This is a genomic window from Sphingobacterium siyangense (genome assembly GCF_007830445.1).
In the GTDB taxonomy this organism is placed as follows: Bacteria; Bacteroidota; Bacteroidia; order Sphingobacteriales; family Sphingobacteriaceae; genus Sphingobacterium; species Sphingobacterium siyangense.
The window spans coordinates 175,275-232,945 of the sequence record NZ_VLKR01000004.1 but is presented as its reverse complement, the minus strand read 5'-3'; the positions used below and the strand labels follow the sequence as shown (position 1 = coordinate 232,945).

The window sequence follows — 57,671 nt, the reverse complement described above, 5'->3', positions numbered from 1 at the left end:
ACATTTTTATTGCTTTGGAGTTTGCTGGCAAAGTCGCCTTGCTCATCTAAAATAAAGACTTCGGTGTGCGAATCTTTGAAGCTCTTTTTTGTCAGATAAAACATGCCTGCATACAGTGCGAAAAAGAACAGGGGCACGGCAAAAGTCATGACAATAAAAGATTTTTTCTTGACACGTGATAGGTATTCCCGTTGGATGATAAGTAATATTTTATGCATGATCGTTAGCTGTGGGTGAGACTTGTGTGACTTTTTGGATGAAAATATCCGCCATGGAGGGAACGATTTCAATGAGTTGATTGAGCTGTATTTGGGGTATGAAACGCATTAATACATCATTGATATGGCTGTTGTTATTTAGCTGAATTGTAGTGATGTATGTTTTTTCATTCTTTGTTGACGTGATGACCTCAAATAGGGTGTCGTCGGACAGAAGAAAATTATCTTCGCTTGCTGTATATTCCAATCGATAGGTTTGATTTCGGTATTCTTTTTTAATCGCTTGTACAGAACCATCCAGTATTTTTTTTGATCGGTTGATGAGAGCGATATTATCGCAAAGCTCTTCCACAGTCTCCATGCGGTGTGTGGAAAATATAATGGTCGCACCTTCTTGATTTAAGCGGAGAATCTGTTCTTTTATGATATTGGCATTTACGGGATCAAATCCCGAAAAGGGCTCATCTAAGATAATCAATTGTGGTTGGTGAATGACTGTAGCGACAAATTGTACTTTTTGCTGCATCCCTTTACTCAGATCTTCTATTTTTTTGTCTAACCAGGATGTGATGTCCAGGCGTTGGCACCAATCTCGGATGCGTGTTAAGGCTTCTCGCTTGGAAAGCCCCTTAAGCTGCGCCAAATACAACATTTGATCACCGATTTTCATTTTTTTGTACAAACCCCGCTCTTCGGGTAAATAGCCGATTTGAGCAATATGCTGTGGGCCCAAGGGTTCGCCATTAAACAGAATTTCGCCGGAATCGGGGGCGGTAATTTGGTTAATAATACGGATCAGGGATGTTTTTCCCGCCCCGTTTGGCCCCAATAGCCCAAAAATCTTACCCTTTGGGATTTGAATGGATACATCGTCCAATGCACGGTGATTGGCGTAATCTTTGGTGACATGATTGATTTCGAGTAACATCTATTTTAAGGTTTAATTTATTCGTTCTTTGGGTTTTTAAGAACATTGCTTTTTTTCCAAAGACTGACGTTTATTTATGTAGTTAGTATCTTGTACGGCTGAATTGTTACAGCATCCCTGAAAAATTTTATGCATATTTTCGCTTCGGAATACGTTTATTCGTTTGACTAATCGTTTGTAGTGAAAGTTAAAAATAATTAGGGACATTTTATTATCCTGCCCATAAAATCGGAAGTCGAGCTTTTTTATGGAATAGAAGCCGTACAAATCTTGTCAAAGGGATTCATTTAACGTACCTTTGTTCCATGGAAGTGAAAAAAGCCGAATTCGTGTGCAGTAACACGAGAGTTGACAAATTACCTGCACCTAATTTGCCGGAATATGCGTTTATCGGACGTTCAAATGTCGGTAAATCATCGTTGATCAATGCAATGACCAACAAGAAAGGACTTGCCAAGACCTCCCAAAAACCTGGTAAGACGCAGTTGATCAATCATTTTATCATCGACGATACATGGTATTTGGTGGATTTGCCAGGTTATGGTTTTGCTAAGGCCTCTAAAACAAGTCGTAATGAATGGGAAAAGTTCATCCGGAGATATCTTACCCATCGGGACAATTTGCAATGTGTTTTTGTGTTGGTGGATAGCCGTCATGAACCACAAAAGATTGATCTTGATTTTTGCTATTGGTTGGGCGAATGCGGTTTACCATTTATGTTGGTTTTCACCAAAGCCGATAAGCAATCGACTGTTAAATCCGATGCGAATATTGCGAAATTTAAAAAATCATTGCTCCAATGGTTTGAGGAGGTGCCGCCGATTTTCCTAACGTCAGCGGAGAAGAAAATGGGTCATGAGCCTATTTTAGAAGCTATCGATGAAGTTAATGGCCGATTTGTTCGCCCTGAACTCGACGGAAACGAACAGTTTTAGCTAGATTTTAAGTTCAGATGAAAAAATACTTGTCCTTAGTTTTATTTGCCCATAGTGTATTTGCATTGCCATTTGCCTTTATTGGCTTCTTTTTGGCATTGCACACAACGGACTATGCCTTTTCGTGGAAATTATTGGTTTTGATGCTCGTTTGTATGGTGACGGCCCGTAATGCTGCCATGGCATTCAATCGTTATCTGGATAGAGATATTGATGCCATTAATCCAAGAACGGCCATGCGTGATATTCCTGCCGGAAAAATTTCCGCTAAAAATGCATTGGTTTTTACGCTGGTAAATTGCCTGATTTTTATTGCAGCGACGTATTTTATCAATTCTCTTTGCTTTATGTTGTCGCCCATTGCACTTTTTGTCGTGCTTTTTTACTCCTATACAAAGCGCATAACACCCTTATGCCATCTTGTATTGGGAGCAGGGCTGGGATTGGCTCCAATAGGCGCATATATGGTTATTACAGGTCAATTTGCGACCGTTCCGGTACTTTATGGTTTCGCTGTGTTGACCTGGGTGAGTGGCTTCGATATTATTTACGCTTTGCAGGACGAAGCCTTTGATCGGGCAAATCATCTTAATTCTATACCCGTGTGGTTAGGAACGAAGGGAGCTATGCGCGTTTCGGAATGCCTGCATGTGTTTTCTTTTATATTTATTTTAATACCAGCATTTTTGATGCCGGTAGGCTGGATTTATTATTTAGGTGTGGCCTTTTATGGGGCATTGCTGATTTACCAGCATACCCTGTTTTCATCGACTAATTTAAGTCGGGTCAATCGCGACTTTATGACAACAAATGGTTATGCCTCGGTGATTTTTGCGGTATTTTACCTCTTGGATATCTGGTTGATCAAATAAACGTTTTAGCATAAAATAAGAAAGGCTTTAGGAATTCCTAAAGCCTTTCTTATTTTTGCATCTAAACCAATACACATGCTATGAAGAAAAGTATTCTTTTTAAGTCTATTTTATGTTTGTCATTGTCTTCGCAGGCGCAAAAGCTGTCGAATTATGTCATTCAATATAATCAAAGTTTCAATGGGAATACAGCTGCCAATCAAAATGCCATTCTAGTCTATGCCAATGAAAAGGAGACTTTTGTTAGTTCGGCAAAAGAAATGAACGGACAGTTGGCGCCGCCATACGAACGGGTTGTGGTGGAGCGTTCTGGAGGCAATGCCTTACTTAAAATTGCTAAACTCAAAGACGGATCAATCATTCTAACCAAAGATTCGCTCGCACTTTCGAAACAAAAATTTAACGCCACAAACGAGACTAAAACAATCTTGGGCTATCCCTGTAAAAAAGTGGAGACGAGCATCAATTCCAATAAAATAGAAGTTTGGTATACCGATAAATTAGGGGTCAAAGGTGCACCCACGGAACTTGGTCAGGACCTTGGTTTGGTACTCGAGGTAATCCGCAATGGGAATACACGTACCTTTGCCACCAAAGTAGAAAAGGTAAAGACTATACCGGATCAACTGAGGCTGAAAGGAACTGAAAAACCTTACGATGAACTTTCCTATAAAGATCTTATCTGGAAGAACCGTTTTATCCAAATACCTGTTTTTCGGAAGGAGAGTATACGTTTTTCGGATGGTGTAAAGTCGGATTCTATTTTGCGTTTTGCTAATGGGACAGTTTTGGTAAAAAAGGTGAAAATCCCAAAAATAAAGACAAGCGACAATGTATTTGTGCAGTTGGTCGAACAATCGAAAGGTGATGCCTATGATCGTACTGGATCAGTTTTTATCATCCCCACCAACAAGGCGCAGAGCTTTTTGGATGGCATGAAAAATGGTATGGGTACCCTTCCTAAGTATGAAAATGGCAATGGTAAAGCCTATCAAGGGGTTGTAAAAACAGCATCCTTTGAGCCTATTGTTGAATTGATGCGTTTCTTTACACCTTTTGGTGTTAAGCAGTTTAACTATCTTCAGTTAAAGGATAAGGTTTGGCAAGACTCGGTGCTGTACCGTCAGGACGTAACCGAATTGGCCGGTATGTTGAGCGAGCAGGAGGTCTATGTGGGTGCCTTCATTGGTAACTATGATAAAAATGGACATGAGGTGAGTGTGGAGCTGACGATACATCCGGGATTCGATGCCGAGTCAAAAGGCAGTCTGAAAAAGACGATGTCTTTATTTACGACGACCAATGTCATGGAAATGGGCGGTCAGGAGTACGGATCTATGTTTGATAAGGAGAAAGGTCTTACTGTTTCATTTCATTTGGACCAGGATGCTAAAAATGTGCAATTACGCTACATTACCACAGGGCATGGAGGCTGGGGCAATGGTGATGAGTTTGTGCCTAAAGAAAACCGCATTTTCCTAAACGATTCATTGCTCTTTAAATACACCCCTTGGCGCAATGATTGCGGTTCGTATCGTTTATCGAACCCCGCTTCAGGCAATTTTGCTACAGGGCTGTCTTCATCCGATCTGAGTCGCTCCAATTGGTGTCCAGGTACAGTAACACCGCCGATCTACATTGATCTGGGGGATTTAAAAGCTGGAGACCATACGATGCAGGTACAGATCCCACAGGGAGCGCCTGAAGGAACAAGTTTCAGCAGCTGGAATGTGACGGGTACCTTGTTATTCGATTAATTAGTTTTTCATTGCTGTCATGTGCAATAATGCTATTGCACATGACAGCAATATTCCTTCGTTTTTAAGACAAAGATTAAAGGGGGTAGGCCGTCTCGCTTTTTGTCTCCGATAATACAAAGTAGGTCTGTACGGTGTTTACTTGAGGTAATACGGCCAGTCGATGCCGCAGAAAAATATGATAAGCATCCATATCTTTGGTTGCTATACGTAACATAAAGTCGTAAGAGCCTGCCATTTGGTAACATTCCATCACTTCCGGGAATTTAGCCACCTCTTTTTCGAATTCATTCAATACTTCAAACGTATGCGCCTTGAGAAAAACCTGGGAAAATGAGATTAACCCAATGCCTATCTTGTGGCGGTCCAAAATTGCCACCGTTTTTTTGATGTAACCCAACCGCTTTAGCTTTCTAACACGTTCATGAACAGCTGCAATAGATTTGTTGAGTTCAAAGGATAGGGCTTTGTTACTCATTGAGGCATCTTGCTGTAGGAGGCGCAATAATTTTACATCGATTTCATCCAATTCCATAATCTGAATATTTTCGGTACGGCTGTAAAAATACGCTATTGTTCTGAATTATTTATTGGTTTTTATGTCTTTTAATTTAATTTTTATTGAAATTATGATGATGTATTGAATATTATCTTGTCAATGGTCAATTTTGCAACAGAATAATCATTTATAAGAAATGGCTGAACAAGAATTATTAAGTGCGTGTCTGTCACCTGCATTGGACAAGAGATTCAAACATCTGTGGCGATTAGTTGGAAATACACCGATGTTGGAACTACAGTATACTTACAAAGGTAAACCGGGGCGAATTTTCGTGAAATGTGAGAACTACAATCTGACCGGTAGCATTAAGGATAGGATGGCTCTTTATATTCTATACAAAGCGTATATGAATTGTCAGATTCGCCCGACTGATGTTGTTATTGAAGCCACGAGTGGAAATACAGGGATTGCTTTTTCAGCAATCGGCAAAGCGCTTGGTCATCAAGTAAAGATTATTATGCCTAACTGGCTGAGTAAGGAGCGTACCGATATTATTCGAAGTATGGGGGCGGATATTCAGTTGATAAGCAAGGAGGAAGGTGGTTTTTTAGGAAGTATTCGTTTAAGTGAAGAGCTTGCTGCAAAGGGCGGTGTTTTTCTTCCACGGCAATTTGAGAATCAATATAATGCCGAAGCGCATGAGAAAACTACAGGTTACGAGATTGTAAAGCAACTGGAAGAACAGGGCTTAGTTGCTGATGCTTTTGTTGCTGGTGTGGGAACTGGTGGTACGGTAATGGGTGTGGGTAGAAGCTTAAGAAAAGTAAACCCAAATGTTCGTGTACATCCGCTGGAACCGGCAGAAAGTCCAACTTTGACTACAGGACATAAAGTAGGTTCACACCGTATTCAGGGAATATCGGATGAGTTTATTCCTGCTATTGTGGATTTAGATGAACTCGATACTGTCGTTTGTGCGAATGATGGTGATTCCATTATCATGGCGCAGAAACTATCGCGCCAGTTGGGATTGGCTGTTGGTATCTCTTCGGGAGCAAATGTAATCGGAGCGATTAAATTACAACAGGAGCTGGGTGATGAGGCTGTCGTGGTGACGCTACTTTGTGATGATAACAAAAAATACCTAAGTACTGATTTGGTGAAAGACGAGCCGGTAAAAGAAGGATATCTTTCTACAGACGTTGATTTTTCGGGTTTTCAACCGATCTGTAGACTGCCAAATCCGGTATTTGGCGCTTAAAAAGATTTAGTTTCATATGTTTATAGTTAACTCGGGGAGTCTCTAGCTCCTCGGGTTTCATTTATTCAAAAACCAATATATACCTAAGAATAACACAAAATGAAAGTCAATTTCAAATTATTTATCCTTCTCATGTTGCTGATAGCGCCTGTGGCCATGTTTGCTCAAGCGGATACAACAACAAACAAGTTGGAGGGGCTTGAGTTTACGGATGGTACGATCAGTCCCGATTCACTATCTTTTGAGGAATCTCCGGATACCGTTACCGTAAAGGCCGACTCGAACAAGACCACAGTAGCGGCAGTAGCAACAGGTGAAAAAGCTGCTGGGGCAGAAAAGAAATCATTGTGGAGTATCTTTATTGCAGGCCTTATAGGCGGTTTTGCAGCATTATTGATGCCTTGTATTTTTCCGATGCTACCCCTGACGGTGAGTTATTTTACGAAACAGTCGGGAAGTCGTGCCAGTGGTATCAGTAAAGCCCTGTTGTATGGATTATTTATTATTGTGATTTATGTTGCTTTGGGGATGATTATCACGATCGCATTCGGATCTGATGCACTCAATGCGCTTTCGACTAACGGCATATTCAACTTCATTTTCTTTTTGTTGTTGGTTGGATTTGCGGCATCTTTTTTTGGTGCATTTGAAATTACTTTACCAAGCTCCTTTGTCAATAAAATGGATGCCAAATCAGATAAAGGTGGTTTGGTCGGCTTGTTCTTTATGGCCTTCAGCTTGTCATTGGTTTCATTTTCTTGTACAGGACCGATTATTGGGACGTTGTTGGTTGAGGCAGCTTCGAAAGGGGAAAGATTAGGTCCAGCAATTGGGATGTTGGGATTCTCCATTGCTCTAGCCATTCCTTTTGGTTTGTTCGCCATGTTTCCTTCCATGCTTAAATCCTTGCCGAAATCCGGTGGTTGGCTGAATAGTGTAAAAGTAGTATTGGGATTTTTGGAACTCGCTTTAGCATTGAAATTTTTATCCAATGTCGACTTAGCTTACCACTGGAATTGGTTGGATAGAGAGGTGTTCCTGTCGCTATGGATTGCTATTTTTGCTTTGATGGGTCTATACTTGATTGGCAAGATAAAGTTCTCCCATGACAGTGAGCTGAAATTCCTATCTGTTCCCAGAACGATCTTGGCAATTGTTGTTTTTTCTTTTGTGGTCTATATGGTGCCCGGTTTATGGGGAGCACCTTTAAAATCGATTTCTGCTTTTTTACCACCATCGGCAACACAAGACTTTGATCTTTCTTCGGGTGTAAGCTCTGGTGCTGCTGCACATTCAGACGGGAAGGTGAAAAAATATGCTGAAATTTTTCATGAAAGAGGCACGCCAAAAGGATTTGATCCTTATTATGATTACGACCAGGCATTAGCTACGGCTAAAGAATTAAACAAGCCCGTTTTAATCGATTTTACGGGTTGGAATTGTGTCAATTGTCGTAAAATGGAAGCGAATGTTTGGACAGACCAAGCGGTGGCCAAATTATTAAAAGAAGAGTTTGTTATGGCCGAGCTTTTTGTGGATGATAAGACCGAGCTGGCTGCCAATGAACAATTTGTTTCCAAATATAGCGGCAAAAAGATCAATACAATCGGTAAGAAAAATAGCGATTTTCAAGCTGCCACATTCGATAGCAATTCACAGCCACTGTATGTAATTGTCGATCCGACGGGCAAAAAACTGGTGCCTCAGAGCGGTGCCAACTACAATGTAGAAGAGTACAAGGCATTCCTGCAAAGTGGTGTGGATGCATTTAAACATAAAAACTAACCATCGTCATATTCTAATTTTATCCTCCTTGTTATGTGCAAGGGGGATTTTTTTTGATAAAATATCGCTTTTTGTGTCTCCAGGGCTTATGCAGTGGGGCTGTCTTCGTATTGTCTTCGTATTGTGTTCGTACCAGCTTCGGACGGGGACAATCTTGCAACATATATTGACCAAACCCTGACCAGATATTTCCTGTTCGGGGTCTGTTCAACAACTGTACAGCACCTGTTCAATATCTGTTGCTTGTCCGAAGCAGGTACGAAGCAGGTACGAATCTTTCCCCGAACCCTACCTGAGGTGAATGTGCCGCCCCCACCAAATAATCCAGGCTTTTCGCCGTCGCAGCCTTCATATCCGTCACTACCATTTTATTTTCCAACTTATCCTCCAGGTGGCGATGGTGGTGATGGAGCTGATGTTGCGGAAGCATAAGGCAAAAAAAGAAGCCCTGTCATTTGTATGAACAGAGCTTCAAATTATACTATAAATTTATGGAAACTATTAGAAGTCAAATTTGACCCGAGCACGAATACCCCAGGCTGGTGCATCGACGTGATCAAGGTAATTTAGACGTTTTACGTAGTCTACACGTAATATTTTAAAGATGTTGGATAGACCGATACTAGCTTCCATATAAGGTTCTGAACCGAACGTATAGGAGCTTTGTGTGCCATCCGCATTGTGCTGCCAAGTGAATACCTTTGAACCATAGTTAGGGTCGTCGGGATTGTTTTCTTTACGCAGTCCACCGTATACTCCTTTGAAGCTAAATACCTCACGTAATTTAAGTTTTTTGATCAACGGAATCTTGTTCAAAAGGAAACCGTTCATATAATACTGCACGTTCAATGAGGCATTATGATCACTGACAAACTCAAGGAAGTTCATTAAGTTGTATGAATTTAATTGATAAGCATAGGTCTGATTGGCACGATGGATCGTCAAGAAAGGGAAAGGGATCTCTTTACCGGCAATATAATTTCCTTCTGCGGTCACGTCGGCATAGCCAAATTGACTCAAATAAAAGCGTTTGAATGCACCAAGATTAAAGTTGTGGTAATTGTACTCACCCTTCGCTAATCCTTTGATACCAGCGGTATAATTGAACGTGAAGATCGGATATTGATTGAATATAGGTGTCCGGTAAATCTTTCCTTGATAAAACTCTTCATGAGGAGCGTATCTGAAATTTACAGACACTTCGGTCGAGTTCAGTTCATTGAACAGTCTACTTTCATTGTTGGCATCAACCATTTGGTAAGTCAGACTTCCAGCAGGTGTTTGTCTGTTGATATTGAAAGCAGCGCCAATAGCCAGGTGATTTAAAAATTCTTTTTTATACTCTAAGCCATAATTTGTCTCATAGATGTAACGGTCGTTATCTCCGCGTTTGAAAGATAGCAAGAAGTTGTCTTCTTGAATAAATTCCAGTTTTTGTCCAGGAATCTTCGTATCCTTTTTATAAGAGGCCCTGATGTAGTGCATCGGGAAGGAGTATACTGATTTATTGTTGAACGCATAAGTTCCACTGAAAAAGTATTTCCATTTCTGATCTTTAAAACCATAGGCCGCATAAGTTTCAGCATAGAAACGCTTGCTTAACGATTCTGTCGTACGTCCGCCGACACGTAAACGGAAACCTTCTACGGGGTTAAAGCTATAGAATGTATTGACTGGGCCGATTTCAACTGGGCCAGCCTGTTTGTATCCTGACAGCAATAACGCGGCGATATCCATGAACGAACGGAATGAAGGGATCTTTTGTAATGTATCAATATTATGATAGATGTTCAGTTCGTTTTGCGCAAGGGCAAGCGGTCGTTGTGTTTCAAATAAGGATTTTGTCGCTTTCTTATTTTCGACGTTATAGGCAATAACCGTAGACGGACCATCATAGGTACTATCAGGTTGCTGAATGCCGACTTTGTAATTGTTGTAATCCACTGTTCGGCTTCCACGTATCCCCATGCCTTTTTCCGTTAAAGAAAAATCAATACCCAGGGTGCTTGTTTTTAGGTAGAAGCGACTTTTGCTGTCTTTCTCAAATTTAAGCTGTATCTGAAGGTCACGGACAAAGTTTAGATTAATGTCATCAGCAACAGTCATATTGGCGCCCTGCACGGCATAATTGCCGTCCAAGGTAACGTACAGTTGACCTTTGAATAACATGTCCGCCTTGTTGCGTGGAAAGAAGCTTAATTCGACCAACCAAGGTTGTACAGTCTTAATCGTATCCGTAATAAAAAACTTATAAAAAGTAGGTGCGGAGTTTGCAATCGGACTTAAGAACTGATTGGTAACCAATGAAATGTTGTTGTCATAAATATCAACTTGTTCGTACAATTTATTGAAATAGGCTGTCAGACCATCGTTGTCAATAAATCTTGGATCAAATTGTGCACGTTGGTCACCAAGGATATACTGTTTGGTTTTGCTTGGATCTTTACGGTAATATACCTTGGACATTTTTTCTTCAATGAAAGCAGGCAAAACATATTTGTTGGCAGTTTTAGCCGAGTCGTCCGTTTCAAAAAGAAATTGATAGTTTTTGAATATTTTTTTATTGACAAATTTCTCCGATAGATTGCTTAATCCTAAAGACATCTTCTCGTATTGGTCAAATTCAGCATATTGTTGCCCTGAAAGTCTGTTTTTTTCCTTATTCTCGATGACTTTTCGGATCAATGCGACAGCAGGATTATCTTTGTTGCTGTATTTTTTCTTTTTGGCCTTGACGACAACTTCTTCCAGCATGTTGTCCTGTTGATCCATCAGAATTTCTTTTGTTTGCGTGGCATCATTCGTAACAAAAGCGTCTTTGCTGTCATAACCAATGTAACTTGCTCTGATTTTTACATAAGATGTTGGAAAGACAAGTTTGTATTCACCATTTGCATTGGTCGATGTTGTGGTTCCAGCAGAAGCCGGTGCGCCAACAACGGCTACGGTAGCATAGGGTATAGGATTCTTGGTCTTTGCATCTCTAACGGTGCCGGTTACGGTTTTGTTTTGGGCAAAAGCCATAGACACCGTTAGCACGAGCGTTATCGAAAAAAAGAGTTTAGTTATGAAGGTTGTTGCGTTTATTTTAGCTCTCATTATATTGCTATAATCTTGAAAATTCAAAATTGTTTTCCTGTTTCTACTTTATTTTTGACTTTATAGGTATTAAAATCAAAAAATCAGTGAACAAAGGAAACAAAAAATTAAGAATAATTAAAATTTTATTGTAATGTAATAAAGGAAAGTAATTGAATTACATTCCCGTGTAAACAGTTGTTTTTTAATTATTTATGTTAAATTATTGATTTGGGTCAATAAATTTTGCATTACATTTTGACTTGGCGATGATTTTCCGCTGCTTTATTTACTGACTTTTGTAACGATATAGTCAGCGCTATCAAAAATCTGGCTCGATTTCGAAGGTTATTTCTTGCTTGGAACGAGGATGAATAAAGGTAATTGAAGCTGCGTGGAGGTGTAATCTATTGGCTTTTCTGCCATAGAGATCGTCACCAACAATAGGTGTATTTAGGCCATTTGGATGGACGGCATGCATGCGAAGCTGATGGGTGCGGCCAGTCAAGGGGTAAAACCTGACCCTCGTTTGATTATTTGCTATCGCAATTTTTTCCCATTTTGTCTGCGCTGGCTTGCCATAAGTGTAGCAGACCATTTGCCGGGGTCTATCATCCAGATCTACGCGAAGTGGGAGATCGATCAAACCTGATGCGGCTTCGATAATACCATCCAGTAAGGCAATGTATGTTTTTTTGATGGTATGTTGTATAAATTGATCCTGAATAAATTTATGCGCCTCTTTGTTTTTGGCAACAACCAACAAGCCGGATGTAGACATGTCGAGGCGGTGGATAATAATCGGTCCCGCATTTGGGTAGCGTTGAAGAATACGGTTGTAGACCGAATCCTTTACATATATTCCGGGGACAGACAGAAATTCGGCCGGTTTGTTGATAATGATGATATCCTCATCTTCGTAAATTTGAGGAAGTGCTATATCCAAAGTCGTTTCCTGTTGCATGGGATTGGGATCTACGACCAAGCCTTCGAGCATATACCCTAAAATCGGTTCACATTTTTTGCGGCAGGCAGGGTAGTAGTTTTTGTGCCTGCGTATTTCAGATGCAGGTGAGCAGCCCCACCAGAATTCGGCCAGAGCAAGGGGTGTTAACTGGTTTTCATAAGCATATTGCAGCAATTTTGGCGCTGCGCATTCCCCCGATCCGGCAGGCGGTGTTGTGCGGTCAAATTCATCGAATATGCCGACTACATTTTTGTGTTGCCCTTTTGCATTGCGAAAATTATATTGTTCGAAAAGCTGTTTTTGAAGATTTCCTGAGCGCATTTTACGTTCCTCTTTTAGCGCAGTAATCGTCGATAGCAACTGGTGTAAATGGTTACTTTCTGTCTCCAGGGCCAAATGCATTTCATATTGAAAACGTTGAAGCTGTTGTTTGTCTTTTAAACTCTGGCTCCGCATGTCTTCCATCAATAACTCGTACTCCGCATCCGATAAAGTGACCTTCAATTTTGTACGGGTTTCTTTGCGTTCCTTCTTTTGAATTCTCAATTTCGATTTTAGTTCATCGAGTGATTTATCCCATCCGTTTTTTAATAGACCAAGATTACGTTGGGCGTTTGCCAGCTCTTCACTTGCTTCAAGATTTTCTATTTTTCGGTTCAGCGCATTGAGATGCACCTCTTCGTTTAGGAAAAAACTGTTTTCTTCCAACATATCGAAGATGGGAGGTACAAAATGCCGGTGTTTGTTGCTTCCGGCCAGTTTTCCCGAAACAGCGGCAAGGTAGCCAAGCTCATTATGTTGGTTTCTGACAACCAGTACACCGAACATTTTTCCAATAGCGAGTCCCTCCACGGCGGAGTCTAGGCCAAAATTGTGGGTCCAATCGCTTTGGGTTTCGATGTAGTATTGGAGTTCTTGTGCGGCAGTGACGGCAAGGGGGTGCGGTTCATAGCAAAATGGAAAAGTAAATCGTATCGGAAGTTCAATAGCTGAAATATCCTGTTTGAATTGATGAAAATATGTATTGTTGTCCATTTTGTCCGCAGCGCTCCCTCAAAATAAAGATGTTCGCAAAAATACAACATTATGTGCTTTAAATAATAGCTTGATCGATTTTTGTTTAAAATGTTTCGTATATAAGATACTGTTTAGGTTTAATTGCTGTCGACAAAGATCAAGGTCACTCCAGCTTCGGTATTTTCATTTTTTCGGTATAGCAAACCCTTTGCAGCTATACGATATACAAGTCGGTTTTGGCATAATGGGTTGAGGTAACTGTTGTGAATTTGAGTGGCTTTTTATTTGGTTTTTACCGCATTTTTGGGTAAATTTAACTAAGCATTTAAAACATATAGTTAACAAAAGATTATACATATGAAAACTTCAATTGGAATTAAAGATGCGGACTTGAAAAAAGTTGCAAAGTTGCTAAATGTGCTGTTGGCAGATGAACACATTATCTACATGAAAACGCGCAACGCGCATTGGAATGTAGAAGGTGCGGATTTTCATGCTGCTCACTTATTTTTGGAATCACAATACGATGAACTAGCTGAAGTGATCGATGAAGTAGCAGAACGTGTACGTACTTTAGGGCATTATGCGGTAGGTACGTTTGATAAATATTTGAAATTGACTCGTTTAACGGAGTCTGCTTCAGAAAAAACCGACAGTCAGTCCTATTACAAGGAATTGTTGGCTGACCATGAATCTATAGCGATGTCAATTCGTGCCGATATTTCCGTGGTTGAAGGAACTGCAGATAATGGTACGGAGGACTTTTTGGTCGGATTATTAGAAAAGCATGAGAAGATGGCTTGGATGCTTCGTGCGCATTTCATTAAGTAAGCTGTAGAACTTTATCCACAGGTATTGAAAAAAATCCCGTCTATCCCGATAGGCGGGATTTTTTTTTGTGTTTTGTTGTCAGCGCAGGATTAATTTTCTATCTTAAAGAGGAATTAAGCCTTCAGAAACTTTTTAACATATTACAACTATGCTTGAAGACGACAACCTAAATCAAACCACACTAAATGAGGAGGAAAATGATGGTACTTTGGAGAGTATGCATCATGTGAATAATCCGGTATTGGATTTACCTAAAATTGAAAAGAAATACCTTGAAACCATAGTAGCCCACAATCAAAACGATAAGTCCTATTATTTTTCTGACGGCAAAGCCAAGGTAGAAATTAAGATCGTCACGGACGAGATCGTCAGGGTTCGGCTGGCTCCACAAGGGACTTTTTTGGAGGATTTTTCCTATGCCTTGGCCAAGAAAGATCATCGTGTTAGTATACATCAATGTAAGGAAGAGACTGACCATTATCTGGTTCATACGAATACAATTTCTTGTAAGATCAATAAGAATGACTTTTTGATTTCTTTTGCTGATCGTTCAGGGAAGCTGTTTAACGCTGATTTGGCACCGATGCACTGGGAGGAAAATCCCGATTTTGGAGGTTACTATGTATATAGCACGAAAGTGGCCTTTGAAAATGAAGCTTTTTATGGACTTGGGGACAAGGCGACTAAATTGAATCTGAGAGGTAAAAGGCTTAAAAACTGGAATTCAGATACCTATGCTTTTGCTTACGATCAAGATCCATTGTATAAAACTATTCCATTTTATATCGGCTTAAAAGATGGTGAGGCCTATGGGATTTTCTTTGACAATACCTTTAAAACGTATTTTGATTTCGCTGCGGAAGATCCGGGAAAAACAAGCTTTTGGTCCGAAGGCGGGGAACTGCAGTACTATTATATCCATGGTCCGCATATTATCGATGTTATCCGTCGTTATCATACGTTGACAGGTACGCATTACCTGCCACCCTTGTGGGCAATTGGCTACCACCAGTGTCGTTGGAGCTACTATCCCGAAGCGAATGTCCGGAAGGTTGCTGAGGAGTTTCGGAAGCGACAGATTCCATGTGATGCTATTTACCTAGATATCGATTACATGGAAGGATACCGCTGTTTTACCTGGAATAAACAGTATTTTCCTAATCCTAAAAACATGATCAGCGATTTGGCCAATGATGGTTTTAAAACCGTGGTGATGATCGATCCGGGTATTAAGGTTGATGAGAACTACTGGGTGTTCAGGGAAGGAAAAGAGAATAAATATTTTTGTCGTCGAGGGGACGATTATTTTATGGAAGGATTTGTATGGCCCGGACGTTGTCAATTTCCTGATTTTACCAATCCGGAGGTTCGCCAATGGTGGGGCACATTATACCAGGGGCTTGTGGAAGATGGTGTTGCAGGCTTCTGGAACGATATGAATGAGCCGGCGGTATTTGGCCGCGGAACATTCCCCGACGATGTACGTCACCAATACGACGGCCATCGGGGGTCACATCGTAAGGCACATAATGTCTATGGCATGCAGATGGTCCGTGCTACCTATGATGGCTTAAAGAAATTGTATAAAAATAAGCGCCCATTTACCATTACCCGAGCGGCTTATGCGGGTACACAACGCTATTCGTCGGTTTGGACCGGCGATAATCTGGCGAGTTGGGAACACCTCAAGCTGGGAACCTTGCAATTGCAGCGTCTATCGACTTCGGGGATGTCCTTCTGCGGAACAGATATCGGTGGATTTACGGGCGAACCCGACGGCGAGTTATTTACGCGATGGATGCAATTTGGCGTTTTCTCGCCCTTTATGCGTGTGCATTCTGCCGGCGATACCCGCGATCGTGAGCCCTGGAGTTTTGGGGAGAATTGGGAAAAGATCAATCGGAAATTTATCGAACTCCGGTATAAGTTGTTGCCGTATATCTATACCTGTTTTTGGGAGCAGACCAAGTATGGTTTTCCAATATTACGCCCGATTTCCATGGTCGAGCAGCATATACCGACCAACTGGCAACGTGAGGAGGAATTCTGTTTTGGGGATAAAATATTGGTGTCCCCGGTATTGCAGCCAGGACAAAAAAGCAAGATTGTCTATCTACCCGAGGGCACTTGGTTCTATTATTTCAATAATGAAATCTACGTGGGCGGTAAGGAACATACGGTCGCCACGCCGATTGATGAAATGCCGATTTTCATTCGCGGGGGATCTGTTATTCCTGAATATCCGGTGATGCAATATACTGGTGAAAAGAAAATTGAGGAGCTACAGCTCAATGTTTACTTCGCTGAAGGAGTAACCCGTTCGTATGTGTATTCAGATCATGGCGACACCTTTGCGTATGAACAAGATATCTATCTTGAAAAATGTTTTACGGTTTCAGGGCTCAAAGAATCCTTGTCGATCAAACAAACCAGAGATGGGCTTTTTACAGAGCGATACGAAGAATATAAACTACAGTTGATCGGCCTGCCTTTTCAAGTAAAGAAGGTGAAGACCGATGGTATTGATACGAAAGTACAAGTAGATGAAAAGGGGCGGTATTGGATTAATGTCGCACGAGAATTTGATAACATATTGATAGAAGGTTAAACATGGCCAATGAAGTAATTCCGCATAGTCTCTTTTCTGAATTTGATGTGGCCTTATTCCAGTCGGGTAAGCACTTCAAATTATATGAAAAGTTCGGTTCGCACGAACTGGAAGTCAACGGTGAAAAAGGCGTTTATTTTGCGGTTTGGGCTCCAAATGCAAAATCCGTCTCCGTAACCGGCAACTTCAATTTTTGGGATAAGGAGCATCACGCGCTCTTTGTGCGCTGGGATGGTAGCGGAATCTGGGAAGGGTTTATTCCGGGGCTTGGCAATGGAGAGACATATAAGTATGTTATCCAGACCTATACTGGTGAGCAACTCGAGAAAGGTGATCCTTTTGCCTTTCGGTGGGAAGTTGCTCCAAAGACTGCTTCCGTTGTTCATTCGACCTGGTACGAGTGGCAGGATAAGCAATGGATGCAGGAGCGTGCCGTTAAAAATAGGCTGGATCAACCCTGGTCGGTCTATGAGGTACATTTAGGGTCCTGGTCGCGGGATCCGGAAAGTCCGGATACTTTGCTCAACTACCGCGAAATCGCCGTGGCACTTGTATCTTATGTGAAGGAAATGAATTTCACGCATGTGGAGTTTATGCCTTTAATGGAGCATCCCTATTATCCTTCTTGGGGATACCAGATAACAGGTTATTTTGCGGCAAGTTCGCGTTATGGATCGGCACAAGATCTCATGTATCTGATTGAGGAGCTGCATGCCGCCGGAATAGGCGTATTGTTGGATTGGGTTCCTTCGCATTTTCCCGGCGATGCACATGGTCTTTATCGCTTTGATGGCACGAGCTTATACGAACATGAAGATCCCAGGAAAGGGTTTCATCCCGATTGGCAATCCTATATTTTTAACTATGGGCGAAATGAAGTGCGTTCTTTTTTGATCAGTAATGCATTTTATTGGTTGGATCGTTTTCATATCGATGGACTTCGGGTCGATGCGGTAGCTTCTATGCTGTATTTGGATTATAGTCGAAATGCAGGCGAGTGGATTCCCAATGAATTTGGAGGAAATGAGAATCTCGAAGCGGTACAATTTTTAAAAGAGCTGAACGAGGCTGTTTACGGACATTTTCCACATGTGCAGACAATCGCCGAAGAATCTACTTCTTGGCCGAGTGTCAGTCGGCCAACGTATGCTGGTGGATTGGGATTCGGAATGAAATGGATGATGGGGTGGATGCATGATACGTTGGATTACTTTAAAGAGGATCCGATTAACCGCAGTTATCATCATGATCGACTCACCTTTGCGACAGTATATGCTTTCCATGAGAATTTTATGCTGCCGTTGTCACATGATGAGGTGGTTTACGGAAAGCAGTCCTTAATTTATAAGATGCCAGGCGATGAATGGCAAAAGTTTGCCAACTTGAGAGCATTATACCTCTTTATGTATACTTTTTCGGGAACAAAATTGCTGTTTATGGGCGGTGAATTTGGGCAGACTTCGGAGTGGAATGTAAACCAATCGCTTGATTGGCATCTTCTGGAGTTTGCGCCCCATCAGGGTATGAAAAGATTTGTAGCCGATCTGAACGCGGTTTATAAAGCTCAACCAAGTCTTTACCAAAAGGCTTTCGATGCTGCAGGTTTCGAATGGATAGATGCCGGTGATCGTGAAAATTCGATTGTGGTCTATTGGCGAAAGGGATTTGACTCCTGGGATGATACGGTTGTTGTACTTAACTTAACGCCCGTTGTTCGGGAACATTTCCGTATTGGTTTACCTTACGCCGGTGAATGGGAAGTGCTGCTGAATTCGGATGATTTGACCTATTTCGGTTCCGGAATACATAATCTGCATATCCATAGTGAGCACCTGCATTGGATGAACCAAGTACAGTCTGCACAACTTCATTTGCCTCCGCTTGGCGGATATATTCTGAAAAGAAAGAGCGCGGTAAAGGAAGTCGATCCAATTAAACAAAGCGATCGTATCCCTGTATAAAATCTTGTTATTAAATCTCATGCTGTAAAAGAAGAATGAAAGTATTTCACTTGAGTGTAGAATGTTATCCCGTGGCCAAAGTAGGTGGTCTCGCGGATGTCGTGGGAGCGCTGCCCAAATACCAAACCAAGCTGGGCTGGGAGGCGGCGGTTGTCATGCCCTGGTATGATCGTCCTTTTGTTAGGGATCATGCTTTTAGCCTAGTTCATGAAGGTGCTTTTTATCAAGGATCTGAATTGCTGAGCTACGGCGTTTATAAGGAAGATCATCAGGTACTCGGTTTTGAGCTCTACTTGATTAAGATTCCAGGTAAACTCGATCGGCAGGAGGTGTATTGTTATCCCGATGAAGGCGAACAGTTTATCGCCTTTCAACATGCGGTATTGGCTTGGTTTAAGGATAAAGCTATAGTACCTGATATTGTGCATTGCCACGACCATCATGTCGGTTTGATGCCTTTTTTGATGAAGTATAGCAATGACTATAATTTTCTTGCCGATGTTAAAACGGTAGCCACCGTGCACAATGGGCAATATCAGGGTTGGACACATTGGAGCAAAGCTATTCTGTTGCCTGCTTTCGATAGCTGGAAATGGGGATTATTGGACTGGGATGGTTTAATTAACCCACTTGCGGCCCTAATTAAATGTTGCGATGCTTACACAACGGTATCTGAAGGTTACCTGGAAGAGCTCTATGTGGAAGCAAATGGCTTACAGCATCTATTTTATGATGAGCGAAATAAATCTGTCGGTATTGTCAATGGAATTGACTGGGAAATTTGGGATCCCAAAATTGATTATACCTTGTTCGAAAACTATGATGTTGTACAAGCTTTTTCCGGCAAATTGAAAAATAAGGAGGCTTTGGCGAAGCAGTATAAAATCAATCCAGATCGACCACTGCTTGTTTTTATCGGCCGATTTGCAACAGAAAAAGGAGCGGATTTACTACCGGAGATAATTTTGGATTTGACGGAGAAATATCGCGATAGATTAAGTATATTTATACTGGGTGCCGGAGACCCAGCGATCCAGTCGCGTGTGAAATCGCTCGTCGATGATGGAATTGATAATTTTGATGTATTCTTTGGTTATGATGAAAGCCTTGCCCATTGGCTTTATGCCAGTGCGGATTTTCTTTTAATGCCTTCTCGTGTTGAGCCCTGTGGGCTTAATCAGCTCTATGCGATGAAGTACGGTACATTGCCGATCGTGCATCAGGTGGGGGGATTAAAAGATACGGTAATCGATCTGAAAAATGATGGTTACGGTATAGGTTTTGATAGTTTGACAATCACTGAAATTAGTGCAGCGATTGTTCGGGCTATAAATTTTTACGACAGTAAAAAGCAGTTTGAGGAGAATCAACGTAAAATGATGCAGTTGGATTTTTCTTGGGATAAATCTGCAGCGAAGTATATAAGTCTATATAACCAAATAATGTAATTTGATATGTCACGTCATAATGTAGTAGCTATCGTCTTGGGCGGAGGAAGGGGCTCACGTCTGTATCCATTGACCGATCAACGGTCTAAGCCAGCGGTTCCCATTGCCGGGAAATATCGCTTGGTGGACATTCCCATCTCGAATTGTCTTAATTCGGGTTTTAACAAGATTTTTGTGTTGACACAATTCAATTCTTCGTCACTCAACTCCCACATTAAGAATACCTACAACTTTAGTATTTTTAGTAAGGGCTTTGTTGATATCCTGGCTGCCGAACAGACCAATGATGGCGATAAATGGTTCGAAGGTACGGCAGATGCCGTACGGCGATCGTTTCGGAAGCTGGCTAGTATTGATTATGACTATGTACTGATTTTATCGGGGGATCAGCTGTATCAAATGGATTTTGATGCACTGGTTGACTTTCATGTCGAAAACGAAGGCGACCTGACCATTGCGACTATTCCAGTAAACGCCAAAGATGCCACTGGTTTTGGAATACTGAAATCAGATGAAAAGAATCACATTACCTCTTTTATTGAGAAGCCGAATAGTGAGCAGCTGGTAGACTGGAGTTCAGAAGTGAGCGACCATTTAAAGGGTGAGGGTAGGGAATACCTGGCTTCTATGGGTATTTATGTTTTTTCAAAAGGCGTCCTGAAACGTATGCTGGAAGAGAATCGCGGAATGGATTTTGGAAAAGAAATTATTCCCGATGCAATTGATACGAATAGGGTGCTTAGCTATCAATTTGAGGGCTATTGGACAGATATCGGAACCATAGGTTCTTTCTATGAGGCCAACATTGGTTTGACTGATAATATTCCGGCCTTTAATCTGTTTGATAAAAATACGGTTTTCACCCGTCCAAGGATGTTGCCGCCTTCTAAAATTTCGGGTACAACATTGATCAATTCTGTCATTTCGGATGGCTGCATTATCCAAGCGGATAAAATAGACCGTTCCGTCGTGGGCGTTCGTTCGCGGATTGGTACAGGATCTGTGGTGCGCGGGACATATATGATGGGGTCTGACTATTATGAGGATCTCGTCGATATGGAGGATGCAAAGCGGAAAAATATACCTGTGGTGGGTGTTGGAGAACGCTGTTATATTGAGAATGCTATTTTGGATAAAAATTGTCGTATCGGTAACGATGTCCGGATCAATGGCGGACCTCATTTGCTGAATGCCAATCATCCTACCTATACCATTTGTGACGGCATTGTTGTTATCAAAAAAAATGCGGTTATTCCAAACGGAACAACAATAGGATTGACAAGCCTATAAAATTTATAGAACAAGGGAGATAATATATTGTTATCATTGCAAGTTATTCTAATGGAAGTACCGGGAAATACGGCTAATCTACAGGTTCAATTTACGGGTAGGTAGTAAAATAATTGTTTCATGGTACTGTCTTTGCTGGCAAAGAGCATTTTAATATAAAAAAATCGTATGCAATTGAGACAGGTTATCTCCCTTTTTTTTATACTGTTTGTCTTTGTAGGTTGTGATACCTCATTGATGGTTCAAGGTAGTGGTGTCTTACGTGATGCCTCGCGTAGATTTGAACTTCGTAACGGCAATCGAACAGTCGTTTACATTCCAATGCGGCATCTGGGTACACGTGTGTACTATGATCAAATCCAGCGTGCTGTAGATTCTCTTCAACATTTGGGCTATGTTGTTTTTTATGAAAGCATCGCTTATCAGGTGGATAGTGCGGCACAACGTGATCTATATGACCGCAAATTTAGAAAGCTTACAGGGAATCGGCTAGGGTTGCAGCAATGTATTGAAATACCGGGCGATACCTCCCGGGTTCTTCGGGCGCCCATGTACCGTAAACTGGGGCAGCGAATCATTAGTCAGCCCGATTATTCCTTTTTTCTGGTGAATTATGAAACGGCGGTAAATGCGGATATTCCCAAAAATAAATTGCTTGACGAGTTTGAATACCTGTATGGTGCGATCAACCTGGATGATTGTGATTACAAAACACCGCTCCAGGAACCTTATTCCTGCAAACCTATAAAAGCGGCATTAAAAAACAAATTTGATAAAGAATTTGTCATGAAAAAAAGGGAAGAGAACCTGGCTTCGTTAGTTGCTGACGCTCCACAGCAAAAGATTTTAATCTTATTTGGAACCTCACATTTTAAAGGCTTTTTGCGTAATTTGCAGGCTCGGGATCCCAAATGGATACAGATCAAATAATATGCTAGGAAAACTATTCATTGTACTGCTTATACCAGTAACCATTTATGTTGTTTATTACCTGTTAAATCGTACGGCCAAAAATAGCAAAGCCATTAAACGTGTATTAAGCGACGAAGGCAAAGAAATTCTAGAAAAAGAAGTTGCCTATTACCGCAATCTGCCCACTGCGGACAAAGCGGAATTTGAAACCCGCTGTTTAAAATTTTTGGATACGGTCAAGATTGAAGGTGTAGGTGTAGCGGTTGAGCTGAAAGATTATATGATGATTGCCGCCAGTGCAATTATTCCAATATTTGCCTTTAAGAAATGGACTTATCCCAATTTGACCAATATTATGGTTTATCCTTCCCAATTCAATACAGCCTATGAATTTGAAGGCCATGCTGACCGCAATATTATGGGTATGGTGGGTGAGGGAGCCATGAATGGACAAATGATATTGTCTAAATCGGCACTGGAGTATGGCTTTAAGAATCCAAACGATGGACAGAATACAGCGATACACGAATTTGTGCACTTGATCGATAAAACCGATGGCACAGTGGATGGCATTCCCACACATTTGATGGATAAGGCTTCAGTCATTCCTTTTATGAATCTGATACGGGAAGAAATTACCAAGATAAAAGAAAATAAATCTGATATTGATGTATACGGCATGACCAATCCAGCTGAGTTTTTTGCGGTTGCGTCTGAATATTTCTTTGAGAACCCTGCGAAATTCAAGACCCATCATGCCGAGCTCTATAAAGCACTTTCTGAAATTTTTGAACAAAGTTAGTTATAGATAAATAAAATTTTAGTATTTTTAAGGCAAACAGAAGTTGTTTGCCTTTTTTCTGCGAGCACCCTGCTCCTGGGCTGGAAAGAAGATCATCGCTTCGCTAAAGTTTTGTTAATTATAACTGTTATGCCTAAAACTACAATTTATTCTTCTATTGCCCTGGCTTGTATGCTATTTTGTGGCAGTAATCCGGGATTTTCCCAGCAGCGTTTTGCTACAGGGACAACATTTACTGAAATGGCCGATCCCACAAAGGATACTTTATCCAACTGGTCGAATGTTAAAACCGGCCTACATGCTTCGTTTGTATCGATAGACAAACGTTATCCCAAATCTGTTAATCCAAATCTGGCAACACAACGTACGGCGGCTGTGGATGCCTGGAAAGGTGAACAGGTATCGGCGCAAGTATTGTTATGGACCAGTGCTGCCGCAGCAGATGTTGCTGTATCGGCAAGTGAATTAAAGTCTACAACAGGCAAGGTGATCGGTAGCGATGCGGTACAAGCACGTTTTGTTCGTTATGTCATGACTGATGAATTTGCAAGTGGTTGTGGCCATCGGAAACCAGAAGATTTTAAAGCTTCTCTGTCGGCAGATATGTTGGATGATCTGAAAAGCTATGACCTTGAAGCTAAGAAAGTCCGTCCTGTATGGATTACAGTAAAGGTTCCCAAAGAAGCTGCTGCTGGACAATATAAAACGACAATTTCGGTTAAGCAAAATGGTCAGGTAAAGGAACAGTTACAACTTACGGTCAATGTGCAAAATCATGTGCTGCCACCTGCATCCCAGCGGACTTATCATTTGGATCAATGGCAACACCCTTCTGCTGTGGCTCGGGTCAATAATGTAAAAATGTGGAGCGATGAGCATTTTGAAGCGTTGAAGCCTACCATGAAACAACTTGCAGCTGCAGGGCAAAAAGTGATTACTGCGACTTTAAATAAGGATGCCTGGAACGTACAGACCTATGATCCTTATGCGGATATGATCACCTGGAAGAAGGCAAAAGACGGTTCCTGGACCTATGATTATGCTGTTTTTGATCGGTGGGTAAACTTTATGATGGATCTGGGGGTCAACAAACAGATCAACTGCTATTCGCTTTTACCATGGAATAACGAGGTACATTATTTCGATGAAAGTAAAAATGAACTGGTCAATGTTATTGCGAAGCCCGGTACAGCTATATTCGAGGAACTATGGACGCCTTTCTTAAAGGATTTTAGTAAACACATTACCGCAAAGGGCTGGTTAAAGATTACCAATATTGCGATGGATGAAAGAGGCCGGGAGGAAATGGATCCAGCAATAGCATTATTGGAAAAAGTAGCGCCCGAATTTGGTGTTGCATTTGCAGATAATCACAAAAGCTACCAACGCTATCATAAAAGTACCGATATCAGCGTTGCCGCTGGAGATCCTTTTGATCAGAAAGATCTCATTGAGCGACGTAAAAAAGGGTATATCACGACATTTTATGTTTGTTGTTCGGACGAATTCCCAAATCAATTCACGTTCTCGGATCCGGCAGAATCCACCTATATGGCTTGGTATGCGCTAGCGGCAGGCTTCGATGGAGCATTGCGTTGGGCATTTAACTCCTGGGTCAAAGATCCGCTGCATGATTCAAGGTTCCGTACATGGCCAGCGGGAGACACTTATATTGTTTATCCACAAGGAAGAAGCTCTATCCGTTATGAGCGTATGCTGGAAGGTATTCAAGATTATACCAAAGTCGGCATTCTTAAAGCAAAGTTGGAGAAGTCAAAAGATCAAGCTAACCTAGCGAAGCTAAATGCAAAAATTGCAAAATTGAATACCGCTAAACGCTATGCGGACTGGAATAAAGATCTCAATGATGCAAAGCGTTTTGTCGATGAATTGTCGCGACAAATCAACTAAGGATTTATTAAGTCTATAATTTTAAAAAAGCTGCTTCCATCAATTTGAAGCAGCTTTTTTGTTGATTATAATCTTTTTCTATTTTAAGTGCAGCGGATTGTTGGCTGAAATTTTCGGCGCAGTGTATCCTTTCTTCCCGTTGAGGCTATCCTTGCACATGCGATCATTTTATACGCTTGGGTAATACAGTATTGTTCAGGTAATATCCCAAACCATTACGCTAAATTATTGTTGTTATTAAGTGGCGATAACATAATTTGCATAAGGTCGCTGTCACAAAATCTTAAATTATAGTATAGGTATGAAAAATGTAGCACACCAGATTGTGGGTCTTTTAAAGGATGCGGGAATTCAGCGTATTTATGCCGTAACGGGCGATAGTTTAAATTTTTTCAACGAAGCTGTTCATGCAGATGGAACGATGCAATGGATACATGTAAGACATGAGGAAGTGGGGGCATTTGCCGCAACGGCAGAGGCTGATTTGCACGGGATCGCCTGTTGTGCGGGAAGCAGTGGACCAGGACATGTGCATCTGATCAATGGTGTTTATGAAGCACACAAGACACGGGTACCCATGCTTGTGATCGCATCAACATGTGCTACATACGAATTTGGAACCGATTATTTTCAAGAAACAAATCCAATCAAATTGTTTGATGATTGTTCTTGCTACAATCAAATGATCACTCGGCCAGAGCAGGTGCAACGTATGGTGCAAAATGCATTACAACAGGCTATCTCTAAACGGGATGTGGCGGTTATCGGTTTGCCTGGTGATGTCTCAGAAATGGAAGCGGTTCAAATGAATACCTCAACGAAGGTTTTTTTTACCGAGCCGCAAATTAGACCTTCTGAGATGGAAATTGGGCGATTAGCCCAATATATCAATCAAGCAGAAAAGATAACCTTGTTCTGTGGTGTGGGAGCCAAGAAAGCACAGCAGCAAATTGTAGCGTTATCACAAAAGATCCATGCGCCGGTGGGTTATTCATTTAAAGCAAAGTTGGATATTCAACGCGACAATCCCAATGAAATTGGCATGACCGGACTTTTGGGCATGGCGTCGGCATTTCAAAGCATGCATCATTCGGATCTCATTTTACTTTTGGGGACTGATTTTCCTTATAAAGATTTTATACCGACCAACAAAACCATTGTCCAGATTGATATCGAAGGTGAAAAGCTTGGTCGCAGATCCATCGTAGACTATGGGCTTGTGGGGGATATCGAGCATACCTTAAAAGCGGTATTGCCTTTTGTGGAAGCGCGTTCGGATACAAAATTTCTGGAGAAGCAGCTTGCTTCTTATGAAAAGGTCAAGGAAGATCTCATGACTTATGTGGACGATTCGGGCAGTGAATGCGCGATACAGCCTGAATTTGTTGCGCATACCATTGATCAAAAAGCAAGTGATGATGCGATTTTTCTACTTGATACCGGGATGTGCTGTGTGTGGGGAGCACGTTATATCAATCAGCGAAAGGATCGTATCATGCTGGGGTCTTTTAATCATGGGTCTATGGCTAATGCCATGCCAATGGCTATTGGAGCGGCATTGACACATCCTGAACGTCAGGTTATTGCTTTTTGTGGTGATGGGGGACTATCCATGTTGTTGGGGGATCTCGCAACAATAAAACAATATAACTTACCGATTAAAATTATCGTCTTTAACAACCGTGCACTTGGTATGGTTAAATTAGAAATGCAGGTATCAGGTCTGAAAGATCAGGAAACCAATATGGTCAATCCAGATTTTGCGATGATCGCGCAAGCGATGGGAATACGCGCATTTACGGTCACTCAGCCCCAAGAGGTGGATGCTGTTATCACTGAAGCTCTTGGCATGACGGATGAGCCTGTCCTGATCGATATATATACCAATCCCAATGCATTGGCTATGCCGCCCAAGATATCCTTCAGTCAAATGAAAGGGATGACAGAAAGTATGGCAAAATTAATGTTGTCGGGTAATTTCGAAGAAGTATGGGATACCATTAAGTCGAACTATAAACATTTGAAATCGCTTTAATCACTTGTGATATTCGAATTGTTAAACATATTAAAAGCCCCTCGAAGCATAACAGCGGAGGGGCTTGTTTTGTGTTAAAAGTGACATGAATGTGTGGCTGTCAGACCATAAAATGCTGATCAGCGGATAGTCGAAATTTGGAGGAAAATGTTATCTCAACATTGACGTTGAACAAACCAAAGACTTTTAAGTAATTCTTCTTTACAGCGTCTGAGTTTTTCAACTTTGGATTCGGAAGAAATGGTAACTTGCTCTTTAACAATAATAGCCAAGTCTGTTTCAATGGACAATTTTGTGAGTGATGTACATCCACTATCAAATTTCTTAAAGCTTACATCTTTCATACTAATATTGGTTAAGAATTCCTGAATTTTATAGAGTACAATTTACTAATAAAAATTAGCTTTACAATAAGCCAGCAATAATTTTATTGTTACTAAATTGTTTATTTTTAATAGCTTATATCGTGCTAAAATAGCCGAGTGCCGTCTAACTTATAAACAATATTTGCTTGCTTTTTGTTTTTTGAATTTTAAATTTTTAAATGTTAGTTATTTAAAACAAAATTTCTTTTGAATTGCTATCTATACTATCAAACAAAAAAACACGATGAGAATAATAAATTTTGGATTTATAGTGTTGCTGTGTTGCGCTGCTTGCCATCAGGAACAAAAAAAACAGGATGCTTCCACGAAACTCAATGACACTGTTCAGCGTACTCAACCTTTGGATACGGGGAGGTTTCTTACGGGAAAGAGTACCTATCAATACCTTAAAAATGGCGATACCATTTCATTATCAATCACTGTTGATGGAGAAAAGGTACAGGGTGATCTAAGCTATGCCTGGAAGGAAAAAGATCGTAATAAGGGACATATTGATGGTGTCTTGAAGGGGGATATTTTAACTGCCGATTATACTTTTTCTTCTGAGGGACAGGAGTCGGTCCGCCAGGTGATATTTAAACTATCCAAGGAGCGTGCACTGGAAGGTTATGGTGCGATGGAGGAGAAGGCTGGAAAAATGACTTTTGCCGATCCTAAAAAGATAGCTTTTGATGAGAAATTTGCCTTAGAAAATTTAGCGAAGGGCCAATGAGATCAGCTTGGGAATAAAAATTAAGAGGCCGATCAATAGTGCAGTGATGCTGCTGATCATCACTGCCGCTGCGGCAACATCTTTAATCTTTTTTATGTTTGGATTCTTTTCTGGACAGATAAAGTCGGCTATATTTTCCAATGCGGTATTTAACAATTCACAGACAAATACAAAACCAATGGAAAAGAGTACAGCAATCCATTCGTGGGTACTTATGTGAAGCACAAATGACAGGATAATGGCAATAATGGCCGCTATACAATGCACCCTGAAATTATGTTCTTCCTGCCAGGCTGTTTTTAGCCCACTGAAGGCATAGTGAAAACTCTTTAATCTAGCACGAAATGAAAAGTTGTTTTTGGCCATAGTTGTCCTACTATTTTCTGTAAAGATAGCGCTTTCTGCTTATCTAGGCATACTGGATTTTTTATTGTATTTAGTCCGAGCTATTCCTTTGCCATATCCATCTGATCCGCTTTCTTGTTCATCCTTTTTACTTTATGGGGCTTTTATTACAAATGCAGCCTAATTTTGAGTAAATTGCTGTATGATCTATAATTTTGATAAAACGATTGTTCGTCGTGGTACCGATTCGGTCAAATGGAATCAACATGATTATGACGATTTGATTCCACTCTGGGTTGCGGATATGGACTTTCCAGCAGCACAACCTGTTGTGGATGCGCTTGCGCAGCGGGTTCAACATGCTGTATATGGGTATGCTACTATTCCAACAGCTTTTTACAGCGCGGTTATGAGCTGGTCTTCGCAGCGGCATAAATTTGTACTTCAGCCGGAATGGATACTTCCTGTGATCGGTGTCGTACCGGCGCTTTCGGCTTTGGTTGGCGCATTTACCTCACCCGGTGACAAGGTTTTGGTTCAAGAGCCTGTATATCATTGTTTTTTTTCCTCAATAGAACGCAATCAAGCCGAGGTGGTTTCCAATGACTTGATTTACCGCAATGGTGAGTATGCTATTGATTTTGAAGATTTTGAATATAAAGCAAGTGATCCGAAAGTCAAGTTATTTATTTTATGTAGCCCACATAACCCCGCTGGCCGTGTTTGGACTAGAGCTGAGCTTGAACGTCTCGGTGAAATCTGTTTGCGGCACCAGGTCTTAGTCATTTCGGATGAAATTCATTGCGATCTGGTATTTGAGGGCCATACACATATTCCTTTTGGAAGCATCAGTGCAGCCTTTTTGGCGAATTCGATTACCTGTGTAGCTCCGAGTAAAACCTTTAATTTGGCAGGACTCCAGGTCGCTACGGTCTTCGTGGCCGATCCTGAACTCAAAAGGAAAGTGCAGCAGGCTTTCTTAGCCAACGAGATAAGTAGCATAAGTCCCTTTGCTATTACAGGCCTGATCGCAGCGTATGAGTCGGGTGGGGAATGGTTGGATCAAGCTTTAAGCTACATTCATGCGAATTATGTTTATCTGAAAGGCTTTATGGCTGAATACCTGCCTGCTTTGCATGTCCTTCCTTTGGAGGGCACTTATCTGGTATGGGTAGATTGCGCGGCTTTGGGGATTTCAAGTCGAAAATTGGGACAGCTCTTATTGGACGAGGCACATGTACAGGTCAATGTCGGTGCGATGTATGGCAAGGGGAGTGACGCCTTTATTCGCCTCAATATTGCTTGTTCAAGGGAAGTCTTGACAACAGGCTTGTTGCGTTTGAAGACTGTTTTCTCCTCTTTACTGCAAGGAGCAAAATAGCATACGAATAGATGCTGCGTTAGTAGATGAATAGGTTCTGATTTACGGAGAGTTCTTCGTTCATAGGATCATGCCGCCGAGCGAAAAGGAAATAGCGTAATGAACAAAAAAATCCGCCGTATCTCTCGATGCAGCGGATTTTTTGAGGTTTGTTTTAGCCCCTATTAAATACCCATTTCTTTCAGAATGAAATGCGCGTTGTCAATTTTATCGGCAACCCAGAGGACATAACGAATGTCGACTCCGATGGATCTGCTGTAACTCTCGTTCCAAGCGAAATCATTAATTGTTGCGTCATAAGCACGGTCAAAATTTACACCGATTAATTCACCATTGGCATTCATTATTGGAGATCCTGAATTTCCCCCTGTAGTATCCATATCATATAAGATATTGACCGGCACAGATCCCAGATCTTTTTGAAGATAAGGACCAAAATTTTTATTGAGGTAAGCAGTCTTGATTTCTTGTGGATAGTCAAATTCTGCTAAACCAAGATTTCCTTTTTGAATGATTCCTTCGATTGTGGTGAATGGCTTCATATAAGTTGCATCAGCAGGAGAGTAGCCTTTGATGTGCCCATACGTCAGACGTAAGGTTGAGTTTGCATCAGGAATAAAGTTTTTGGCCTGAAAAATTTCCTTGACGGCAACATAATCGCCCATTAATTTGTTCAGTACCCCTTCACGTCTTTTTTGTTCAGCAGCGAACTGGACAATATCATTGTTCAATTTGCCCTGGAAATCCAATAATTTGTCGTCAAATTTCTGAAGTGCATCGGCATTGGCCAAGACAGTATTCAGTATGTAATTTTGATCGGCAAGTTTACTGTTCTGAATAATCTCTGTTGCAAATTCTTGTGCAGTAGCCGTATTAAATTGCAATTTCTGAATGGATGCCAATTGATTTTTACCTTGGAATGCAATGGCATCTTCCAACATTCTGGAGAAAATACGCTGATCAGCCTGTTTATTGTAGCTTTCGTAGGTTTCTTTAACAGCGGTTTTTAATTTTTCGATATTCAGATCGAAAAGCTGCTTGGCAGCTTGGGAAGATTTTTCCTTTGCCAAGTTGGTTTTCAGAACGTTCAGGTCGCGGGCTACTTTCAATAAGCTCGTACTATTGTAAATATTATTGATCCAAAGTTCTTTCAGGGCATCTTGATCGCTCAGCTGATAATAGGCGTCAATATCAGTGAGCAGACTTCCATATTTGTTTTTCAGTTCGGGTTTACTTAAGATAAACGCTGCCAGTGCTTCGTCTTCTTGTTTTTTTGTCGATAGCAAGTCGATTCCTCGTAAGCCTTTGAGTTTACCACGATAGTTTTTCAATACATTCGCATTACGTTTTATGCGTGTTGCCAAGGACAAGGCGATATCGGTATTGTCTTTTCCTGCTTCCTCCATCTGTTTATTTTGGAAATCATACAGGTTGGATACGTAAGGCAAAAGATATTCTTGTTGATATTGAATATATTGTGCTGGTCTGTGTCGGAATGTTTTTCCGGGATAACCAAGGATAAAGGTGAAATCATTCTCCCGTACGCCATTTGGATTGACTTTAAGGTGTTTTTTTGGCTGGTAAGGGACGTTGTCTTTAGAATAAGGTGCAGATTTTCCGTTTTTGCCGACATAAGCTCTCAGAAAAGAATAATCTCCCGTGTGGCGTGGCCATACCCAGTTATCTGTCTCTCCACCAAATTCGCCGATGTTTTGACGTGGAATATAAACTAAACGAACGTCTTCGATTGTTTTATAACGGAATAGGACATAACTTTTACCGATAAACATTTCCGATACTTCAGCTTTAATCGTGGGATCTTCTTTTTCCGCTTGTTTAACCAGTTCTTGTTGTTTACGTTTGATCGTATTGATACGCTCTACTGGGTCGTTGATGTTGGCGACAGCATTTAATATTTTAGCAGAAACATCCTCATAAGAATCGGTAATTCTTATTTTTAATCCTTTTGCTTCAATTTCCTGTTCTTGATTTTGGGCTACAAACCCGTTTTTTAGGTAATTGTTGATTGCTGTACTGGCAAGTTGAACGGCAGAAAAAGCGCAGTGGTGATTGGTAATGATTAAACCACGGTTTGAGACAAACGACCCTGTACATCCACTGACTTGAACCAGGGCATCTACCAGTCCGACCTGACCGGGATTGTAGATATCTTTCTCACTGATCTTTAACCCAGCTTTCTTCAATCCAGCTCTATTTAATTCGCTCAATGGAAACATTCCCTCATCGGGATTTGCCTTGCTATAAGGACTGTTTGCCATGGTTAAGAATAAAGCTAGTGCAATTGTCGTACGATTTATAAACTTCATAGGATTTTAACTATCAACTGTTGTAAATCTCCAAATTTAAGAAAAGCATTTTGATGAAATCGATTTTTTATGTGAACTAATGTAACAATAGTGGATATACTGGACCTTTTTGGCAAGGTATTTATTGTATAATCGGCAGGCCAAATGCTCCTGTTGACTTTAATTATAAAGGATTTGACATTGGTTTACGACAGGATTCGTAATTTTGTGCTTTAAAGATAGTAAGATGACCTTAATCCAACTGGAATATATTATAGCTGTTGATACCTACCGAAGTTTTGTTGCAGCTGCAGAAAAATGTTTTGTCACGCAACCTACGTTGAGCATGCAAATACAAAAACTTGAAGAGTCTTTAGGGGCTAAAATCTTCGACCGGAGCCGTCAGCCTGTTGTTCCTACAGAAATCGGCGAGAAAATTATTCTTCAAGCTCGATTGGTGTTGACGGAAAGCCGAAAGATCAATGAGATCGTACAGGATAAAAAAGGGGAAATTGAGGGTACACTAAGGGTCGGTGTTATCCCGACAATCGCACCTTATTTACTTCCGAATGTGCTGACCACATTTATGGAGAAATATCCGAAGCTTCAATTGCAGATTTGGGAATATACAACAGAACGGATTGTGCATGAATTGAAGGTCGGACTTCTGGACTGTGGTGTGCTATCTACTCCCTTAAATGACCCGGGGATTTTGGAATCACCCTTATTTTACGAAAATTTTGTCGCTTATATTTCAGCCAATAGCCCACTGTTTCCCAAAAAAATACTGAGTGGTGATGATATTGCCGATGATAAACTTTGGTTGCTCAATGAGGGACATTGTATGCGCGGGCAGGTGCTTAATATTTGTCATCATAAACATAATCAAGATCTTACAGGGCGATTTGAGTATAATACGGGTAGCGTAGAGACTTTAAAACGTATGGTAGATATCAACGACGGAATCACGATATTGCCTGAGTTGTCGATTTGGGATTATTCCGATGAACAATTGGATAGAATCCGTTATTTCAAATCACCGGAACCAGTACGGGAGATATCATTGGTGACGACGCAAAATTATGTAAAGAGACATGCAATTCAGGCCTTAGAAAAAGAAATATTGGCCGTAGTACCCGATAAATTCAAAACAAAAAAGAAAAAGGAAGTGTTGAGCTTTCAATAGGACGATATGAGAAACCTCAAAAGACGTTTTTTTAAAAAAATAGACCAGATCAATCAATGGCGGATGAAGAAAGTTTCTAACCGGAACTTTATCATTATACTCGCATTTTTGGTTGGAATTGTTGGTGGTATTATGGCATCTGTGCTAAAGAGATTAACCCATTTTATTGCAACGACTATACAGGATGATATCGATTGGAAAGTAAAATACTCGGTTTACTTGATTTTTCCATTGATAGGGATTTTGCTCAGCGTGTTTTTTGTTCGCAAATTTTTGAAAGGGAAGAAGATGGAGCACGGGATTACCCCGATTATTTATGCCATCAGTCGGAAAGGCAGCCGATTGGATCCCAGCAATATTTATTCTCAGGTGGTGACTTCGGCTATTACCGTTGGCTTTGGCGGGTCCTGTGGTTTGGAAGCTCCTGTTGCTTTGGGTGGTTCTTCTATCGGCTCTAATATCGCCCGTTTTTTTGGACTGCAGTATAAGGAAGTTACCATGTTATTGGCTTGTGGTGCAGCAGCAGGAATTTCAGGCGCCTTCAACAGTCCTTTGGCAGGAATGATTTTTGCTATCGAGATCTTGCTTCCCGAATTTTCCATTCCAGTGTTCATTCCTTTACTGATCTCATCGGCATTGGCTTCTGTTGTCTCTCGGGTGCTTTATAATGAACCCTTATTCAGTACATTCAATTCCGATTGGCAAGTTTCGGCATTGCTGTTTTATTTGCTATTAGCTGTGCTGATTGGGCTTTATACGATTTACTTTGCACGTGTTTCAAGGAGTGTGGGGAAATGGTTTTCTAAGATTAAAAATCCCTATAATAAAGTGTGGGTCAGTGGTATTGCCTTAGGTCTGATGATTTTTGTATTCCCAGCGCTGTATGGTGAGGGCTATATTACCATTCAGCAGATTCTCAATGGTCAGTTTAACTCGATTGTTAAGAACAGCTTGTTCTCAGACTACAAGGATATGGGATTAGTAGTCCTGGGCTATACGATATTGACCTTATTTGGAAAATCCCTTGCTGCGTTATTTACATTAAATGGCGGTGGAAATGGTGGGGTATTTGGACCAAGTTTAGTGATGGGAGGTCTGTTGGGCTTTGCATTTTCTTATGGTGTAAACTTGACGGGAATTGCCGAGCTAAATGTACCAAATTTTGTGGTAGCGGGGATGGCCGGTGCGTTGAGCGGCATTATGCATGCGCCGTTGACGGGCATATTTTTGATTGCAGAAGTGACCGGAGGTTATACTTTGATGGTTCCATTGATGCTGGTTTGTTCCATTTCCTATTTGATTAATCGGTCGGTTTTAAAGCATTCCATTTACACCAAGGTATTGGCGGAGTCTGGCGATCTGATTTCTTATGAAGACAAGGATCGATCCGTGTTAAGTATGATGCGGATAAAATATGTATTGGAAACTAATTTTGTGATCTTACGCCCTGACGAAACACCAAAAGGTCGACAAACCGACATCATCCATAGTAAACGCAATATCTTTCCGGTGGTGGATTACGAAGGCAAATTTATGGGGCTTCTTTATAGCGAGTTTCTATTCTCAGTATTATTGGGTGAAGTGGATGGGGGGGATACGACTTTCGAAAAGTTAGCTCAGAAGCCAAATGATACGGTAGGTATCAATGAAAACATGGAAATTGTGATGGCTAAAATGAATAAGGACGACACGTGGATACTTCCAGTTTTGGGGGATGAAAATAAGTATATGGGCTTTGTTTCCAAATCGAGTGTATTCAACAAATATCGCGCGTTATTGATACGTCAGGGGCATTATTTGGAATAAATCGAGTACACATTGTTAGAACCCGAAACGAAGTGTGTTCGGATATGCTCCCTTGGGTCGGCTTTAAACCCGAGGAAGCATGGCAAATTTTTTAAGCGCGTAAAGCCATTATCTTTGTGACATATTTTCCGATAATATCAAACTCCAAGTTGACTGTGCTACCCACCTCAACTTGTTGTAAGTTGGTATGCTCTAGTGTATACGGAATGATAGCAACTGAAAACTGATCGTCTTTAGAGTCTACTACGGTCAAGCTGATACCATTTACGGTAATGGATCCTTTTTCTACGGTGATATTTTGTTTGGAAACATCATATTGAAAGGTAAAAATAAAACTACCATTTTCATCTTTCTTTTGGATACAACGCGCAGTCTGATCCACATGTCCCTGGACGATATGTCCATCAAATCTTCCTCCTGCCAAAGTACAACGTTCCAGATTGATCAGGTCGCCCATCCTTAATTGAGCGAGATTTGTCTTCTGCAAGGTTTCATCAATTGCCGTCACTTTATGCTGATTATTGTTCAATCCCACAACGGTAAGGCAAACGCCATTATGACTTACACTCTGGTCTATTTTAAGTTCATTGGAAATATCAGAACTGACGTAAAAATGGATATTGCTTTTTTCCTGTTCGATATTTTCTATTTTTCCTAGGGTTTCTATGATTCCAGTAAACATGATATTTTTTTTGATTGATTCCAAAGTTACTAAATAATTAAATGAAATATCGATGTTTAGATCGCACAAATGTGGTAGATAAGAGCTCATGGTGATTACATCTGAAATCAGACTTCACCACCAAATTAAGTTAAATGGCAGACTTGAAAGTTAAGGGACAATCAACAATTGTGGTCTGTATTGACCTTTAGGCTATATTTACGGATGCAATTGAGTACGTAAAGATAAAAGTGACAGATAAAACGAAGGCAGGAGATGATCGGTTATTCTGTTGTAAAGATAAATAATGCAAGGGTTAAATACTGTGGTTGGGACTAGCTGAGCGAAGCAACCAAAAAAATAACCTGTTGAAAAATGCAAAAAGATTGTAGTGTACATTGTACACTTACTATTCCTTTTGTGATTGCTGTGCTAAAACAAATTTATGGGAGTTGAAAAAAAATATAACAAAATTTTTGTTTATATCATTTGAACCACTATCTTTGTCCTAGGTTTAGGTTGATTGCCTCTTACAAAGAGGTATTTATAAAAGCTTAGCAGGTCGCCCGACCGAATGCTAAGCTTTTTTTTGTGATCATTTTTTTTTGATTGTTATTTCCCTAAATGCTTAATAGCGAGTTGTTTAATTTCTTTTATAAATTTCTGGGAGGAGGATGCGGGCTGTGTGGTAGCAGTTAACTTTTGAAGGTATACCATGCTGTCAGCATTAGGATGGTGAGATATTCAAATTTTTTCGATTTGAAACGTTCTTTTAACGCATGCAATGCTTTGGATCTCGCATAATAGATGGTTGATGCGGTTGTGTTCAATGTTTCGCAAATTTCATCTGTATTCAAGCCTTCCAAAAAACTGAGCTTGCAGATCTGAGCTTGTTGTTTGGGAAGCAAATTGATTTCAGCAAGTAACAACTCGGTGAGTTCTGTTCGGAATATCTTCTTGAGTACATCTTCATCTGGAACCGACATATGCTGCAGAATATCGAGTTCCTCTTTCCGTATTTTGAATTGCGTAGTTCTTTGCATAGCGATACAGGCATTTTTAGTAGCGATAAAAAGAAAGGCTTTAAGGCTTTCATAATGCTCTACCTTTTGTCTATTATTCCAGAGTTTAACAAAAACATCGGAGACAATTTCCTCGGCATCGGTTTTGTTGCGGAGGTAAGAAAAGGCAAAATAGCGTAAGGAATGACCAAAATGATCCATAAAAAAGCATAAAGCCATTTCATCACCTTCTTTAAGTGTATTGATGTATGATTCTATTTGCCGCATACTTGGTTATTGATCGTTTTACGTTGGCCTTCGGAATATGTTATACACCTGTGTGGTCAATACGTCATTCAATAGGTAAATTCACATTCGAGCCCCGCTATGGATTGCTTGACTAAATTACATAAAAAACTTGGGTTGTCATGATTCAATCCGGACAACCCAAGTTTTTTAAGATTAAAAAATTAAGAAAGAAATCGATTTATTTTTTAATCATCTTATTCGCTACAATCTCCCATTCCTGTATATGAGCAGGCTGGTGTTCATTATGGATAATTTCATCGAAATGCAGCAGCATTTGTGGGTGCTGTACCGCGATATCTTTTTCTTCCCAAGGGTCTGTTGTTAAATCATATAATTGCCATTTTGATTTAGGGTTTTTCTTCAGATCGAGCTTGACTGCCTTCCAGCGTCCTTCGCGTATGGCGATCTGGCCGCCCTTTTCTGGATATTCGAAATAGAGATATTGATGTTTTTGTTGGTTCTTTTGACCCAGCCAGGTTGGAAGGAGGGAGAGCCCATTGCTGTGGCCGGGGCTTTGTTGAACCAGCTGAGCGAAGGTAGCCATGAGATCGTATTGGGCCGAAATCAAGTCTGTTTCGGAATTCGCTTTGATATGGTTGGGCCACCTGACAATTAACGGAACTTTGATACCGCCTTCAAAAACATCCATTTTCAATCCCCGAAGTGAATCGACACTGCGGAAAAAACGATAATCTATGCCCCCATTAAAGCCAGTTCCGTTGTCACTGGAGAATAGAATAATGGTATTGTCATCTATTCCCAATGCTTTGATATGCTTCATAATCGTGCCGACCTGGTCATCCAGATAGGTGATCATACCGGCATAGGTTGCTCTTGGATAGGGGGTAGCCGTATAGCCGTCCTGTCCGTAATAAGGTTTGTCATGGAAGAGGTCCTTATATTTATCTACATATTCCTGTGGAACTTGTAGTGATAAGTGCGGCAATGTATAAGGAAGGTATAAGAAAAAAGGTTTGCGTTGGTTTTTGTCGATAAAAGCCAGTGCTTTCTCAGTCATTAGTTCAGGTGCATATTCCTTACCGTCAAACTGTTTGAAGTCCTCCGCCGTGGCCTTACTGGAATCTAAAGGAGAATGGACAAATTTTTCCTTGTTTTGAAGGGGATATTTTGTTTCATTTTCCCAAAGATGTGTTGGGTAATAATTGTGTGCCTGTTTTTGGTCCAGGTAACCGAAGAAATAGTCAAATCCCTGTTTATTGGGGCTTCCGGTGGAATTATTCATTCCAAGTCCCCACTTTCCAATGGCAGCGGTCTGATAACCGGCTTTTTTAAATAGGTGAGCCATGGTATACGTTCCTTCAGGTAGTGGCATCTGGCCACCCTCGAGACTATCTGCGAAACCGCCCAATTCATAATTTCCGCGAATATAAGATTGGCCACCATGCTTGCCCGTTAATAACATGCAACGGGCTGGGGCGCATACTGGAGTACTTGTATAGTGGTTTATAAAGCGTAAACCTTCATGTGCCAGTTGCTGGATATTTGGTGTTTTGATCAATCGTTGTCCATAGGGCTCAGTTTCGGCATAACCTAAATCGTCTGCATAAAAAAATATAATATTGGGCAATTTATGCTGCTTTTTCTTTTGTTGTGCAAAAAGAGTCCCCCATCCGAGGAGGATGAGGGAAAGTCCAACTTTTAGTTTCATTTTTTACGTTCTCCTTCCAATAATTGCTTGAGTTCAGCGACCTTTTCTGGATATTTTGAAGCCACATTATTCTTTTCGCCGATATCATTTTTAAGATCGTATAACTGATCTTCCGGAAGACTTCCTGTTTCTGTATCGGTTAATTTCATGTAGGGGGAACCTTTGCTTGGCGCAATATATTTCCATTCGTCCTTTACGATGGCAAGTGTCTGTGCATGCTGAACCATACTGCTACGTCCCTTATTATCTTGACCGGTTAAGGTTTTCAAGAGCGGCGCGCTGTCTTTTGCTTCATCTGCTTTTAGTGGAACATCCAATAATTGGGCACTTGTTGCCAAGAGGTCTATTTGGCTGATCAATGCATTGGAAACTTTTCCCTGTGCAACGCCCTTGCCGCTTACGATAAAGGGCACGCGAGTTCCGCCTTCGAAGATGCTATATTTGCCACCGCGTAGTGGACCTGCGGGTAAATGGCCATTTTGCTGGGCCACAGCGCCATCCATATACCCGTCGTCGAGAACGGGGCCGTTGTCGCTGCTGAAAATTATAATCGTGTTTTTGTCAAGTCCCAAAAGTTGCAATTGCTGTTGAATTTGTCCGACGGTCCAATCCAATTGAAGGATTGCATCGCCGCGGTAGCCGAGTTTGCTTTTACCTTTAAATTGTGTTGCTGGCATGCGAGGGACGTGTGGTTCTGTCAAGCAGAAGTAGAGAAAGAAGGGTTTGTTTTGATGTTGCGAAATAAAGTCCTGGGCCTTGTGAAGAAATGTTGTAGAAACTTCTTCGTCTACCCATCTTGCACGTGTTCCACCGCTCATGTAACCGATTCTTCCGATACCGTTGACAATAGTTTGATTATGTCCCTGGCCAGGTGAAGAATGCATTTTGAGCAGTTCGGGATGCTCTTTTCCTGTGGGGTCGTTACCTATTTTCTTTTCATAGTCGACCAGGATTGGATCATTGGCCTCTGCAGCGACGACCTGATCATTTTCAAGGAACACCGTTGGGACGCGATCTGCTGTTGCAGGAAAAATGAATGAATAGTCAAAACCTACATCATTAGGCCCGGGTTTGATGGGTGCGTTCCAGTCTTTTTGGACCTGATTTCCGAGTCCCATATGCCATTTGCCAACAATGGCGGTAGCGTAGCCCGCATGTTTAAATACTTTGGGTAAGGTGATTTTATCTGTTGGAACGATTAGTTTGGCATCTCCGGGCAGAATGCCTGTACCTTCCTGACGCCAGGGATACGTTCCGGTCATCAATGCAAAACGGGAAGGGGTACAAGTTGCCGAAGTACTATGAGCATTGGTAAATCGTACGCCGCTTTGGGCGAGCTTATCCAGGTTGGGGGTTTCGATTTGTTTGGCACCATAGCTGCTTAAATCACCAAAACCAAGGTCGTCTGCATAAATATAGATCACATTTGGTTTACTAGCCTTTTGGGCAAAACTAACTGTGGGGAGCGCTGCGAAAAGGCTCGAGGAGAGTAATAACGTTAGGGATAGTGGCTTCTTCATATACGTTAAGTTTTGTTTAAAGGGTATCGTTTGACAATTGACGATACCCAAGATACTATTTTAAATTTGGATTGATATTAACTTCATTTTGCGGAATCGGCCAATGTTCATCTTGGCCAACCCGGAAGGATTTGCTGGTCACATACCATCGGCTATAAGGGTCTTTACTTCCACCGGATTTTATTCGAAGATTTTTCGCATTTGGAAATGGGGCGCCATAAAAGTCACCTTTCAGTACATCCTTTGCGATACCCCAACGTAGTAAATCCCAATAACGAAGTCCTTCCAATGCGAGTTCCACACGTCTTTCGTTGCGTAACGTCGTGCGCAAGGAGGTACTACTTTGGACGTTAATGGCTGGCATATTAACGCTGCTTCTTTTTCTGACAGCGTTGATGGTTTTGTCGAGTAAGTCGCTGGTAATAGGATCTCCATTTTCGAGTTTGGCTTCAAGGTAACTCAGGAGAACTTCGGCGTAGCGTACAATAGGAACGTCGGCTCCAGAGTTTTGTAAGTTTCCACTAAACCCTTCGTCGTTGAACTTGCGTAATCCGTAGCCCGTACGAGTGGCCTGTTTTGTTGTTGTCAATTGGTCGATAGATAGGGTGGAATCGGGGTGAGAAGTATATTTAAGGTTTTTGAAACGATCACCATTCGTTATCACGGTGAAGGCTAAACGCGGATCCCGGTTTTTGCTGATGTCTTGCGCATTATAGCGCGCATCATCGTACGAAAATGCCGTTCCATCGGTGAAACCATAGCTTTCTACAAGACTACCGAGCGGACAGTGAAGATGCCAGCCGCCTGCGATTGCCGGAAAATTGTGCTGAAACATACCGTTTCCGGCAAGATCAACCAAGTACTGCGTGGCAAAAATAATCTCTTTGCTCGTTTCGTTGGTTCCATTAAATAATCCTGAATAGTTAGGATCTATGTTATTTTCATTGGCATTGATGATCTGCTCATAGCTTTTGATAGCGTCGGCGTAAGATTTTTCTGCCAGTTGGATGCGTCCAAGGAAAGCGAGGGCTGCCTGTTTGCTTGCGCGGCCCCTTTCTGCGGTAGTCAATTTGCCATAACTAGGTAAGTCGTTTGCCGCTTCCTGCAATTCACGCGCGACAAATGTAACCAATTCCTGTTTTTTCGCTTTGGAAACCTGATTCGCTTCACTGGGCGTTAAAGTTTTGGTAACTAAAGGGGCATCACCCCAGTATTGGGACAGGTAGAAATATTGGCAAGCACGAATAAACCGGGCTTCTGCTTTAAATCGTGCGAGTAGATCTGCTGAAATAGGAGTTTTATCTATATTTTCAAGAAAATAATTTACACGGGCGATTTTCTTGTAGGTATACATCCAATAATTGTCTAAGTTGCTATTATTGCTCGTTAATGTACCATCGGATAGTTTGTTGAAAACCGAATTATCACCACGTCTATCGTAGGCGTTGTCCGAAGCAAACTCCAGGTAAAGCAGACCGTTATAGGACCACCAATCTGTAGGGCTGAATTCGGCGAGGGAGTTCATTTGTATTTCTGCTTTGTATAATCCTGTCAGCGCTGCTCGAGCATTCGTTTCGTTTGTCCAAAAGGTTTCGTTGGCAAATTTATCCAGTGGATTGGTTTCCAGTTGCTTTTTACAACTGGTACTCAGGCTTGATGCAAAAAGAATGCATAAGGCCAATTTTATAGGTTTATATGAGATGTGTATCATGGTTTTTTATCGATTGGTTAAAAACTAAGGTTAACCCCAAATGTAAAATTGCGCATAATAGGGTAGTAGGCTCCGCTTGAATTGATTTCGGGATCCCATCCTTTTCTATAGTTGCTTTTCGTGAATAGGTTTTCGGCATTTGCGTAAACCCTTAGACCCGACAATTTCCATTTGTTAAGGATGTGCTTAGGAATGGTATAACCCAATTGGATGTTCTTGAGCCGCAGATAGCTTGCGTCCAGTAACCAGTAGTCCGATAGCAGGGTATTTGGTGTGCCAGTATTCGGCAATTGTTCAATTCTTGGGTATATGGCATTTCGATCGGGATTGGCTGCAGTCCATCTGCCATCAGCTTGCCAGCGTTGGATATTGCCGTTTTGTGTCAACGCAAATCCAGCATAATTGTCCAATAAGCCTTTGACACCGCTTACACCTTGAAGAAGTATTCCTAAGTCAAACCCTTTGTAGTTCATTCCGATATTCATCCCGTAGGTGTATTTGGGGATGCGTGATCCAATTACAGTTCGGTCGTACGTAGCGTCTACTTTTCCATCAGGTACACCGTCGGGGCCACTGATGTCCTTGTAGCGGATATCGCCTGGTTGCGGTTTGGGGTTGATGCTGGTTTGATTGGTATAGCTTGCAATATCGGCTGCATCAATAAACAAGCCATCGGCCTGGTAGCCGTAGTAGGCTTGAATCGGGTAACCGATAAATAGGGTTGAACCATTTCCCACTAAGCCATTCGGTTGATTGATATTGCCGACACCCAAATCGACGACCCTATTTTTGACCGTAGAGAAGTTCAGATTTACGTTGTAAGAAAAATCATTTAATTTTTTTTGATGCCCTAGTGTAAATTCCCATCCTGTATTTCGAAGTTTTCCAGAATTTTGTACACCTACTTCAAAACCCAAAATTTTGGAAACACTAGAACCTGGGCTCACCAAAATATCGTAAGTATATCGGTTATAATAGGTACTGCTGAAGGTCAGTAAATTTTTAAATAAAGCCACTTCTACGCCCGCATCTGCCGTTCGGGTCGATTCCCAGCGTAGCATAGGGTCAACAATTGTTGTTCGGGCGACCCCTGGAGAAATAGTGTTTCCAAAGGGGTAATTGTAACCAGGATTTAAAACATCCTGGTATGGGTAGTTAGAGACAACGCGCTGTTGGACATTATTGACAATATTTTGGTTACCGAGAACTCCATAAGATCCTTTGATTTTCAATTCGTCTATCCAGCTATAGTGGTCCTTTATAAACGATTCTTCACTCAGTAGCCAACCTACTGCAATTGAAGGAAAAGTGGCATACTTTTTATCGGTTGGAAAACGGGAAGATCCATCGTATCGAACAACACCTTCGACCAGGTATTTCTTGGCATAGTTATATTGTATGCGTGCAAATAACGATTCCAATGCCCACTCAGTAGCTGTACCAGTATTTTGTTGTCCATCTGGTGAACCTACATTTAACTCGGTAAGATCATTGCTGGGAAAATTCTGGCGGTAAGCGCTTAAACCTTCGCTGTAGCCTTTCTCGAAAGAATAACCGCCCAATATTTTCAGGGAATGTTCCCCGATCGTTTTATTATAGTCTGCTAAGGCCTGAAACGTTTTATACGTTTCATAAGGAGCAGTTTGATTGAGGCTAGAAGGTCCGAGCGTAATGGAATTGTTGATCCGTTGTGATGCTCTAAAAAGTTTTGTGCGGCCATTCGTCTGCGTATAGCCCCCAATAGCGGACAAGGTCAGATCTGAAATCGGTTTCCAGTCGAGTCTTGCGTTTCCGGAGATATTGGATACTTTTTCTTTGTAGAAAGATTCGCTCTCCAGGAAAGATACAGGTGTCCCCTTCAGGTTATTCCCTGCGCCCCAGTCGCCGTTGCTCAGGCGGATCGGGTATATGGCGGGATAGCGAATCACCTGAGAAATGATATCCGTCATGCTGGAGAAGTCAAGCGTTGCCGGTGCTGCGGGTTCGTCTGTTTCGGTCTGAATTGCTGCTACCCGCGTCGTTAATTTGAGCTTGTCATTGAGGTTTGATATGAGATTGAGGCGGACATTGTATTTGTCAAAATTGTTTTTGATGACAATACCTTTTTGATTGAGAAAGCCCGCAGATAAGGTGTATTGTATTTTATCTGTGGTATTGGATATATTTAAGTTGTGGCCTGTTTGCGCCGCTTGGGACTTGAATGAACTGGTCAAGTAATTCCTATTTGGGTAGTTATCGGGATCCGAGCCATCTTTAAATTTTTGGATCTCCTCTGCGGTGTAGCCTCCGCCGCCACTTGTGGTTTCATTGAGCAAGGAAGCGTACTCCCAAGAGTTGACAAATTCGGGGAACGCTGTTGGTTTCTGGATACCGTAATAGCCATTGTAATTGACCGTTAATTTTCCACCTGTTGCCCCGGTTTTTGTTGTAACCAGAATAACACCGTTGGCGGCTCTAGCTCCATATATCGCAGCGGAGGAAGCGTCTTTCAGTACCGAGATAGATGCAACATCATTTGGATCGATATCATTGAAGGAATTGGTGGGTATACCGTCGACTAAAATAAGCGCGTCGGTACTTGCACCGAACGAACCCACACCACGGATCTGTATGGTATTGTTTGCTGCACCAGGCTGACCAGATCGCTGTATGACGGTCACACCGGGCATTTGACCTGTGAGGGCTTGCGCAAGCTGGGGAACGGAGCGTTTGGCTAGTTGTTTCCCATCAACTTGGGAAACCGAACCGATTAATTCTTTCTTTTTTGTCGTACCGTAGCCTACGACGACGACTTCTTCCAAAGCATCGACCTGTTGGCTAAGTTCAATATTCAGGTAAAGCTGGTTGGATAATGGGATTTCTTTGGTTTGGTAGCCGATCATTTTAATCACGAGTACGGCATTATTATTTGCTTCGATCTGAAAGTTACCACTTTCATCTGTCGTGGTTGCCCTTGTCGAACCTTTTATTATAATCGTCGCGCCCTGAAGCATTGTTCCTTTGCTATCGTGAACATTTCCTTTGAATGTGCGGGTTTGTTGTACTAACGTGTAGTTATTTGGAAGCTCATAAGTCGGATAATTTGTTTTTAACTTCGTTACGACAAGCATATTGTCCTGAAAACTCCAATCGACAGGTTGGTCTTTTAAGAGAAGCTGTATGGCTTTTTCTAAAGGCATATTACGAACCTGCGCCTCAATTTTAATGTCGGCAAGTTCTTTACCATTCAACAGAAAGGGGACGCCACTCTGTTTTTGGATGGTACGTAATACCTGCACCAAAGACATTTTTTTGGCGTTAATAGTAATTGATTGTGCGTAGCTAGCTGCAGACAGCTTAACAACACATGCAAGGGTAAAAAAGGCACTAAGCTTCATTTTGGTCTTCCATTGCTTGGGTATGTTCACAGCAATTCGATTTCTATGAACAAGAAAATTAAAATTCATAAATTTGTTGAATTAGGGATATAATCTATTATTAAACTGATTGGGTAAATCGGTCAAAAATGGAGATCGCTATTATGGCCGATTAATGTTCGTAGCATTGGTCGGCTTTTTTAGTATCTCGTTTGGTCTCGTTAGGTTGGTTTTCTCATAATTGTTGTTTTTGGGTTATTTCATGGATAATTGGTTAGTTTGAAACAAAGAGTTTACGAACTCCATTTTCTTGGATCAAGTCAAATTTAATATGGCTACGCTCCAGGATCTTTAGGACTGCCGCGAGACTTTTCGTGCGTTTAATTTCGCCATATAAAAGTGTTTCTTTTATCGGTTGCGTGTAGATGATTTGCAGGTCATACCATTGGCCGATCAGTTGTAGAGCAGTATGGAGGTCCGTTTCATTAAAATAGAATTTATTGTCGAGCCATGCGATGTAATTAGCGGGATCGACCACTTTTTTAGATAGTTGACCCGAAGCTAAGAGCGCTTGCTGATTGGGCTTGAGCTGTAACGTTTGCCCTTGCGCCGATAGATTGATACTCCCCTCTATAAGCGTTGTACTACTTTGGGATTTTGAATAGGTATTTACGTTGAATTCAGTGCCCGTGACTTCAATTTGTTGCCCGTTGGAAAGAACATGGAAGGGTACCTTTTTATTTTTTGCAATTTTAAAATAGGCTTCACCGTCCACTTCAACAACACGTTTGTTGTTTGCAAAACGAAGCGGGTATTTAAGTGTTGTTTTTGCATTGAGCGTAATCTCCGATCCATCTTCCAGTTGGAGTTGCAGCATCGTGCCAGCAGGGGTGTTGACCGTGGCCATCAGATCTCCTTTTAAAGAGGCGTTTTGAAGGATAGTACCGTCTTCGTAGGTTAAATTTTCTCCTGAAACCAAGGCTCCTTTCTGACTCGATACCTGGAGCACTTTGCCGTTCGAAAGCCGTATTTCTGCCTGGTTGCTCTGTGCTTCTACGTCATTTAAGACGATTCGATTACTGACCGGTGCAACTTGTTTTCTAACCATGAAATACATCAAACCTCCTAAGATTATGCTTATTAAAGCTGCTGCGTAGGGAAGCAGGTGTTTTATATTTCTGATAGGAGATGGTTTAACGGCAGAGGTCCGAATAGTTTCTAGGGTCTTTGCTTTTAACCTTTCGTTCCAATCCATTGTATCTGAAGCCTGAAGCTCGCTCCATTGATTCAAGTCGTTTATCAAATCATGGTTATCCAGGAGGTCTTCAAAAAAAACACGATGTTCTGCTGATTCATCCAACCATAACTTTAAATCGGTCTTTTCATCGGACGTTAAGTTGTCGCCGATATACTTTATGATTAGTTGTTTGATATCATCAGTCAATCTCATGGTATATAATTTTAGATAGATACGTAACAGGGAGGATAAACCTTAGTAAAAAAAGTAAAAAAATAATTAGGTGCAGCACGTCGACAAATATTAAGCTCCAACCGACCAATATCGTCAATACCACGTCCAATATTGCTTTGGCATTTATCTTAACGGATTAATTCGCATCTTTAAAGAAGATTATTGTTTTTACTTAAAGCTTGATGGTTAAAGGGATTTATCAGCTGTAACTTGTAAAAGGTCGGCGTTGAAATCAGTTTTGGGATTGCTGCTCTCCGCAGGAACTGGTCGAAATGTATTAAAGGAAAATAGGAGGGAGCGAGAAGTTCAGGCCTATTCGCGGTTTTATTTATTTTAAAATAGTGTGCTGATGAAAAGGAAGCTAAGTTTTATTTTCCTGCGAATTATAGGGTTTAGTGTATTGACGACCTTTGTCCTTACAGCCATACTTCAGGCAAATAATGAGGCTGCAAAAAGAGCACGTTGCTACATGCCCTTTTTTACAGAATTGTTGCTTTCATTCGTGGCACTCTGTATTGCGATTGGTACGATATCTATTTTTCTAAATCTAAATAAGCAATTCAGAACCAGTAGGCTTGCACGGGCACTATCCTTTGTTTTATTGCCCGCCGCTATTAGCCTATTGTTTTCGTTCTTTCTGATCCAAGCAGGCGGAGCATCCAATATATTTGAAATGCTCCACATGGCTGCAACTATAGTTCCAGTATGGGGACTGATCTTATGGCAATATAATAGATTTAATCATTGGTTGACTACTACGGCTTACCAACATTAATTATAATGACAGCCATTAAAATCAGGAGTATGCCAAACCATTGGAACCCTGAAACAACTTCCTGTAGAACCAACATGGCAGATAAGGTTGAAACAGGGATCTCCAGACTTGAAATAATATTTCCCATCGCTATTCCGGTTTTTGGGATTCCTTTTGTAAATAGTAAGGGGGGAAGAATAGTTCCAAAAATGGCAATCAATAATCCCCAGGGCAATGCATTAGGTTGCATATACCGAATAATATCAATGTTCCAAAATGCTACGATGAGCAGCAGTCCGCCTAAGACCAAGAATTGGCTACGTACTGGACTCGGTAAGTCTTTTTCCACTGTGCTTGAAGCATAAATTGCCAACGCATAACTTATTCCCGCTCCGAAACCCAGTATTATTCCTTTGTAATCAAGATTATTATTGTTTTGGAAGAGATTGGTTGCTAAGGTCGTTCCGAGCAAAACAATAGTAACTCCTGTTATCTTGCCTTTTGACGGAAACTTTTTCAACAGGACTGCTTCTGCAACCAAACTTACCCAAATGGATTGCATCAGTAAAATAATTCCAGCGGATACGGGGATATATTGGATGGAAAGATAGTAAAGTGTTGTTGTTAGACCAAGGGAAATGCCCCAGACCATCAGTTTAATTTTTGATGAAAATTTGATGGTGTTATGTTCGTCTGCATTACGCTTTGACAACAGATTAAAGGACAACAAAAAGAGAAAACCAAACATAAACTGCAGAAAGGTCAACAAACTTGTGTGTATCCCTAAATGGTTTGCATATTTCACAATTGTTGCGAGCAGTCCATAACTACATGCGCCTGCAGCAACATAGAGTGTCGATTTATAGTCCTTCATGTTGAAAGTAGTTTTGAAATAAAGCCAACTGTTGTGATAGTGATTTGCTCCAATAAGCAGTATCGTGTCCTCCTTTTGATTCGATGTAAAGATGCTCGATATTTTTGTCGGTCAGATGCTTGTGGAATGTACGGTTCATTTCCAGCATTTGCAGGTCTTCAGTTCCACAATCGAGGATATAGCGTTGTTTATTGTGCTTCATTTTATCTTCGTTGCTGTAGATGCGGTCTACATCGTTCAGATTTTTATAGTCGCCCAATACCTTGTCTACCTGATATTGCAGGTAAGCTTGTCCGAAGCGGTCGAAATCAAGAGCACCGCATGAACTTCCGACGATCGAAAATGTTTGTGGATAGGCTATGCCGATGTGCAATGCTCCGTAGCCACCCATGCTCCAGCCCAGTATTCCGCGCGCATTTCGGTTTTGTTGCGTCGGGTAGTGATGATCGATGTAACTTACTAGTTCATTTCCTATAAAAGTGGTGTATTGTGCATGTGGATCGATAGGACTATCTACGTACCAAGAATTGAAATTTCCATCTGGTAGTACATAGATCGTCTGAAATGTTTTTGCTTTTTGGATTAAGTCCGGAATGTCTTCTTGTACGGTACGGGTGGGGGTGCCGCTATAACCATGGAGAATATAAACTGTTTTATAATTGATCCCGTCTTGCATGTCGGGCGTAATTATAATGGTTTCAATGTTTTTGTCCATTTTGGCACTATGGATTTTTGTCTTAACGACTTTTTGTGCAGCCAGTGGTAGGCTAAGGGCAGAAAATAGGAGTGTGCATACTGTTTTCATAGCTTAAAATTTTGTCTCTATAAGGCAAAATTCAACAGTATAATCTTTAAAAACGTATACACATGTTGATGGAATTATTCTTTTAATTCCTTACGGATGCGACTTAATTGCGTGGGAGTTACACCAAGATAGGAGGCGATATGACGCTGCTTGAGGCGTTTGAAAAGCACCTGATTCTTATGAAGTTCAAGATAACGTTCCTTTGCAGATTCCCACTTGAGCTCGATTTCAAGTGGTTCTTTTTTGACCACCCAATTCTTTTCCAGGTAGGCTATCTGAAAGAGCGCCAAATCATGCTTTGTGCGGACAAGCTCACGGAAAGCCTTGGCTGAATATTGAATTAACTCCACATCTTCGAGCGCAATGATGTTGAAGGTGCTCGGTGTTTCTTCAATGATGGCGGCGGTGGAAGCACAAAAGCTATTTTCTTCAAAAAACATTTTGTAGATAATATTGCCATCAGCGTTTGATTTATAATAACCTAATAATCCTTTGCATATAAAATAATAGTACTTAGCATATTCTCCAGCACGTAGAATATGTTCATTTTTTTTGAACTGCTTCACCTGAAAGATAGTTTTCAAAATTTCTGTCGTAGCTGGGCTAAGCGCAGCATAAGTATTCATTTCGAAGAGGAGTTTTTCTATCATCAATAGGTAACTGTTTTGTAAATGACCGATCTATCTATTTAACAAAGTTAGTGAAATGATCGCTTCAATTGTACTTTACCAGATTGTAACTTGGAAACTAAAGATTTTTACACTAGTCTTTGATGGAGTACTCGGTTCCATTCAGACCGACATATATTTCCTTGTCGAGGTCACCGCGATAGCCAATAAACAGCGGATACTGCTGTTCACGTAATGGATTATTATAAAGCTCCTCAATATTTGCATACTTTGCTTTTACAATGATTTGATTGGTCTCACTATTTTTTATTCCCTTCAACAAAGTGTGCTCACTGGTAAAATCTACGTAAGGTATTTCTTTTCTTTTGGGGCGGAAAATCAATTTAACTCCTTCCTCAATCAACGCCTTATTTTTTATGCGAAATTCCTGAATGGATTGCTCTTCCGGAAATATTTGTTTTCCGCTCTGGTTGTCTTTGATATGTTGAAAGAGTGTGTTTTGATCTATGCTGTCGCTATAATAAACAGTTGAATTTTTGTACAGATAAATTGTTGTTTCACCTGTTTTAAAATCGGCGGCATTGTATTTATATACTCGTGTTCCCTTTTTATCGATACGGTAGCGTTCGCCATTGAATAGTACCCAAGCATAGTCTTCTGTTCCATATTTAATGATCTCGGGATTATTTACATGGAAAAGTTGGAAATTGTAATCAGCTTCGAATAGTTCTGCTTTTTCAAAAAGTGCCTTTATTTTAACGTTTAGTGATTTGTCACAGTAGCCAAATAAGCTGTTCTGCATGAGTGTCGGAATTAAATCAGGATACACCAAATCCGTTAAAGCTAATTTATCTTGGGCATGAGTAGGTATACTTAAGAAGGTTAAAAGTAGTAAAACAAAATTTTTCATCCGTTGTGCTATTTAATGTGCATAACAAAACTATCAAATTAGATCTGTTAAAAAATCAATGAAAATAGTGATTTTTAATCGGGGAATATTAGTGTCAATTCAACGTTAAAAATTAATCCAAATTTTCTATCTTTGTGGTCTGTTATACTATATCTAACATATTATCTGGTCTTACTCGAAAGACAACTCTAAAACAGAGTGATTAATGCATTGAAATTTTTTGGTTTTTAATGCACAGATAATCCTATCGACTTATTTCTTAATCTTAAACAAAACAAACGATTATCAAATCGGTTGCATTATCACTTTTGCGGTGTATTCAACATTTCAAAATGTGGTGAAACGATGACTAAAAATGAATAGTAAACAGTTAATAAGTAGAGATATCGAGCTATTTTACAATAGAGCATCCGAAGAAACTCGACTTGACAAAGGAATGGGCGTATTTGAATTTGAAAGAATTAAATCACTCGTAGAAAAATATATACCAACTTCATCTTCAAAAATAATAGACATTGGTGGTGGTACGGGAAAGTATTCGGAATGGCTTGCTAAAAAAGGACATCAAGTTCATTTAGTAGAGCCAGTTGCAAAACATATACAAATAGCCCAAAACAGAGCGAATAGATTAAAGAACAGTTTTTCTGTACATTTAGGAGAAGCTCGAAAATTGGAATTTCCAGATAATTATGCAGACCTAATAATACTGCACGGCCCTCTTTATCATCTTCAAAAAAAGGAGGATAGAGATTTAGCCATTTGCGAAGCTAAACGTATTTTAAAGAGTGATGGGATTATTTTGGGTTTTGCCATCAATTATACGGCATCAACGCTGGTTGGTCTTTTAAACGGCTTAATTCACAAAAAGCCATTTTTTGACATGTGCAAAGAAGAATTAATAAGGGGGATGCACAATCCGCCCGATGATTTCCCTTGGCTTTTAGCAGAAGCATTTTATCATAAGCCACAACAGCTAAAAGATGAATTTATAAATCAAGGCTTAATCTATCTAAATACTTATGCGGTTGAGGGTATGGCATGGTTGGATAAAAAATACTTTGCCAATATGCTGAATAACAAAAAACGAAGAACATTAATGGAACTTATGCAAGTTACTGAAAATGACAGCTATCTTTTACCCTTTAGTCCACACATGATGATAGCTGTGCAAAAAAAATATAGTTATGGAAAATAAAGAAAAATATTACAGAGCATTAATAGAAAATGACGGTCAACTTAATGAAATTGACCTCGGGGAAAAAATAGGACTTAATGAAGATGAAACAAACGAAATAATTGTACAGCTTCTAGCTGAACATAAAATTGAATATGCAGAAAATAGAGCGTGTAATTACAGTCTAATGAAAGGGGTAAGAAAGAAAAATAACAGCAGGTAATGATAGCTAAATTTTACAACGAAACATTGTCTAAACTGGAAACGGCAATCAATGAATTGGAAATTGAAACTGATTGTTCCGTACAACGGATGGAGGCTGTTATACACTTTATCCTTGAAACACAGCCCTGAGCCTCCATTGGATCGAACCCGGCCGACCCTTCTTTCGAATCCTAATAGTCTTAAAACAAGAAAAGCTAATCTTTCGATTAGCTTTTCTTTTGTGATCCCGCTGGGATTGGCTCAGCCCCTCATTTCCCAAACACAGCCCTGAGCCTCCATTGGATCGAACCCGGCCGACCCTTCTTTCGAATCCTAATAGCTTTAAAACAAGAAAAGCTAATCTTTCGATTAGCTTTTCTTTTGTGATCCCGCTGGGATTGGCTCAGCCCCTCATTTCCCAAACACAGCCCTGAGCCTCCATTGGATCGAACCCGGCCGACCCTTCTTTCGAATCCTAATAGCTTTAAAACAAGAAAAGCTAATCTTTCGATTAGCTTTTCTTTTGTGATCCCGCTGGGATTCGAACCCAGGACCCATACATTAAAAGTGTATTGCTCTACCAGCTGAGCTACGGAATCTTACTTCTTTGTTTTTGAACTACCGTTCCTTGTTTGAAGTGATGCAAAGATAGGGTTAATCCCTATTCCACGCAAGTATTTGTGCGATAAAATTGCGCTACGGCTGTTTAGGGCTTCATTTTTAGTGATTTATTTTTTTATTTAGGACAGAAATTCCCGGTCTTCATCCGATAATTGGGACTTTCTGTCGCTGTTTTCTTCTTCCGATTCGTCTATTTCTTCCTCTTCATACGTCCGCTGTTTCTTTTTTTCGATTTTCAATAGGGATACAAATACAATTCCTGCAATAAAAAAGGCCAATAATAGCTTCCATAGTGCCACTTGTGATTCCCCGAGAAAATTGAGCTGCACCGATTGCGGATTTTTGACACACACAACTGTGATGATAACCGTTATCAAGATTAAAAAGATATTACGCATGTTACTGTAAACTATATGTCGTTATTCTAACAGCGAATATAGGGAATATCTGTTTTTAATCGATATCGATCTTTGCACGATTTAAGAGTAAAGAATTCAAGATAACCGAAACGGAGCTGAAACTCATCGCAGCGGCAGCAATCATCGGGGACAGGAGAATTCCGAAAGAAGGATATAGAAGTCCGGCAGCCAATGGAATCCCGAGTATATTATAGACGAAAGCAAAACCCAGGTTCTCCTTAATATTACGGAGCAGTTTTTGGCTCAGTACCTTTGCTTTGGCTATTCCGATAAGGTCTCCTTTCAGCAAAGTGAGTGAAGCGCTTTGTATGGCAACATCGGTACCTGTGCCCATGGCAATGCCGATATCGGCTTGAGCAAGGGCAGGGGCATCATTGATACCATCACCAGCCATAGCCACCACATGTCCTTTTTGCTGTAACGTGTGAATTTCCTGCAATTTATCTTTGGGCAAGGCATTGGCTTTGAAATGCTTGATGCCAACTTGATCCGCCACAGCCCTTGCCGTATGGATATTATCTCCCGTCAGCATAACGACATCGACTTTATGCTGTATAAGATATTGGATTGCACGCTTCGAAGAGGCTTTTATTTGATCTGAAATACTAAAATACCCCAATAAGCTACTGTCTTTTGCAAGGAAGGATACCGTCTTTCCATGGGATTGAGCAGTTTCGGCCATCTGCTTCATATCATGAGGAATTGTTATGCCGATAGACTCCATCAACAATTGATTGCCCAGTGCTATGCTATGTCCAGGTATATTTCCCGTGATTCCTTGCCCGGCAACATTTTCAAAATCGGAAACTGCAAGGTCCGTTTTACTATTTTCCTTTTTTGCCCTTTCAATAATAGCATGACCTAATGGATGTGTGCTATTGGCGTTTAAAGCTGCAGCCAAAGATAATATCTCGTCTTTGCTGCTGGAAGAGTTTGGCTGAATATCATCAACGGTGGGTTTTCCTTCGGTGATGGTACCTGTTTTGTCTGTTAGAACCACATCTACATGGTTCATTTTTTCCAGCGCACTTGCATCTTTGATCAGGATCCCATGTTTGGCCCCTTTGCCGACACCCACCATGACAGACATCGGTGTAGCGAGTCCCAAGGCACAGGGGCAGGCGACAATAAGTACGGCAAGTGCATTGGCAAAGCCGAATGCTAAGGAAGCGGAAGGAACCCAAAGCCACCAGGTAAGAAATGTCAAAATTGCAATGATTATGACAATCGGAACAAATATCTCGGATACTTTATCCGTTAATCGTTGAATGGGAGCCTTGCTTCTGCTCGCATCATTGACGAGTTGAATGATCTGAGCCAAAAGTGTGTCCGAACCGATACGCTCTGCTTTCATGAGGAAACTGCGGTCGCCATTGATTGTTCCCGAACTAACATGATCTCCTTCTTGTTTTTCTACCGGAATAGGTTCACCCGTCAGCATGGATTCATCAATGTTACTGTTGCCATCCGTAATTTGTCCGTCAACGGGGATTTTGTCCCCGGGTTTTACTTTGAGTATATCTCCGAGTTGAATTTGATCTATGCCGATCTTTTTATCTATTCCATTTTCTACGCGCGTAGCTTCGGAAGGGCTCAGCTTGATCAGCTCTTTGATTGCCGAATTGGTTTTGGAATGTGCTTTGGCCTCCATCACCTGGCCTAATAATACCAAAGTCAATATGACGGTAACGGATTCGAAGTAAAGTGCAATGTTGCCATGGTGATTTTTTAATTCAGCAGGGAATACCTGCGGAAAAAATAGGCCAACCAAACTATAGACAAACGCAGCTCCGGCACCAAGTGCAATCAGGCTAAACATATTAAGGCGCCAGGTTTTGAAAGATACCCAGCCCCGTTGAAAAAAAGACCAGCAGGTATAAAAAACAACCGGCAGGGATAAAGCCAGCTGAACCCAGCCAGACAAACTCGGCGAAATGATTTTACCTATTGGATTACCGGGAAGCATTTCGCCCATGGAAAGTATAAAGATCGGGACCGTAAATAGGATAGAGACCCATAATTTCATGCGTAGATCACGATAAGTGTGATCGTCGGCCTCATCATTCCCATTGGCTATAGGCACAAGGTCCATACCGCATATAGGGCAATTTCCAGGATGATCTTGTACAATCTCAGGATGCATAGGACAGGTATATTGAAGGTCTGTCTTTAACATGGGTACCTTTTCCAGATTCATGCCGCATACCGGACAGTTTCCAGGTTCGTTATAGCATTTGTCGCCCTCACAATGCATCGGACAATAGTATTGATCAGCAGACGTATGACCATGTGCTTTGTCAGGTGTAGATATTGTCTGTGATCGATGTACCGTAGCATTTGACTGAGCGGAATGATTGTGTTGCTGTTCGTGTTGGATATGCGAGGTTGCTGCATGCTCAGTATGCAGCTTATTTTTAATTGCTGTTTCTGCATCGAGCTTTACCAAATGCATACCACAGATCGGACAATTTCCTGGCTGGCTGTACGTTTTTTCACCTTCGCAATGCATGGGGCAGCCATATCTCTCCGAAGCTTGTGCTACAAAGTGTTGATCGGATTGTACGTCATCCTGATGCTTATGTATTTCGCTGAGCTGATAAGGGCCTAATTTTGATATTATTTCCTGTAATTGCTGTAACGGAATGTGTTTCTGGGATGTTACTGTCATGCTTGGCGGGTTTAAAGTTACCTCGGCATGAACCCCAGGAAGCTCATTCAATGCATGTTCGATTGTGGACCTACATCCATCACAGGACATTCCCGAAAGTGTATAGTGGTGTTGCATAGCGTTGTCTTTGTTGCCTAAAGTTAAACGTTATATCGAGGTGATTTTTACACTTTTACCGGGTTTTCTTGTAAAATTTCCCGTTGATAATATGTGCTTCCGGTTTGCTCTCATTTTCTAGGGCGAACCAGCTTTATAGTCTTCGGGAGACGGAATATGGTGTAAAAAAAACAGCGAAATTACGCTATGATAAACACAATCGAGCGATGTTTTGTTTGCTCTGGGGATAGGTATGAGGATAGGGGAATTTCCCTTTGATTAAGCCAGTAGCATTACTTGGGGATGTTTGATCAAGGTATTGATGGTTACTTGTTCTTTCAGAACTGCTTCGTGAAAAGACGCCGGGATCATCAATTTAAATGTTTTTTTTGTGGTTTTGATTACAAATAAGGCACCGTGAACGACCTGTTTATCATCAATAATCAACGTGTACTGTTTTGCCAATTGATTTCCTAATTTTTCCTTTTCGATGAGTTGTATAAGTTGTTGCATTGTATCAGAATATTTAGCCAAAATTACCAAATACTTAGCATTTATTGTTTTTTTTCTAATCGTTGCTATTTGAAATTTATCCACTGCTTTCAACCTTTTATTATTTTTTTAATAGCTAATAATCGTTTTAGCAAAGAAGAGATTTCAAAACATAGCGCAATCGATTGCGTATTTAGTCTGCTAAAATGCTAAATATGAGAAGGATGTATTTGCTAAAGTTTGTTTAACTTTTTTAGCTTTGTGCAACAAATATCCAATAAAACAACATTATGAGTGGTATAACTACACTAGGTCAATTTATCATTGAAAAACAGGCTGATTTTCCGTATGCTAAAGGGGAGCTTTCTAGACTACTGCGCGATATTGGAATCGCAGCAAAAATTGTAAATAGAGAGGTTAATAAAGCGGGATTGGTTGATATTTTAGGCGATGCAGGCCAGGTCAATGTGCAGGGCGAGGGACAAAAGAAACTGGATGTTTATGCCGATGAGCAGTTTATCAAAGCGCTTCAAAGTGGGGGAGAATGCTGTGTAGTTGCCTCAGAGGAACATGAAAATCCAGTGTATATCCAATCAGGGGTTTCCAAAAATGCGAAATATATTGTGTGTATTGACCCGCTGGATGGCTCAAGCAATATCGATGTTAACGTATCTGTGGGGACGATTTTTTCCATTTATCGACGAATTTCTGATACGGGTGTTTCTTGTAATAGCAATGATATTTTACAGCATGGAACGAAACAGGTCGCTGCAGGTTATATAATCTATGGTAGTTCAACCATGTTGGTGTACACAACAGGAAAGGGCGTAAACGGATTCACATTGGATCCTTCGATCGGCGAGTTTTGTTTATCCCATCCTGATATGAAAATTCCGGCTTCGGGTCAAATTTATTCGATTAACGAAGGAAATTATTCCAAATTTCCAAACGGCGTTAAGCAATATATCAAATATTGCCAAATGGAGGACAGTGCAACGCAACGTCCTTATGCGTCACGGTATATCGGCTCAATGGTGGCCGATATTCACCGTAATCTCCTCAAAGGGGGTATCTTTCTTTATCCAAC

The 57,671-nt window shown here is 41.0% G+C and carries 46 protein-coding genes and 1 tRNA gene (2 of these 47 cut by a window edge); 23 read left to right on the top strand and 24 right to left on the bottom strand.

The window, feature by feature from the left end; genetic code table 11:
* Both IQ31_RS06230 and IQ31_RS06225 read right to left on the bottom strand, forming a co-directional pair.
* Window positions 1-218, bottom strand: partial view of an ABC transporter permease gene (locus IQ31_RS06230; RefSeq protein ID WP_145327466.1) — the 5' end (the start) only. 1,108 nt of this gene lie to the left of the window's left edge; 218 of the gene's 1,326 nt are visible here — the first part of the coding sequence; the start codon lies at window positions 216-218; its stop codon lies beyond the left edge, outside the window.
* On the bottom strand, window positions 211-1,146 hold the full coding sequence (locus IQ31_RS06225; protein WP_145327465.1) for an ABC transporter ATP-binding protein: 936 nt from the start codon (window positions 1,144-1,146) through the stop codon (window positions 211-213). The genes IQ31_RS06230 and IQ31_RS06225 overlap by 8 nt, the downstream gene beginning before the upstream one ends.
* 305 nt (window positions 1,147-1,451) lie before the next feature.
* Between IQ31_RS06225 and yihA the strand changes: the two genes are divergently transcribed.
* The 3 genes from yihA (at window position 1,452) to IQ31_RS06210 (ending at window position 4,710) form a co-directional block, all read left to right on the top strand.
* Entirely contained in the window at window positions 1,452-2,081 is a 630-nt protein-coding gene (yihA, locus tag IQ31_RS06220) for a ribosome biogenesis GTP-binding protein YihA/YsxC (RefSeq protein ID WP_075991997.1), read from the top strand.
* Window positions 2,082-2,098: 17 nt separating this feature from the next.
* The gene (locus IQ31_RS06215) at window positions 2,099-2,953 is read left to right on the top strand and encodes a UbiA-like polyprenyltransferase (protein WP_120334694.1); all 855 of its coding nucleotides are present in this window, start codon (window positions 2,099-2,101) and stop codon (window positions 2,951-2,953) included.
* A gap of 80 nt (window positions 2,954-3,033) precedes the next feature.
* On the top strand, window positions 3,034-4,710 hold the full coding sequence (locus IQ31_RS06210; protein ID WP_145327464.1) for a PNGase F N-terminal domain-containing protein: 1,677 nt from the start codon (window positions 3,034-3,036) through the stop codon (window positions 4,708-4,710).
* A gap of 76 nt (window positions 4,711-4,786) precedes the next feature.
* On the opposite strand, the gene IQ31_RS06205 is transcribed toward IQ31_RS06210, so the two are convergent.
* Complete coding sequence (locus IQ31_RS06205; RefSeq protein ID WP_046675839.1) at window positions 4,787-5,245, bottom strand: Lrp/AsnC family transcriptional regulator; 459 nt, start codon at window positions 5,243-5,245, stop codon at window positions 4,787-4,789.
* A 160-nt stretch (window positions 5,246-5,405) separates the two neighbouring features.
* Here IQ31_RS06205 and IQ31_RS06200 point away from each other — a divergent pair, with 160 nt between their 5' ends.
* Both IQ31_RS06200 and IQ31_RS06195 read left to right on the top strand, forming a co-directional pair.
* A complete protein-coding gene (locus IQ31_RS06200) occupies window positions 5,406-6,473 on the top strand; it encodes a PLP-dependent cysteine synthase family protein (protein WP_088161060.1) in 1,068 nt (355 codons plus the stop codon).
* 99 nt (window positions 6,474-6,572) lie between these two features.
* Window positions 6,573-8,258 carry a protein-disulfide reductase DsbD family protein gene (locus IQ31_RS06195; RefSeq protein ID WP_145327463.1) on the top strand — a complete coding sequence of 562 codons (1,686 nt, stop codon included), beginning with the start codon at window positions 6,573-6,575 and terminating at the stop codon, window positions 8,256-8,258.
* Between the two features lie 229 nt (window positions 8,259-8,487).
* On the opposite strand, the gene IQ31_RS06190 is transcribed toward IQ31_RS06195, so the two are convergent.
* The 3 genes from IQ31_RS06190 to IQ31_RS06180 form a co-directional block, all read right to left on the bottom strand.
* Window positions 8,488-8,688 (bottom strand): hypothetical protein, encoded by a 201-nt coding sequence (locus IQ31_RS06190; RefSeq protein WP_145327462.1) that lies wholly within the window; start codon window positions 8,686-8,688, stop codon window positions 8,488-8,490.
* A 71-nt stretch (window positions 8,689-8,759) separates the two neighbouring features.
* Window positions 8,760-11,357 carry a DUF5686 and carboxypeptidase-like regulatory domain-containing protein gene (locus tag IQ31_RS06185; protein ID WP_244294377.1) on the bottom strand — a complete coding sequence of 866 codons (2,598 nt, stop codon included), beginning with the start codon at window positions 11,355-11,357 and terminating at the stop codon, window positions 8,760-8,762.
* A gap of 301 nt (window positions 11,358-11,658) precedes the next feature.
* Window positions 11,659-13,338 carry an RluA family pseudouridine synthase gene (locus IQ31_RS06180; RefSeq protein WP_145327461.1) on the bottom strand — a complete coding sequence of 560 codons (1,680 nt, stop codon included), beginning with the start codon at window positions 13,336-13,338 and terminating at the stop codon, window positions 11,659-11,661.
* 339 nt (window positions 13,339-13,677) lie between these two features.
* On the opposite strand from IQ31_RS06180, the gene IQ31_RS06175 reads away from it, so the two are divergent.
* The 9 genes from IQ31_RS06175 to IQ31_RS06135 all read left to right on the top strand — a co-directional run bounded on the left by IQ31_RS06175 (window position 13,678) and on the right by IQ31_RS06135 (window position 27,118).
* The gene (locus IQ31_RS06175; RefSeq protein WP_145327460.1) at window positions 13,678-14,151 is read left to right on the top strand and encodes a Dps family protein; all 474 of its coding nucleotides are present in this window, start codon (window positions 13,678-13,680) and stop codon (window positions 14,149-14,151) included.
* A gap of 148 nt (window positions 14,152-14,299) precedes the next feature.
* Window positions 14,300-16,759 carry a glycoside hydrolase family 31 protein gene (locus IQ31_RS06170; protein WP_145327459.1) on the top strand — a complete coding sequence of 820 codons (2,460 nt, stop codon included), beginning with the start codon at window positions 14,300-14,302 and terminating at the stop codon, window positions 16,757-16,759.
* Between the two features lie 2 nt (window positions 16,760-16,761).
* Window positions 16,762-18,720 (top strand): 1,4-alpha-glucan branching protein GlgB, encoded by a 1,959-nt coding sequence (glgB, locus tag IQ31_RS06165; RefSeq protein WP_145327458.1) that lies wholly within the window; start codon window positions 16,762-16,764, stop codon window positions 18,718-18,720.
* Window positions 18,721-18,755: 35 nt separating this feature from the next.
* Window positions 18,756-20,168 (top strand): glycogen synthase, encoded by a 1,413-nt coding sequence (locus IQ31_RS06160; protein WP_145327457.1) that lies wholly within the window; start codon window positions 18,756-18,758, stop codon window positions 20,166-20,168.
* A gap of 6 nt (window positions 20,169-20,174) precedes the next feature.
* Entirely contained in the window at window positions 20,175-21,458 is a 1,284-nt protein-coding gene (locus tag IQ31_RS06155) for a glucose-1-phosphate adenylyltransferase (protein WP_075992008.1), read from the top strand.
* Window positions 21,459-21,626: 168 nt separating this feature from the next.
* A complete protein-coding gene (locus IQ31_RS06150; RefSeq protein ID WP_075992009.1) occupies window positions 21,627-22,388 on the top strand; it encodes a hypothetical protein in 762 nt (253 codons plus the stop codon).
* A 1-nt stretch (window position 22,389) separates the two neighbouring features.
* Entirely contained in the window at window positions 22,390-23,172 is a 783-nt protein-coding gene (locus IQ31_RS06145) for a M90 family metallopeptidase (protein ID WP_145327456.1), read from the top strand.
* 129 nt (window positions 23,173-23,301) lie between these two features.
* Entirely contained in the window at window positions 23,302-25,083 is a 1,782-nt protein-coding gene (locus tag IQ31_RS06140; RefSeq protein ID WP_208734136.1) for a DUF4091 domain-containing protein, read from the top strand.
* Window positions 25,084-25,384: 301 nt separating this feature from the next.
* Entirely contained in the window at window positions 25,385-27,118 is a 1,734-nt protein-coding gene (locus IQ31_RS06135; protein WP_120334681.1) for a thiamine pyrophosphate-dependent enzyme, read from the top strand.
* A gap of 155 nt (window positions 27,119-27,273) precedes the next feature.
* Here IQ31_RS06135 and IQ31_RS06130 read toward each other — a convergent pair whose 3' ends face one another.
* Window positions 27,274-27,462: a hypothetical protein gene (locus IQ31_RS06130; RefSeq protein ID WP_075992013.1), complete on the bottom strand. Its 189-nt coding sequence runs from the start codon at window positions 27,460-27,462 to the stop codon at window positions 27,274-27,276.
* Window positions 27,463-27,727: 265 nt separating this feature from the next.
* On the opposite strand from IQ31_RS06130, the gene IQ31_RS06125 reads away from it, so the two are divergent.
* Window positions 27,728-28,216: a hypothetical protein gene (locus IQ31_RS06125; protein ID WP_145327455.1), complete on the top strand. Its 489-nt coding sequence runs from the start codon at window positions 27,728-27,730 to the stop codon at window positions 28,214-28,216.
* On the opposite strand, the gene IQ31_RS06120 is transcribed toward IQ31_RS06125, so the two are convergent.
* A complete protein-coding gene (locus IQ31_RS06120; protein ID WP_145327454.1) occupies window positions 28,199-28,582 on the bottom strand; it encodes a diacylglycerol kinase in 384 nt (127 codons plus the stop codon). The genes IQ31_RS06125 and IQ31_RS06120 overlap by 18 nt on opposite strands.
* Before the next feature lie 181 nt (window positions 28,583-28,763).
* Between IQ31_RS06120 and IQ31_RS06115 the strand changes: the two genes are divergently transcribed.
* Window positions 28,764-29,942, top strand: a complete 1,179-nt coding sequence (locus IQ31_RS06115) for a MalY/PatB family protein (protein ID WP_145327453.1) — start codon at window positions 28,764-28,766, stop codon at window positions 29,940-29,942.
* Window positions 29,943-30,106: 164 nt separating this feature from the next.
* Here the strand turns inward: IQ31_RS06115 and IQ31_RS06110 are convergent, their stop codons facing one another.
* Window positions 30,107-32,269: a S46 family peptidase gene (locus IQ31_RS06110; RefSeq protein WP_145327452.1), complete on the bottom strand. Its 2,163-nt coding sequence runs from the start codon at window positions 32,267-32,269 to the stop codon at window positions 30,107-30,109.
* Window positions 32,270-32,495: 226 nt separating this feature from the next.
* On the opposite strand from IQ31_RS06110, the gene IQ31_RS06105 reads away from it, so the two are divergent.
* Both IQ31_RS06105 and IQ31_RS06100 read left to right on the top strand, forming a co-directional pair.
* Window positions 32,496-33,434 carry a hydrogen peroxide-inducible genes activator gene (locus IQ31_RS06105; RefSeq protein ID WP_120334676.1) on the top strand — a complete coding sequence of 313 codons (939 nt, stop codon included), beginning with the start codon at window positions 32,496-32,498 and terminating at the stop codon, window positions 33,432-33,434.
* A 6-nt stretch (window positions 33,435-33,440) separates the two neighbouring features.
* Window positions 33,441-35,240 (top strand): chloride channel protein, encoded by a 1,800-nt coding sequence (locus IQ31_RS06100; RefSeq protein ID WP_075992018.1) that lies wholly within the window; start codon window positions 33,441-33,443, stop codon window positions 35,238-35,240.
* Between the two features lie 91 nt (window positions 35,241-35,331).
* On the opposite strand, the gene IQ31_RS06095 is transcribed toward IQ31_RS06100, so the two are convergent.
* The 7 genes from IQ31_RS06095 to IQ31_RS06065 form a co-directional block, all read right to left on the bottom strand.
* Complete coding sequence (locus IQ31_RS06095) at window positions 35,332-35,922, bottom strand: riboflavin synthase (RefSeq protein WP_145327451.1); 591 nt, start codon at window positions 35,920-35,922, stop codon at window positions 35,332-35,334.
* A gap of 674 nt (window positions 35,923-36,596) precedes the next feature.
* A complete protein-coding gene (locus tag IQ31_RS06090) occupies window positions 36,597-37,190 on the bottom strand; it encodes an RNA polymerase sigma factor (RefSeq protein WP_145327450.1) in 594 nt (197 codons plus the stop codon).
* A gap of 199 nt (window positions 37,191-37,389) precedes the next feature.
* Entirely contained in the window at window positions 37,390-38,880 is a 1,491-nt protein-coding gene (locus IQ31_RS06085; protein WP_088161079.1) for an arylsulfatase, read from the bottom strand.
* Entirely contained in the window at window positions 38,877-40,400 is a 1,524-nt protein-coding gene (locus IQ31_RS06080; RefSeq protein WP_088161080.1) for a sulfatase family protein, read from the bottom strand. The genes IQ31_RS06085 and IQ31_RS06080 overlap by 4 nt, the downstream gene beginning before the upstream one ends.
* Window positions 40,401-40,455: 55 nt before the next feature.
* Complete coding sequence (locus tag IQ31_RS06075; protein WP_088161081.1) at window positions 40,456-42,111, bottom strand: RagB/SusD family nutrient uptake outer membrane protein; 1,656 nt, start codon at window positions 42,109-42,111, stop codon at window positions 40,456-40,458.
* A 17-nt stretch (window positions 42,112-42,128) separates the two neighbouring features.
* Window positions 42,129-45,557 carry a SusC/RagA family TonB-linked outer membrane protein gene (locus IQ31_RS06070; RefSeq protein WP_145327449.1) on the bottom strand — a complete coding sequence of 1,143 codons (3,429 nt, stop codon included), beginning with the start codon at window positions 45,555-45,557 and terminating at the stop codon, window positions 42,129-42,131.
* A 184-nt stretch (window positions 45,558-45,741) separates the two neighbouring features.
* Entirely contained in the window at window positions 45,742-46,917 is a 1,176-nt protein-coding gene (locus IQ31_RS06065) for a FecR family protein (protein ID WP_145327448.1), read from the bottom strand.
* 370 nt (window positions 46,918-47,287) lie between these two features.
* Between IQ31_RS06065 and IQ31_RS06060 the strand changes: the two genes are divergently transcribed.
* On the top strand, window positions 47,288-47,713 hold the full coding sequence (locus IQ31_RS06060) for a hypothetical protein (RefSeq protein ID WP_088161084.1): 426 nt from the start codon (window positions 47,288-47,290) through the stop codon (window positions 47,711-47,713).
* Here IQ31_RS06060 and IQ31_RS06055 read toward each other — a convergent pair.
* The 4 genes from IQ31_RS06055 to IQ31_RS06040 all read right to left on the bottom strand — a co-directional run bounded on the left by IQ31_RS06055 (window position 47,694) and on the right by IQ31_RS06040 (window position 50,910).
* Entirely contained in the window at window positions 47,694-48,566 is an 873-nt protein-coding gene (locus IQ31_RS06055; RefSeq protein WP_145327447.1) for an EamA family transporter, read from the bottom strand. The two genes, IQ31_RS06060 and IQ31_RS06055, sit on opposite strands and share 20 nt — an antisense overlap.
* Window positions 48,553-49,371: an alpha/beta hydrolase gene (locus tag IQ31_RS06050; protein WP_088161086.1), complete on the bottom strand. Its 819-nt coding sequence runs from the start codon at window positions 49,369-49,371 to the stop codon at window positions 48,553-48,555. Before IQ31_RS06050 ends, IQ31_RS06055 begins: the two co-directional genes overlap by 14 nt.
* Before the next feature lie 74 nt (window positions 49,372-49,445).
* Window positions 49,446-50,021 carry a Crp/Fnr family transcriptional regulator gene (locus IQ31_RS06045; RefSeq protein ID WP_167512257.1) on the bottom strand — a complete coding sequence of 192 codons (576 nt, stop codon included), beginning with the start codon at window positions 50,019-50,021 and terminating at the stop codon, window positions 49,446-49,448.
* Between the two features lie 112 nt (window positions 50,022-50,133).
* The gene (locus IQ31_RS06040) at window positions 50,134-50,910 is read right to left on the bottom strand and encodes a hypothetical protein (RefSeq protein WP_145327446.1); all 777 of its coding nucleotides are present in this window, start codon (window positions 50,908-50,910) and stop codon (window positions 50,134-50,136) included.
* A gap of 355 nt (window positions 50,911-51,265) precedes the next feature.
* Between IQ31_RS06040 and IQ31_RS06035 the strand changes: the two genes are divergently transcribed.
* The 3 genes from IQ31_RS06035 to IQ31_RS28055 are packed head-to-tail and all read left to right on the top strand — an operon-like array spanning window position 51,266 to window position 52,438.
* The gene (locus IQ31_RS06035; protein WP_145327445.1) at window positions 51,266-52,105 is read left to right on the top strand and encodes a class I SAM-dependent methyltransferase; all 840 of its coding nucleotides are present in this window, start codon (window positions 51,266-51,268) and stop codon (window positions 52,103-52,105) included.
* Window positions 52,095-52,307: a hypothetical protein gene (locus IQ31_RS06030; RefSeq protein ID WP_145327444.1), complete on the top strand. Its 213-nt coding sequence runs from the start codon at window positions 52,095-52,097 to the stop codon at window positions 52,305-52,307. The genes IQ31_RS06035 and IQ31_RS06030 overlap by 11 nt, the downstream gene beginning before the upstream one ends.
* On the top strand, window positions 52,307-52,438 hold the full coding sequence (locus tag IQ31_RS28055; RefSeq protein WP_280176845.1) for a hypothetical protein: 132 nt from the start codon (window positions 52,307-52,309) through the stop codon (window positions 52,436-52,438). The genes IQ31_RS06030 and IQ31_RS28055 overlap by 1 nt, the downstream gene beginning before the upstream one ends.
* A gap of 376 nt (window positions 52,439-52,814) precedes the next feature.
* Here IQ31_RS28055 and IQ31_RS06025 read toward each other — a convergent pair.
* The 4 genes from IQ31_RS06025 to IQ31_RS06010 all read right to left on the bottom strand — a co-directional run bounded on the left by IQ31_RS06025 (window position 52,815) and on the right by IQ31_RS06010 (window position 56,605).
* A tRNA-Lys gene (locus IQ31_RS06025) sits at window positions 52,815-52,887 on the bottom strand.
* 141 nt (window positions 52,888-53,028) lie between these two features.
* Complete coding sequence (locus tag IQ31_RS06020; protein ID WP_145327443.1) at window positions 53,029-53,307, bottom strand: lipopolysaccharide assembly protein LapA domain-containing protein; 279 nt, start codon at window positions 53,305-53,307, stop codon at window positions 53,029-53,031.
* Between the two features lie 55 nt (window positions 53,308-53,362).
* Window positions 53,363-56,113 carry a heavy metal translocating P-type ATPase gene (locus IQ31_RS06015; protein ID WP_145327442.1) on the bottom strand — a complete coding sequence of 917 codons (2,751 nt, stop codon included), beginning with the start codon at window positions 56,111-56,113 and terminating at the stop codon, window positions 53,363-53,365.
* A 258-nt stretch (window positions 56,114-56,371) separates the two neighbouring features.
* Window positions 56,372-56,605, bottom strand: a complete 234-nt coding sequence (locus IQ31_RS06010) for a hypothetical protein (protein WP_145327441.1) — start codon at window positions 56,603-56,605, stop codon at window positions 56,372-56,374.
* Window positions 56,606-56,874: 269 nt separating this feature from the next.
* Between IQ31_RS06010 and fbp the strand changes: the two genes are divergently transcribed.
* Window positions 56,875-57,671, top strand: partial view of a class 1 fructose-bisphosphatase gene (gene fbp / locus IQ31_RS06005; protein ID WP_145327440.1) — the 5' portion only. Its footprint extends 214 nt past the window's final position; the window shows 797 of its 1,011 coding nt (coding positions 1-797); its start codon is at window positions 56,875-56,877; its stop codon lies off the right edge, out of view.

What these genes read in the sequence shown, in the direction of transcription:
- IQ31_RS06225 (WP_145327465.1), bottom strand. Translation starts at nt 1,146, where the DNA reads ATGTTACTCGAAATCAATCATGTCACCAAAGATTACGCCAATCACCGT.
- yihA (WP_075991997.1), top strand. Translation starts at nt 1,452, where the DNA reads ATGGAAGTGAAAAAAGCCGAATTCGTGTGCAGTAACACGAGAGTTGAC.
- IQ31_RS06215 (WP_120334694.1), top strand. Translation starts at nt 2,099, where the DNA reads ATGAAAAAATACTTGTCCTTAGTTTTATTTGCCCATAGTGTATTTGCA.
- IQ31_RS06210 (WP_145327464.1), top strand. Translation starts at nt 3,034, where the DNA reads ATGAAGAAAAGTATTCTTTTTAAGTCTATTTTATGTTTGTCATTGTCT.
- IQ31_RS06205 (WP_046675839.1), bottom strand. Translation starts at nt 5,245, where the DNA reads ATGGAATTGGATGAAATCGATGTAAAATTATTGCGCCTCCTACAGCAA.
- IQ31_RS06200 (WP_088161060.1), top strand. Translation starts at nt 5,406, where the DNA reads ATGGCTGAACAAGAATTATTAAGTGCGTGTCTGTCACCTGCATTGGAC.
- IQ31_RS06195 (WP_145327463.1), top strand. Translation starts at nt 6,573, where the DNA reads ATGAAAGTCAATTTCAAATTATTTATCCTTCTCATGTTGCTGATAGCG.
- IQ31_RS06190 (WP_145327462.1), bottom strand. Translation starts at nt 8,688, where the DNA reads ATGCTTCCGCAACATCAGCTCCATCACCACCATCGCCACCTGGAGGAT.
- IQ31_RS06185 (WP_244294377.1), bottom strand. Translation starts at nt 11,357, where the DNA reads ATGAGAGCTAAAATAAACGCAACAACCTTCATAACTAAACTCTTTTTT.
- IQ31_RS06180 (WP_145327461.1), bottom strand. Translation starts at nt 13,338, where the DNA reads ATGGACAACAATACATATTTTCATCAATTCAAACAGGATATTTCAGCT.
- IQ31_RS06175 (WP_145327460.1), top strand. Translation starts at nt 13,678, where the DNA reads ATGAAAACTTCAATTGGAATTAAAGATGCGGACTTGAAAAAAGTTGCA.
- IQ31_RS06170 (WP_145327459.1), top strand. Translation starts at nt 14,300, where the DNA reads ATGCTTGAAGACGACAACCTAAATCAAACCACACTAAATGAGGAGGAA.
- glgB (WP_145327458.1), top strand. Translation starts at nt 16,762, where the DNA reads ATGGCCAATGAAGTAATTCCGCATAGTCTCTTTTCTGAATTTGATGTG.
- IQ31_RS06160 (WP_145327457.1), top strand. Translation starts at nt 18,756, where the DNA reads ATGAAAGTATTTCACTTGAGTGTAGAATGTTATCCCGTGGCCAAAGTA.
- IQ31_RS06155 (WP_075992008.1), top strand. Translation starts at nt 20,175, where the DNA reads ATGTCACGTCATAATGTAGTAGCTATCGTCTTGGGCGGAGGAAGGGGC.
- IQ31_RS06150 (WP_075992009.1), top strand. Translation starts at nt 21,627, where the DNA reads ATGCAATTGAGACAGGTTATCTCCCTTTTTTTTATACTGTTTGTCTTT.
- IQ31_RS06145 (WP_145327456.1), top strand. Translation starts at nt 22,390, where the DNA reads ATGCTAGGAAAACTATTCATTGTACTGCTTATACCAGTAACCATTTAT.
- IQ31_RS06140 (WP_208734136.1), top strand. Translation starts at nt 23,302, where the DNA reads ATGCCTAAAACTACAATTTATTCTTCTATTGCCCTGGCTTGTATGCTA.
- IQ31_RS06135 (WP_120334681.1), top strand. Translation starts at nt 25,385, where the DNA reads ATGAAAAATGTAGCACACCAGATTGTGGGTCTTTTAAAGGATGCGGGA.
- IQ31_RS06130 (WP_075992013.1), bottom strand. Translation starts at nt 27,462, where the DNA reads ATGAAAGATGTAAGCTTTAAGAAATTTGATAGTGGATGTACATCACTC.
- IQ31_RS06125 (WP_145327455.1), top strand. Translation starts at nt 27,728, where the DNA reads ATGAGAATAATAAATTTTGGATTTATAGTGTTGCTGTGTTGCGCTGCT.
- IQ31_RS06120 (WP_145327454.1), bottom strand. Translation starts at nt 28,582, where the DNA reads ATGGCCAAAAACAACTTTTCATTTCGTGCTAGATTAAAGAGTTTTCAC.
- IQ31_RS06115 (WP_145327453.1), top strand. Translation starts at nt 28,764, where the DNA reads ATGATCTATAATTTTGATAAAACGATTGTTCGTCGTGGTACCGATTCG.
- IQ31_RS06110 (WP_145327452.1), bottom strand. Translation starts at nt 32,269, where the DNA reads ATGAAGTTTATAAATCGTACGACAATTGCACTAGCTTTATTCTTAACC.
- IQ31_RS06105 (WP_120334676.1), top strand. Translation starts at nt 32,496, where the DNA reads ATGACCTTAATCCAACTGGAATATATTATAGCTGTTGATACCTACCGA.
- IQ31_RS06100 (WP_075992018.1), top strand. Translation starts at nt 33,441, where the DNA reads ATGAGAAACCTCAAAAGACGTTTTTTTAAAAAAATAGACCAGATCAAT.
- IQ31_RS06095 (WP_145327451.1), bottom strand. Translation starts at nt 35,922, where the DNA reads ATGTTTACTGGAATCATAGAAACCCTAGGAAAAATAGAAAATATCGAA.
- IQ31_RS06090 (WP_145327450.1), bottom strand. Translation starts at nt 37,190, where the DNA reads ATGCGGCAAATAGAATCATACATCAATACACTTAAAGAAGGTGATGAA.
- IQ31_RS06085 (WP_088161079.1), bottom strand. Translation starts at nt 38,880, where the DNA reads ATGAAACTAAAAGTTGGACTTTCCCTCATCCTCCTCGGATGGGGGACT.
- IQ31_RS06080 (WP_088161080.1), bottom strand. Translation starts at nt 40,400, where the DNA reads ATGAAGAAGCCACTATCCCTAACGTTATTACTCTCCTCGAGCCTTTTC.
- IQ31_RS06075 (WP_088161081.1), bottom strand. Translation starts at nt 42,111, where the DNA reads ATGATACACATCTCATATAAACCTATAAAATTGGCCTTATGCATTCTT.
- IQ31_RS06070 (WP_145327449.1), bottom strand. Translation starts at nt 45,557, where the DNA reads ATGAATTTTAATTTTCTTGTTCATAGAAATCGAATTGCTGTGAACATA.
- IQ31_RS06065 (WP_145327448.1), bottom strand. Translation starts at nt 46,917, where the DNA reads ATGAGATTGACTGATGATATCAAACAACTAATCATAAAGTATATCGGC.
- IQ31_RS06060 (WP_088161084.1), top strand. Translation starts at nt 47,288, where the DNA reads ATGAAAAGGAAGCTAAGTTTTATTTTCCTGCGAATTATAGGGTTTAGT.
- IQ31_RS06055 (WP_145327447.1), bottom strand. Translation starts at nt 48,566, where the DNA reads ATGAAGGACTATAAATCGACACTCTATGTTGCTGCAGGCGCATGTAGT.
- IQ31_RS06050 (WP_088161086.1), bottom strand. Translation starts at nt 49,371, where the DNA reads ATGAAAACAGTATGCACACTCCTATTTTCTGCCCTTAGCCTACCACTG.
- IQ31_RS06045 (WP_167512257.1), bottom strand. Translation starts at nt 50,021, where the DNA reads ATGATAGAAAAACTCCTCTTCGAAATGAATACTTATGCTGCGCTTAGC.
- IQ31_RS06040 (WP_145327446.1), bottom strand. Translation starts at nt 50,910, where the DNA reads ATGAAAAATTTTGTTTTACTACTTTTAACCTTCTTAAGTATACCTACT.
- IQ31_RS06035 (WP_145327445.1), top strand. Translation starts at nt 51,266, where the DNA reads ATGAATAGTAAACAGTTAATAAGTAGAGATATCGAGCTATTTTACAAT.
- IQ31_RS06030 (WP_145327444.1), top strand. Translation starts at nt 52,095, where the DNA reads ATGGAAAATAAAGAAAAATATTACAGAGCATTAATAGAAAATGACGGT.
- IQ31_RS28055 (WP_280176845.1), top strand. Translation starts at nt 52,307, where the DNA reads ATGATAGCTAAATTTTACAACGAAACATTGTCTAAACTGGAAACGGCA.
- IQ31_RS06020 (WP_145327443.1), bottom strand. Translation starts at nt 53,307, where the DNA reads ATGCGTAATATCTTTTTAATCTTGATAACGGTTATCATCACAGTTGTG.
- IQ31_RS06015 (WP_145327442.1), bottom strand. Translation starts at nt 56,113, where the DNA reads ATGCAACACCACTATACACTTTCGGGAATGTCCTGTGATGGATGTAGG.
- IQ31_RS06010 (WP_145327441.1), bottom strand. Translation starts at nt 56,605, where the DNA reads ATGCAACAACTTATACAACTCATCGAAAAGGAAAAATTAGGAAATCAA.